At 69.5% G+C, this 57671-nt stretch carries 43 protein-coding genes, 8 tRNA genes, 4 pseudogenes and 1 riboswitch (1 of these 56 running past the window's edge); of the genes and pseudogenes, 31 read left to right on the top strand and 24 right to left on the bottom strand.

Translation table 11 applies throughout. The annotated features are described in order from the left end of the window. From ACZ3IC_RS11130 to ACZ3IC_RS11115, 4 genes are all read right to left on the bottom strand, one after another. Positions 1-510 carry the 5' portion of a response regulator transcription factor gene (locus tag ACZ3IC_RS11130; RefSeq protein ID WP_467414839.1) on the bottom strand. Its footprint begins 75 nt before the window's first position, so only the first 510 of its 585 coding nucleotides appear in the window; its start codon is at positions 508-510; the stop codon falls past the left edge of the window. Positions 511-602: 92 nt separating this feature from the next. Beyond that, positions 603-675, bottom strand: a tRNA-Gly gene (locus ACZ3IC_RS11125). Positions 676-773: 98 nt separating this feature from the next. Next, positions 774-845 (bottom strand) — tRNA-Gly (locus tag ACZ3IC_RS11120). Between the two features lie 198 nt (positions 846-1043). Further along, positions 1044-1379: a histone-like nucleoid-structuring protein Lsr2 gene (locus ACZ3IC_RS11115; protein WP_467414837.1), complete on the bottom strand. Its 336-nt coding sequence runs from the start codon at positions 1377-1379 to the stop codon at positions 1044-1046. 380 nt (positions 1380-1759) lie between these two features. Between ACZ3IC_RS11115 and purS the strand changes: the two genes are divergently transcribed. From purS to purM, 7 genes are all read left to right on the top strand, one after another. After that, positions 1760-2020 (top strand): phosphoribosylformylglycinamidine synthase subunit PurS, encoded by a 261-nt coding sequence (purS, locus tag ACZ3IC_RS11110; RefSeq protein WP_176729353.1) that lies wholly within the window; start codon positions 1760-1762, stop codon positions 2018-2020. Continuing rightward, on the top strand, positions 2017-2697 hold the full coding sequence (gene purQ, locus ACZ3IC_RS11105) for a phosphoribosylformylglycinamidine synthase subunit PurQ (protein WP_467414835.1): 681 nt from the start codon (positions 2017-2019) through the stop codon (positions 2695-2697). The genes purS and purQ overlap by 4 nt, the downstream gene beginning before the upstream one ends. Next, entirely contained in the window at positions 2694-4943 is a 2250-nt protein-coding gene (gene purL / locus ACZ3IC_RS11100; protein ID WP_467414833.1) for a phosphoribosylformylglycinamidine synthase subunit PurL, read from the top strand. Before purQ ends, purL begins: the two co-directional genes overlap by 4 nt. A gap of 567 nt (positions 4944-5510) precedes the next feature. Next, on the top strand, positions 5511-6149 hold the full coding sequence (locus ACZ3IC_RS11095) for a TetR/AcrR family transcriptional regulator (RefSeq protein WP_467414830.1): 639 nt from the start codon (positions 5511-5513) through the stop codon (positions 6147-6149). Between the two features lie 74 nt (positions 6150-6223). Continuing rightward, entirely contained in the window at positions 6224-7024 is an 801-nt protein-coding gene (locus ACZ3IC_RS11090) for a maleylpyruvate isomerase family mycothiol-dependent enzyme (protein ID WP_467414829.1), read from the top strand. Positions 7025-7689: 665 nt separating this feature from the next. Next, the gene (purF, locus tag ACZ3IC_RS11085; protein WP_467414828.1) at positions 7690-9216 is read left to right on the top strand and encodes an amidophosphoribosyltransferase; all 1527 of its coding nucleotides are present in this window, start codon (positions 7690-7692) and stop codon (positions 9214-9216) included. Positions 9217-9276: 60 nt separating this feature from the next. Continuing rightward, positions 9277-10344 carry a phosphoribosylformylglycinamidine cyclo-ligase gene (gene purM, locus ACZ3IC_RS11080; protein ID WP_467414825.1) on the top strand — a complete coding sequence of 356 codons (1068 nt, stop codon included), beginning with the start codon at positions 9277-9279 and terminating at the stop codon, positions 10342-10344. A 175-nt stretch (positions 10345-10519) separates the two neighbouring features. Here purM and ACZ3IC_RS11075 read toward each other — a convergent pair whose 3' ends face one another. Both ACZ3IC_RS11075 and ACZ3IC_RS11070 read right to left on the bottom strand, forming a co-directional pair. Continuing rightward, the gene (locus tag ACZ3IC_RS11075; RefSeq protein WP_030929682.1) at positions 10520-10777 is read right to left on the bottom strand and encodes a DUF3073 domain-containing protein; all 258 of its coding nucleotides are present in this window, start codon (positions 10775-10777) and stop codon (positions 10520-10522) included. Positions 10778-11088: 311 nt separating this feature from the next. Then, positions 11089-12171, bottom strand: coding sequence for a Leu/Phe/Val dehydrogenase (locus ACZ3IC_RS11070; protein WP_467414823.1), 1083 nt, complete (start codon positions 12169-12171; stop codon positions 11089-11091). Positions 12172-12347: 176 nt separating this feature from the next. On the opposite strand from ACZ3IC_RS11070, the gene ACZ3IC_RS11065 reads away from it, so the two are divergent. Further along, the gene (locus ACZ3IC_RS11065; protein ID WP_467414822.1) at positions 12348-13193 is read left to right on the top strand and encodes a DUF8083 family protein; all 846 of its coding nucleotides are present in this window, start codon (positions 12348-12350) and stop codon (positions 13191-13193) included. A 523-nt stretch (positions 13194-13716) separates the two neighbouring features. Next, entirely contained in the window at positions 13717-13923 is a 207-nt protein-coding gene (gene bldC, locus ACZ3IC_RS11060; protein WP_003949541.1) for a developmental transcriptional regulator BldC, read from the top strand. A 446-nt stretch (positions 13924-14369) separates the two neighbouring features. On the opposite strand, the gene ACZ3IC_RS11055 is transcribed toward bldC, so the two are convergent. From ACZ3IC_RS11055 to hrpA, 3 genes are all read right to left on the bottom strand, one after another. Next, positions 14370-14669, bottom strand: a complete 300-nt coding sequence (locus ACZ3IC_RS11055; protein WP_467414820.1) for a DUF6274 family protein — start codon at positions 14667-14669, stop codon at positions 14370-14372. A gap of 137 nt (positions 14670-14806) precedes the next feature. Further along, a tRNA-Asp gene (locus tag ACZ3IC_RS11050) sits at positions 14807-14881 on the bottom strand. 115 nt (positions 14882-14996) lie between these two features. Further along, positions 14997-18932, bottom strand: a complete 3936-nt coding sequence (gene hrpA / locus ACZ3IC_RS11045; protein WP_467414818.1) for an ATP-dependent RNA helicase HrpA — start codon at positions 18930-18932, stop codon at positions 14997-14999. Between the two features lie 156 nt (positions 18933-19088). Here hrpA and ACZ3IC_RS11040 point away from each other — a divergent pair, with 156 nt between their 5' ends. From ACZ3IC_RS11040 to ACZ3IC_RS11030, 3 genes are read left to right on the top strand one after another with little or no spacing between them, the layout of a single operon-like run. Continuing rightward, complete coding sequence (locus tag ACZ3IC_RS11040; protein ID WP_467414817.1) at positions 19089-19505, top strand: hypothetical protein; 417 nt, start codon at positions 19089-19091, stop codon at positions 19503-19505. Between the two features lie 60 nt (positions 19506-19565). Further along, positions 19566-20396: a DsbA family protein gene (locus ACZ3IC_RS11035; protein WP_467414814.1), complete on the top strand. Its 831-nt coding sequence runs from the start codon at positions 19566-19568 to the stop codon at positions 20394-20396. Further along, positions 20393-21241 carry a cytochrome c biogenesis CcdA family protein gene (locus ACZ3IC_RS11030; protein WP_467414813.1) on the top strand — a complete coding sequence of 283 codons (849 nt, stop codon included), beginning with the start codon at positions 20393-20395 and terminating at the stop codon, positions 21239-21241. Before ACZ3IC_RS11035 ends, ACZ3IC_RS11030 begins: the two co-directional genes overlap by 4 nt. A gap of 38 nt (positions 21242-21279) precedes the next feature. Here ACZ3IC_RS11030 and ACZ3IC_RS11025 read toward each other — a convergent pair. The 3 genes from ACZ3IC_RS11025 to ACZ3IC_RS11015 all read right to left on the bottom strand — a co-directional run bounded on the left by ACZ3IC_RS11025 (position 21280) and on the right by ACZ3IC_RS11015 (position 21564). Then, positions 21280-21356 (bottom strand) — tRNA-Phe (locus tag ACZ3IC_RS11025). A gap of 22 nt (positions 21357-21378) precedes the next feature. Beyond that, positions 21379-21453: transfer RNA gene (locus ACZ3IC_RS11020), tRNA-Asp, on the bottom strand. A 38-nt stretch (positions 21454-21491) separates the two neighbouring features. After that, positions 21492-21564 (bottom strand) — tRNA-Glu (locus ACZ3IC_RS11015). A 347-nt stretch (positions 21565-21911) separates the two neighbouring features. Between ACZ3IC_RS11015 and ACZ3IC_RS11010 the strand changes: the two genes are divergently transcribed. The 5 genes from ACZ3IC_RS11010 to ACZ3IC_RS10990 all read left to right on the top strand — a co-directional run bounded on the left by ACZ3IC_RS11010 (position 21912) and on the right by ACZ3IC_RS10990 (position 27469). After that, a complete protein-coding gene (locus ACZ3IC_RS11010; RefSeq protein ID WP_030929660.1) occupies positions 21912-22262 on the top strand; it encodes a metallopeptidase family protein in 351 nt (116 codons plus the stop codon). Between the two features lie 159 nt (positions 22263-22421). After that, entirely contained in the window at positions 22422-23006 is a 585-nt protein-coding gene (locus tag ACZ3IC_RS11005; protein ID WP_467414810.1) for a hypothetical protein, read from the top strand. A 239-nt stretch (positions 23007-23245) separates the two neighbouring features. Beyond that, positions 23246-25474 (top strand): DEAD/DEAH box helicase, encoded by a 2229-nt coding sequence (locus tag ACZ3IC_RS11000; protein WP_467414808.1) that lies wholly within the window; start codon positions 23246-23248, stop codon positions 25472-25474. A 311-nt stretch (positions 25475-25785) separates the two neighbouring features. After that, positions 25786-27315: an amino acid permease gene (locus ACZ3IC_RS10995; RefSeq protein ID WP_467414806.1), complete on the top strand. Its 1530-nt coding sequence runs from the start codon at positions 25786-25788 to the stop codon at positions 27313-27315. An 81-nt stretch (positions 27316-27396) separates the two neighbouring features. Continuing rightward, positions 27397-27469: transfer RNA gene (locus tag ACZ3IC_RS10990), tRNA-Lys, on the top strand. 35 nt (positions 27470-27504) lie between these two features. On the opposite strand, the pseudogene ACZ3IC_RS10985 reads toward ACZ3IC_RS10990, so the two are convergent. Both ACZ3IC_RS10985 and ACZ3IC_RS10980 read right to left on the bottom strand, forming a co-directional pair. Continuing rightward, positions 27505-27753: pseudogene (locus tag ACZ3IC_RS10985) on the bottom strand (site-specific integrase); the annotation flags it as partial. 74 nt (positions 27754-27827) lie between these two features. After that, complete coding sequence (locus ACZ3IC_RS10980) at positions 27828-28250, bottom strand: arsenate reductase ArsC (RefSeq protein ID WP_467415401.1); 423 nt, start codon at positions 28248-28250, stop codon at positions 27828-27830. A 94-nt stretch (positions 28251-28344) separates the two neighbouring features. On the opposite strand from ACZ3IC_RS10980, the gene ACZ3IC_RS10975 reads away from it, so the two are divergent. The 4 genes and pseudogenes from ACZ3IC_RS10975 to ACZ3IC_RS10960 all read left to right on the top strand — a co-directional run bounded on the left by ACZ3IC_RS10975 (position 28345) and on the right by ACZ3IC_RS10960 (position 30321). Beyond that, positions 28345-28653: an ArsR/SmtB family transcription factor gene (locus ACZ3IC_RS10975; RefSeq protein ID WP_467414804.1), complete on the top strand. Its 309-nt coding sequence runs from the start codon at positions 28345-28347 to the stop codon at positions 28651-28653. Beyond that, on the top strand, positions 28650-29765 hold the full coding sequence (gene arsB / locus ACZ3IC_RS10970; protein ID WP_467414803.1) for an ACR3 family arsenite efflux transporter: 1116 nt from the start codon (positions 28650-28652) through the stop codon (positions 29763-29765). The genes ACZ3IC_RS10975 and arsB overlap by 4 nt, the downstream gene beginning before the upstream one ends. 42 nt (positions 29766-29807) lie before the next feature. After that, positions 29808-29981: pseudogene (locus tag ACZ3IC_RS10965) on the top strand (pyridine nucleotide-disulfide oxidoreductase); the annotation flags it as partial. A gap of 22 nt (positions 29982-30003) precedes the next feature. Next, positions 30004-30321, top strand: a complete 318-nt coding sequence (locus ACZ3IC_RS10960) for a DsbA family protein (protein ID WP_467414800.1) — start codon at positions 30004-30006, stop codon at positions 30319-30321. A gap of 28 nt (positions 30322-30349) precedes the next feature. On the opposite strand, the gene ACZ3IC_RS10955 is transcribed toward ACZ3IC_RS10960, so the two are convergent. Next, complete coding sequence (locus tag ACZ3IC_RS10955) at positions 30350-30715, bottom strand: ArsR/SmtB family transcription factor (RefSeq protein ID WP_467414798.1); 366 nt, start codon at positions 30713-30715, stop codon at positions 30350-30352. Between the two features lie 104 nt (positions 30716-30819). Here ACZ3IC_RS10955 and ACZ3IC_RS10950 point away from each other — a divergent pair, with 104 nt between their 5' ends. From ACZ3IC_RS10950 to ACZ3IC_RS10940, 3 genes and pseudogenes are all read left to right on the top strand, one after another. Next, the gene (locus ACZ3IC_RS10950) at positions 30820-32220 is read left to right on the top strand and encodes an NAD(P)-binding domain-containing protein (protein ID WP_467414795.1); all 1401 of its coding nucleotides are present in this window, start codon (positions 30820-30822) and stop codon (positions 32218-32220) included. Between the two features lie 57 nt (positions 32221-32277). Continuing rightward, positions 32278-32449 (top strand): annotated as a pseudogene (locus tag ACZ3IC_RS10945) (VOC family protein); the annotation flags it as partial. Positions 32450-32774: 325 nt separating this feature from the next. Then, entirely contained in the window at positions 32775-33341 is a 567-nt protein-coding gene (locus ACZ3IC_RS10940; RefSeq protein ID WP_467414793.1) for an RICIN domain-containing protein, read from the top strand. 123 nt (positions 33342-33464) lie between these two features. Here ACZ3IC_RS10940 and ACZ3IC_RS10935 read toward each other — a convergent pair whose 3' ends face one another. Together ACZ3IC_RS10935 and ACZ3IC_RS10930 are read right to left on the bottom strand one after the other, a co-directional pair. Beyond that, positions 33465-34853: an FAD-binding oxidoreductase gene (locus tag ACZ3IC_RS10935; protein ID WP_467414791.1), complete on the bottom strand. Its 1389-nt coding sequence runs from the start codon at positions 34851-34853 to the stop codon at positions 33465-33467. Between the two features lie 236 nt (positions 34854-35089). Further along, positions 35090-35500: an SHOCT domain-containing protein gene (locus tag ACZ3IC_RS10930; protein ID WP_467414788.1), complete on the bottom strand. Its 411-nt coding sequence runs from the start codon at positions 35498-35500 to the stop codon at positions 35090-35092. Between the two features lie 270 nt (positions 35501-35770). On the opposite strand from ACZ3IC_RS10930, the gene ACZ3IC_RS10925 reads away from it, so the two are divergent. From ACZ3IC_RS10925 to ACZ3IC_RS10915, 3 genes and pseudogenes are all read left to right on the top strand, one after another. Then, positions 35771-35844: transfer RNA gene (locus tag ACZ3IC_RS10925), tRNA-Met, on the top strand. Positions 35845-36363: 519 nt separating this feature from the next. Next, positions 36364-36516, top strand: a riboswitch (cyclic di-AMP (ydaO/yuaA leader). An 11-nt stretch (positions 36517-36527) separates the two neighbouring features. Continuing rightward, the gene (locus tag ACZ3IC_RS10920) at positions 36528-37685 is read left to right on the top strand and encodes a M23 family metallopeptidase (RefSeq protein ID WP_467414787.1); all 1158 of its coding nucleotides are present in this window, start codon (positions 36528-36530) and stop codon (positions 37683-37685) included. A 178-nt stretch (positions 37686-37863) separates the two neighbouring features. Beyond that, positions 37864-38034 (top strand): annotated as a pseudogene (locus tag ACZ3IC_RS10915) (aldo/keto reductase); the annotation flags it as partial. A gap of 50 nt (positions 38035-38084) precedes the next feature. On the opposite strand, the gene ACZ3IC_RS10910 reads toward ACZ3IC_RS10915, so the two are convergent. From ACZ3IC_RS10910 to ACZ3IC_RS10895, 4 genes are all read right to left on the bottom strand, one after another. Continuing rightward, a complete protein-coding gene (locus tag ACZ3IC_RS10910; RefSeq protein WP_467414784.1) occupies positions 38085-39659 on the bottom strand; it encodes a PrsW family intramembrane metalloprotease in 1575 nt (524 codons plus the stop codon). Between the two features lie 85 nt (positions 39660-39744). Further along, positions 39745-40683, bottom strand: a complete 939-nt coding sequence (trmB, locus tag ACZ3IC_RS10905; RefSeq protein ID WP_467414783.1) for a tRNA (guanosine(46)-N7)-methyltransferase TrmB — start codon at positions 40681-40683, stop codon at positions 39745-39747. Further along, on the bottom strand, positions 40676-41932 hold the full coding sequence (lhgO, locus tag ACZ3IC_RS10900) for an L-2-hydroxyglutarate oxidase (RefSeq protein ID WP_467414780.1): 1257 nt from the start codon (positions 41930-41932) through the stop codon (positions 40676-40678). The genes trmB and lhgO overlap by 8 nt, the downstream gene beginning before the upstream one ends. A gap of 242 nt (positions 41933-42174) precedes the next feature. Then, positions 42175-44004, bottom strand: a complete 1830-nt coding sequence (locus ACZ3IC_RS10895) for a sporulation protein (protein ID WP_467414779.1) — start codon at positions 44002-44004, stop codon at positions 42175-42177. Between the two features lie 1244 nt (positions 44005-45248). Here ACZ3IC_RS10895 and ACZ3IC_RS10890 point away from each other — a divergent pair. Then, entirely contained in the window at positions 45249-47360 is a 2112-nt protein-coding gene (locus ACZ3IC_RS10890; RefSeq protein ID WP_467414778.1) for an asparagine synthase-related protein, read from the top strand. 141 nt (positions 47361-47501) lie between these two features. Here ACZ3IC_RS10890 and ACZ3IC_RS10885 read toward each other — a convergent pair whose 3' ends face one another. Then, positions 47502-49478 carry a sigma-70 family RNA polymerase sigma factor gene (locus ACZ3IC_RS10885; protein WP_467414776.1) on the bottom strand — a complete coding sequence of 659 codons (1977 nt, stop codon included), beginning with the start codon at positions 49476-49478 and terminating at the stop codon, positions 47502-47504. 723 nt (positions 49479-50201) lie between these two features. Then, positions 50202-51164, bottom strand: coding sequence for a TetR/AcrR family transcriptional regulator (locus ACZ3IC_RS10880; RefSeq protein WP_467414774.1), 963 nt, complete (start codon positions 51162-51164; stop codon positions 50202-50204). A 340-nt stretch (positions 51165-51504) separates the two neighbouring features. On the opposite strand from ACZ3IC_RS10880, the gene ACZ3IC_RS10875 reads away from it, so the two are divergent. After that, positions 51505-52929, top strand: a complete 1425-nt coding sequence (locus ACZ3IC_RS10875; protein ID WP_467414771.1) for an NAD(P)/FAD-dependent oxidoreductase — start codon at positions 51505-51507, stop codon at positions 52927-52929. A 395-nt stretch (positions 52930-53324) separates the two neighbouring features. Continuing rightward, positions 53325-55154: an ATP-binding SpoIIE family protein phosphatase gene (locus ACZ3IC_RS10870; protein ID WP_467414769.1), complete on the top strand. Its 1830-nt coding sequence runs from the start codon at positions 53325-53327 to the stop codon at positions 55152-55154. A gap of 30 nt (positions 55155-55184) precedes the next feature. Here the strand turns inward: ACZ3IC_RS10870 and ACZ3IC_RS10865 are convergent, their stop codons facing one another. Then, entirely contained in the window at positions 55185-56486 is a 1302-nt protein-coding gene (locus ACZ3IC_RS10865) for an MFS transporter (RefSeq protein WP_467415400.1), read from the bottom strand. Positions 56487-56641: 155 nt separating this feature from the next. Between ACZ3IC_RS10865 and ACZ3IC_RS10860 the strand changes: the two genes are divergently transcribed. Next, on the top strand, positions 56642-57199 hold the full coding sequence (locus ACZ3IC_RS10860) for a MarR family winged helix-turn-helix transcriptional regulator (RefSeq protein WP_467414766.1): 558 nt from the start codon (positions 56642-56644) through the stop codon (positions 57197-57199). The last annotated feature ends 472 nt before the right edge of the window (positions 57200-57671 follow it).

Here is a 57671-nt window from a genome sequence, read left to right as displayed (position 1 = left end):
AGAGAGGTAGTTCCGTACGGTTCCCTGCGACAGCGACGCCCGCTCCGCGATCTTCACGACCGGCGCTTCGTCGGCCGCCGGCTCCAGCACTTCGGCCTCGCGCACGGTCAGCGGCGAGTCCCCGGCGGAGATCGCATCGGCCGCCAACTCCGGGTCCACGTAACGGTTTCCGGCGTGCACGGTACGGATGATCCCGGCCAGCTGCCGGGCGCTGACGGTCTTCGGTACGAAGGCCCGCACGCCCGCCGCGAGTGCCCGCTTCAGGTGTCCCGGCCGGCCGTGACTCGTCACGATCATCATCCGGCAGCCGGGCAGTTCGGCCCGCAGGAATGTGGCCACGCTCACACCGTCGGCTCCCGGCATCTCCAGATCGAGGACCGCCACATCGGGGCGATGGGCCCGCGCCATGGCCAGCGTCTCCGGACCGGTTGACGCTTCCGCGGCCACCATGAGGTCGTCCTCCGGAGCGAGCAGCGCGGCCAACGCGCCGCAGGCAGTGCGAGCTGTCACCACTGCTCATGACAAACGCCATGGGTGGGGAGCGGACGGGAATACGACGAAGGCCCTGGTCGATATCGACCAGGGCCTTCAATCCCATCAAGAGCGGACGACGAGATTCGAACTCGCGACCCTCACCTTGGCAAGGTGATGCTCTACCAACTGAGCCACGTCCGCATTGCTGCCGCTCATTGTACTCCCGGTAAGGAGATCCGCTGGGCGGTGCGAGCACTACTCTACCCGACCCACCGGAGTGGTTGGTAAGAGCGATGCAGAGCGGGTGACAGGAATTGCACACTGCGCCTTCCCCCTGGAAGGGGGATGTTCTACTACTGAACTACACCCGCACGCTGCGTGAGGTTTGGCTTTGCGGCCTTGCCCCTCGGCGTGCTCCAGACTTTAGCCGACCTGCAGGGGTGTAGCGCAAGTCGGTGGCCGCGGGGTGTCGTCGAGGGTGCGCGGGAGGGCTCGCCGGTCGGCCCCGGCGATCGGCGAGGGGTGCTCGCCGATCGCCGGATCGGGCGGCGTGTTCGCGGGCGTGATCCTCAACTGGCGTCGCGGAACGCCTCGTAGACCTTCTTGGGGATCCGGCCGCGGGCCGGCACCTCCATCCGGTGGGAGCGGGCCCAGGCGCGCACGGCCGCCGGGTCGGGGGCGAGCGAGGTGTGCCGGTACGACACAGGAGTCTTGCCGCGCTTACCGGTTTTTGTCCGCTTTCGGCCGGCTGCCATGTACGGCGCCAGGACCTTGCGCAGTTTCTTGGCATTGGACGGATTGAGGTCGATCTCGTACGACTTCCCGTCCAGGGCGAAGGTGACCGTTTCCGCCGCTTCTCCCCCGTCGATGTCGTCGAAGAGCGTGACCACTACGCGTTGAGCCACGGATATCGGTCCTTTCCTGCGGCATCGGCGCGTCTGGCATGCGCTGATGCCGGCCTTCCGGCTGTTAGGCGGATGCAGGTCGACCGGTGTCGACTGTTTAGGGGCAATGCCGCATTCCCCGGTAATCATTTGTACAGCGGCAGGTGCCGCATTGTGAAGCCCGGCCAATTACCTCCGCGTGTCAGCCTTCTATGTGTGCTGCCGGTGAGGATTTTTTTTGCAGGACTTTCCCCATGTGTTGTCACGGCCGAAATCTGGGCGTGATCGAGGGGGCTCGATATCTACCCGCGTAGAATTTCTGGCCAGGTAGGCTGAGGTGACCTGCGGGGGTCTGGGGAGCCCCCCAGAGAAACAGCCGCACCACACCACCGGGAGTGCCAGTGGCACGCGTCGTAGTCGACGTCATGCTCAAGCCCGAGATCCTCGACCCGCAGGGACAGGCGGTGCAGCGTGCACTGCCCCGTCTCGGCTTCGAGGGAATCGCGGACGTACGTCAGGGAAAGCGTTTCGAGCTCGAGGTCGAGGGGCCGGTCGACGACGCCGCCCTCAGCCGTATTCACGAGATGGCCGAGACGTTCCTCGCCAACACCGTCATCGAGGACTTCACCGTGAAGGTGGAGAAGGCCGAGGAGTCGAAGTGACTGCTCGTATCGGAGTCGTCACCTTTCCCGGCACGCTCGACGACAAGGACAGCCTCAGGGCCGTACGGGTCGCGGGCGCCGAACCGGTATCGCTGTGGCACCGCGACAAGGACCTGCACCAGGTCGACGCGGTCATCCTGGCAGGCGGCTTCTCCTACGGCGACTATCTGCGGGCCGGAGCCATCTCCCGCTTCTCGCCGGTCATGGAGACGATCATCGAGAACGCGCGGGCCGGGATGCCTGTCCTCGGTATCTGCAACGGCTTCCAGATCCTGACCGAGGCGCATCTGCTGCCCGGCGCGATGCTGCAGAACAACCATCTGCACTTCATCTGCCGCGACCAGAAGCTGCGCGTCGAGAACGCGGAGACCGCCTGGACCTCGGACTACTCCGCGGGTCAGGAGATCTCCGTACCGCTCAAGAACATGGACGGGCGTTACGTCGCCGACGAGCGCGTGCTCGACGAGCTGGAGGCGGAGGGCCGGGTCGCGTTCCGCTACCTGGACATGAACCCCAACGGCTCGCTGCGCGACATCGCCGGCATCACCAACGCCGCGGGCAATGTCGTCGGCCTGATGCCGCACCCGGAGCACGCCGTCGAGCCGCTGATCGGAACCGGTCGCACCGACGGCCTCGGTTTCTTCACCTCGATCATCAAGAAGCTGGTCAACGCATGAGCCTGGATACGGTCAAGCACGCGGCCGAGACCCCGGACGTCGCGCAGCCCTGGAAGGAACTCGGCCTCAAGGAGGACGAGTACACCCGGATCCGCGAGATCCTGGGCCGCCGTCCCACCGGTGCCGAGCTCGCCATGTACTCCGTGATGTGGTCCGAGCACTGCTCGTACAAGAGCAGCAAGGTCCACCTCAAGCAGTTCGGCGAGAAGACCCCCGTCAATGACGCGATGCTCGTCGGCATCGGCGAGAACGCCGGTGTGGTCGACGTCGGTCAGGGTTACGCGGTCACCTTCAAGGTCGAGTCGCACAACCACCCTTCGTACATCGAGCCCTACCAGGGCGCGGCGACCGGCGTCGGCGGCATCGTCCGCGACATCCTCGCCATGGGTGCCCGCCCGGTCGCGGTCGTCGACCCGCTGCGCTTCGGCGCGGCCGACCACCCCGACACCAAGCGCGTCCTGCCGGGTGTCGTCGCGGGCATCGGCGGTTACGGCAACTGCCTGGGTCTGCCGAACATCGGCGGCGAGGTCGTCTTCGACGCCTGCTACCAGGGCAATCCGCTGGTCAACGCCGGCTGCATCGGCGTGATGAAGCACGAGGACATCCACCTGGCCAAGGCCTCGGGCCCCGGCAACAAGGTGATCCTGTACGGCGCCCGCACCGGCGGCGACGGCATCGGTGGCGTCTCGGTGCTGGCCTCGGAGACCTTCGAGTCGACCGGTCCGGCGAAGCGCCCGGCCGTCCAGGTCGGCGACCCGTTCCAGGAGAAGCTCCTCATCGAGTGCACCCTGGAGATCTTCGGCGAGAAGCTCGTCGCGGGCATCCAGGACCTCGGCGGCGCCGGGCTCTCCTGCGCCACGTCCGAGCTGGCCTCGGCCGGCTCCGGCGGTATGCGGGTCGAGCTGGACACCGTGCCGCTGCGCGACTCCTCCCTCTCGCCCGAGGAAATCCTCATGAGCGAGTCGCAGGAGCGCATGTGCGCGATCGTCGAGCCGCAGCACGTCGAGCGGTTCCTGGAGATCTGCGAGAAGTGGGACGTCATCGCCACCGTCATCGGTGAGGTGACCGAGGGCTCCCAGCTGGAGATCTTCTGGCACGGCGAGCAGATTGTGGACGTACCGCCGCGGTCCGTCGCACACGAGGGTCCGACGTACCACCGCCCGTTCGCCCGCCCGTCCTGGCAGGACGCGTTGCAGGCCGACGACGCGGGCAAGCTGGCCCGGCCGGCGGACGGCGCGGAGCTGCGCGAGCAGGTCCTCAAGCTGGTCGCTTCCCCGAACCAGGCGTCGAAGTCCTGGATCACGGACCAGTACGACCGGTTCGTGCAGGGCAACACCGTGCTCGCGATGCCCGAGGACGCCGGCATGGTCCGGATCGATGAGAAGTCGAACCTGGGCGTGGCCATGGCGACCGACGGCAACGGCCGGTACGCCAAGCTCGACCCGTACACCGGTGCGCAGCTCGCGCTGGCGGAGTCGTACCGCAATGTCGCCGCCTCCGGCGCCAAGCCGCTCGCGATCTCGGACTGCCTGAACTTCGGTTCGCCCGAGGACCCGGACGTCATGTGGCAGTTCGCCGAGGCCACCCGTGGTCTCGCGGACGGCTGCCTGGAGCTGGGCACCCCGGTCACCGGCGGCAATGTGTCGCTGTACAACCAGACCGGTGAGACGGCGATCCACCCGACGCCGGTCGTGGCCGTGCTCGGTGTGATCGACGATGTCACCCGGCGTACGCCGGTCGCCTTCGCGGAAGAGGGCCAGCTCCTCTACCTGCTGGGCGACACGCGTGAGGAGTTCGGCGGCTCGGCCTGGTCCGAGGTCATCCACGGTCACCTGGGCGGCATGCCGCCCGAGGTCGACCTGGGCCGCGAGAAGCTGCTCGGCGAGATCCTGATCTCGGCCTCCCGCGACGGCATGATCGACGCGGCGCACGACCTCTCCGACGGCGGTTTGATCCAGGCGGTCACCGAGTCCTGCCTGCGCGGCGGGAAGGGGGCCCGGCTGGTCGTGCCGGACGGTCTGGACGCGTTCACCTTCCTCTTCTCCGAGTCGGCGGGGCGCGCGGTCGTCTCCGTTCCGCGCAGCGAGGAGCTTCGCTTCAACGACATGTGCGGGGCGCGGGGTCTTCCTGCCACCCGGATCGGTGTCGTGGACGGCGAGGAGATCGAGATCCAGGGCGAGTTCAGCATTCCGCTGAGCGAGCTGCGCACGGCGCACGAGGAGACCATTCCGGGTCTGCTCGCCTGACGCCTGATCCTGTCGAGGACGGCCCCGCCCGGTTCATGGGCGGGGCCGTCCTCGTATCGTTCGGTTCCGCGACCGGTACACCGGTACGCCGGTACGCCGGTAATTCCGCCGGGCCGCATGCGCATTTCCGGCTGATGGGCAATTGGGGTCCGGATGCGGCCCGTGGAATTCCGTTCACCGGTGGGGTGGTGGCGTTCCGGCGAATGGGTGGGCATTCGCTTTCGGCGGTACGGGCAGGGCCCAGGCCGGAGCCACCACCGGCGCGGGCGGCTGTTCCCGGGCGTCGAGCTCATCATGGCGGCGACGACCAGGCCCTGGGCGGCGAAGCCGTACCGCGGTTCGCGATGGAACAGGGGGAGCGGAAGCACCGGTTCGGCTGCGGTGGTCCGGCGCCGCAGGAGGAGGGCGAGTGCGCCGGTGGTCACCAGGTTCACGATCAGCGGGGCCGGATCCAGATCACGGACGATCGGCACGGGTGCCGCTGTGGGCGGCACCACCCAGCCCGAAAAATTATATCGGGTAAAGATTTCAATTTGGGTCAATCCTCATCCTGAGTACAGTGACGCCATGACTGAGGGGATGAGCCTGCGCGAGCGCAAGAAGCTCCAGACGCGACACCGTCTGCTGGCCGCGGCCACCGAGCTCTTCGCTGCGCGCGGTTTCGACAAGGTCTCGGTCGCCGAGATCGCCGAGGCGGCCGAGGTGTCGAAGATGACCGTCTTCAACTACTTCGCCGGCAAGGAGGACTTGGTCCTCGCTCCCATGGAGGAGCACATCGGTGATGTCGCGCGGGTGGTACGGGACCGGGCCCCCGGCGAGTCCGCGGCGGCCGCCGTGCGCTGTCAGTTCCTGGCCGCCATCGAGGCCCGTGACCCCTCCGTCGGGCTGAGCGATGCGCCGGTCGTGCTCGGGTTGCGCAGGCTGATCCAGGAGACACCGGCGCTGCTCATCCGGGCCCACGCGTTCTCCATGCGCTCCTTCGACCTGCTCGCCGAAGTCCTGGTCGAGGAGGGGGAGGAGCCCTCCATCGCCCGGATCGCGGCCGCCCAGCTGATCGCCACCCGCAACGCCCTCATCGCCGCGAACCAGCTGAGGCTGCTGGCGGGGGAGTCGGCGGACGCGGTCGCGCCGGATGCCGTCGTGCTCGCCGAGCGCGGTTTCGATCTGCTCGACAAGGGGCTGGGCGACTTCGCGACCCGGTCCTGAGGCCGCCGGTCCGGCAGGGCTCAGGGCCTGTCCGACCCTGAGAGCCTGTCGGGCACCCCTTAGGCTCCTGGACCATGCCGCCGTCCCAGAAACGAGCCCGCCGCTACGACCCGGTCAGGACCCGCACCGCCGTCCTGGCGCAGTTCGCCCATGTCCGGGAAGCCGTTCGCGCCCTGACGCCCGAACAGCTCGCGCTGCCGACCCGGCTCGGGGACTGGACCGTGCGCGAACTGGCCGTCCATCTGACCATGGGGCTCTCGCACATCACCCGGAATCTGGAGCTTCCCGAACCCGCCTCTCCCAAGCCCGATCTGACGCTCCTCGAATGGCCGTTCTCGACCGCGGGCCGGGCCGGGCGCATCGCCGACGACACCACGGTGCTCGCCGCGGACCGTCCGGACCTGGACGCGCTGTACGGGGAGGTCACCCGGCGGTTCGAGGAACTGGTGCCCGGCGACCCCGGGGACCGGCTGCTGCCGACCCGGGTCGGTGCGATGCGGCTGGCCGACTTCCTGGTCACCCGTACCGTCGAACTCGTCGTGCACACCGACGATCTGAACGAGGCGGCCGGCCTCGGCATCCCATACGACCGGCAGGCGCTCGCCGCCTGCACCCGCCTGCTCGCCGACGCCCTCGCGGAGAAGGCGCCGGGCGGCTCGGTCGAGGTGCGCGTCCCGCCGTTCGCCGTCGTCCAGTGCGTCCAGGGCCCCAAGCACACGCGCGGTACGCCGCCCAATGTCGTCGAGACCGATCCGCTCACCTGGATCCGGCTCGCGACCGGGCGTACGGAGTGGGCCCGGGAGCTCGACGCGGCGAAGGTCAGCGCCAGCGGTGAGCGGGCCGATCTTGCCGCGCTGCTGCCCCTGATGGGGTGAGGAGGAACCGGACGACGACCCGGACCGTCCCAGGGCCCGCCCGCAGCCCGGCCGGCAGCTCCGATTCCGCGGCGGCCGGGATTCCGACGGCGGCGGTGGCGGCCGTGGCACCGACGGTGGATTCGAAGGCGCGCCGAGTCAGCGAATTCTGGCACTGTTGTTCGAATCACGAGATAGCGTGACTGCTCCGGGGCAGGGCACGGCCGCGCGTGGCGGCGCAGGCGGGCAGGGCTGTCAACGGTGGTCTCGCACTGCGGAACTCGCCGACTCGCCGCCCGTAACCCGCCGCGGGCTTCTCGGCGCCGCCGCGGCCGAGGTCCCCGAGGAGCCGCATACCGGGCTTCCGGGTGTGAGGCTCGCCACGAAACGGGCGTTCGGCCGGGCTCCGCGCCGGAGCATCGACGGCTCACCGAGCGCCACCATCCGGCCCGACTGACCCCGTGCCCCGAGTGGCCGAAACTAGCCGGTAACTGGCTGCTGGTCCGGGCGACCGCCGCCCTGTGGCCGGTCCGCACCCCGTCCCGCACCTCACTGCGACCCGGAAATGATCACTCCGAGTGACTGCCCGAACCGGCCCGTGAACCGCTCCTGGGAGCGCTTCCCCGGTGCTCCGGCCCGGTATCCCGAATTCGGACCAGTGGTCGATCTCGCCTACACTCGGTGGCGTGCCCCGTGGTGATGGACGACTCAACCACGACCTGCTCCCCGGAGAGAAAGGCCCCCAGGACGCTTGTGGCGTCTTCGGTGTCTGGGCTCCGGGTGAAGAGGTCGCCAAGCTCACCTATTTCGGACTGTATGCCCTGCAGCACCGTGGACAGGAGTCCGCGGGCATCGCAGTGAGCAACGGGTCCCAGATCCTGGTCTTCAAGGACATGGGACTGGTCTCGCAGGTCTTCGACGAAACGTCTCTGGGATCTCTCCAGGGCCATATCGCGGTCGGTCATGCCCGCTACTCCACCACCGGTGCCTCGGTGTGGGAGAACGCGCAGCCGACGTTCCGTGCGACCGCGCACGGCTCGATCGCTCTGGGCCACAACGGCAACCTGGTCAATACGGCCCAGCTCGCCGAGATGGTCGCCGACCTTCCCCGCAAGGAAGGCCGCGCCACCCAGGTCGCCGCGACGAACGACACCGATCTGGTGACCGCGCTGCTCGCCGGCCAGACCGATGACGACGGCAAGCCGCTCACCATCGAGGAGGCCGCCGCGAAGGTGCTCCCCGACGTGAAGGGCGCCTTCTCCCTCGTCTTCATGGACGAGCACACCCTCTACGCCGCCCGCGACCCGCAGGGCATCCGCCCGCTGGTTCTCGGCCGTCTGGAGCGCGGCTGGGTGGTGGCTTCCGAGTCCGCCGCCCTCGACATCTGCGGTGCCAGCTTCGTCCGCGAGATCGAGCCGGGCGAGCTCGTCGCCATCGACGAGAACGGCCTGCGCACCTCGCGCTTCGCGGAAGCGAAGCCCAAGGGCTGTGTCTTCGAGTACGTCTATCTGGCCCGCCCCGATACCGACATCGCAGGGCGCAACGTCTACCTCTCCCGCGTGGAGATGGGCCGCAAGCTGGCCGCCGAGGCCCCCGTCGAGGCCGATCTGGTCATAGCGACGCCGGAGTCGGGCACCCCCGCCGCCATCGGTTACGCGGAGGCCAGCGGCATCCCGTTCGGCGCCGGACTGGTGAAGAACGCCTACGTCGGCCGGACCTTCATCCAGCCGTCCCAGACAATCCGCCAGCTGGGCATCCGCCTCAAGCTGAACCCGCTCAAGGAAGTCATCAAGGGCAAGCGCCTGGTGGTCGTCGACGACTCGATCGTCCGCGGCAACACCCAGCGCGCACTGGTCCGGATGCTCCGCGAGGCCGGTGCCGCCGAGATCCACATCCGGATCTCGTCCCCGCCGGTGAAGTGGCCCTGCTTCTTCGGCATCGACTTCGCGACCCGCGCCGAGCTGATCGCCAACGGCATGACGGTCGACGAGATCTGTACGTCGATGGGTGCCGACTCGCTCGCGTACATCTCGCTCGACGCGATGATCGAGGCGACGACGATCGCCAAGCCGAACCTGTGCCGCGCCTGCTTCGACGGTGAGTACCCGATGGAGCTTCCGGACCCGGAGCTGCTCGGCAAGCAGCTGCTGGAGACCGAGCTGGCGGCAGGCCCTGCGGCGACCGCCGCGTCCGACGCACTGCGTCGACCGTGACGGTCCAGCCGTACACCTCTGGCCACCAGCCCCGTATTTCCACACGAAAGATCCCAGGCAATGTCTGAGACAACAGGTGCTTCCTACGCGGCAGCGGGCGTCGACATCGAGGCCGGCGACCGTGCCGTCGAGCTGATGAAGGAGTGGGTGAAGAAGACGCAGCGCGCAGAGGTCCTCGGCGGCCTCGGCGGTTTCGCCGGACTCTTCGACGCCTCGGCCCTCAAGCGTTACGAGCGTCCGCTCCTCGCCTCCGCCACCGACGGCGTCGGCACGAAGGTCGACCTCGCCCGCAAGATGGGCGTGTACGACACCATCGGCCACGACCTCGTCGGCATGGTCGTCGACGACCTGGTCGTCTGCGGTGCAGAGCCGCTCTTCATGACCGACTACATCTGTGTCGGCAAGGTGCACCCCGAGCGTGTCGCGTCCATCGTGAAGGGCATCGCCGAAGGCTGTGTCCTCGCCGGCTGCGCCCTGGTCGGCGGCGAGACCGCCGAGCACCCGGGTCTTCTCGGCCCGGACGACTTCGATGTCGCGGGCGCCGGTACGGGCGTGGTCGAGGCCGACCATCTGCTCGGCCCGGAACGTATCCGTAAGGGTGACGTGGTGATCGCCATGGCGTCGTCCGGTCTTCACTCCAACGGGTACTCGCTCGTCCGTCATGTGGTCTTCGACCGGGCCGGCTGGGCGCTGGACCGCGAGGTCGAGGAGTTCGGTCGGACGCTCGGTGAGGAGCTCCTGGAGCCCACCAAGATCTACTCGCTGGACTGCCTGGCCCTCACCCGTACGACCGAGGTGCACGGCTTCAGCCATGTCACCGGCGGCGGTCTGGCCAACAACCTGGCCCGGGTCATCCCGGACGGACTGCACGCCAGGGTCGACCGCTCCACCTGGACGCCCGGCGCGGTCTTCGACCTGGTTGGCAAGGCAGGCCAGGTCGAGCAGCTGGAGCTGGAGAAGACGCTGAACATGGGCGTCGGCATGATCGCGATCGTTCCGGCCGAGTCCGTGGACGTGGCCCTGACGACACTGGCCGACCGCGGGGTCGACTCCTGGGTCGCGGGCGAGATCACCGAGCGCGGGTCACACACCTCGGGTGCGGAGCTCGTCGGCGGGTACGCGCGATAAGTACGGGCGGGCACACCGGGTTCGCCCGGTGTGCCGCTTCGTCCTCGGTCGCCGGGACGAGGGCCCGCTCGGCGATCGAGGGCACCGAAGTCCGCCCGACCGGCAGGACCGGATCGGGGTAGCACAGAACCCGGTCCGGGACAGGCCCGGACCGGGTTGATGTGTCAGCGCGAGGTCAAGCGCCGCGGCGCTGTGACGACGGACCGGACTGATCGTCCTCGTCCTCGTCCTCATCGTCGTTGTACAGATCCGCGTACTGTGCGTACGGGTCATCTTCCTCGTCGTCGTCCTCGAACGGCTCTGCGTTCGGTGGTTGACTCGAAGGCGATGCGCCCAGCTCATTGGCCAGACGCGACAGGTCAGTCCCGCCGCTGCTGTACTTCAGCTGGCGGGCGACCTTTGTCTGCTTGGCCTTTGCCCGGCCGCGCCCCATGGCTCGACCCCCTCGGTGACGGGGCTCGACGGCCCCAGAGTCTTGACACGCGTTCATGTTTCAGGACGGACTCTCGGGTGAGAGACCGTGCCCGTAGGGCTTTAACGGTACCTGCTTCCGCGGCCATACGGTACGTCGCCCGCATCACGCGCCCCGGAAGAGGACCGGCGAGAAGCCCCGTCCTCGCTGGTCAACTGCGATTTTAACCTCTTCTTGGCATGCGACCCGCCGACCGGCGTGAGTCTTGTCTCGCCGGTCGGCGGGTCGGCAGGTCACATGCGGCGAGGGCGTCGGGTGACGCCCCGCCACCGTCAGCGACGGCGCGCTTCGGCCATCCGCTGCTCGGCGATCCGGTCGGCTGCGGCAGCCGGCGGAATCCCGTCGCTCTTCGCACGTGCGAATATGGCCAGCGTGGTGTCGAAGATCTTCGACGCCTTGGCCTTGCACCGGTCGAAGTCGAACCCGTGCAGCTCGTCGGCGACCTGGATGACACCGCCCGCGTTCACCACGTAGTCGGGTGCGTACAGGATCGACCGGTCCGCGAGGTCCTTCTCGACGCCGGGGTGCGCGAGCTGGTTGTTGGCCGCGCCGCACACCACCTTGGCGGTGAGCACCGGAACGGTGTCGTCGTTCAGCGCGCCGCCGAGCGCGCACGGGGCGTAGATGTCCAGGCCCTCGGTACGGATCAGCGCGGCGGTGTCCGCGGCGACGGCGACCTCGGGGTGCTGCTCGGTGATGCGGCGGACGGACTCGTCCCGCACATCCGTGATCACGACCTCCGCGCCGTCCGACAGCAGATGCTCGACCAGGTGATGACCGACCTTGCCGACTCCGGCGACCCCCACTTTTCGGCCACGCAGCGTCGGGTCGCCCCAGAGGTGCTGGGCGGAGGCCCGCATGCCCTGGAAGACACCGAACGCGGTGAGGACCGAGGAGTCGCCGGCGCCGCCGTTCTCGGGGGAGCGGCCGGTGGTCCAGCGGCACTCGCGGGCGACGACGTCCATGTCGGCGACATAGGTGCCGACGTCGCAGGCCGTCACGTAGCGGCCGCCGAGCGAGGCCACGAACCGCCCGTACGCCAGCAGCAGTTCCTCGGTCTTGATCTTCTCGGGGTCGCCGATGATGACGGCCTTGCCGCCGCCGTGGTCGAGACCGGCCATGGCGTTCTTGTACGACATACCGCGTGACAGGTTCAGCGCGTCCGCGACGGCCTCCTCCTCGGAGGCGTACGGATAGAAGCGGGTGCCGCCGAGGGCCGGGCCCAGAGCGGTGGAGTGGATGGCGATGACGGCCTTGAGGCCGCTGGCACGGTCCTGGCAGAGCACGACTTGCTCGTGGCCCCCCTGATCCGAGTGGAACAGGGTGTGCAGGACGCCGTCGGTCACATCGGTCACTGTGGTGACTCCCAAGTACGAAGCGGCGGAAGACCCTCCTGAAGGTGGGGAGGGCCGTGGACCGGCCGGCATGGCCGGTCCGACTGGGCAAGAGCGTAAGTCCTACGCGCACGTAGATCTGTTCCAGTGCCCAGGATCACCCCCTCGGCGGAGTAGTGCATGACACGATTTGCTGCATGTCGGTGGTGTCTTCAGTGCTCGTCCCTTACGCGTCCTACCTCCGGGTGTACGAGCCGCTGGCCGCCTTCCCGGAACCTGAACGCGCCCACTGGGCCCGTTACGCCAGGCGCTCCCGCATCCCCACGGCCCAGGACGAACTGCGTCGTTCGCTGGCCGACTTGGTGGCCACGCCGCCGGTCGTAGTGCCGGTGCACGAGAGCGGGGACGCGTTCGTCGCAGAGGTCGACGGTGTGGTGTGTGTCTGCCCGTGGCGGACCAGGCTGCGCGGCTGGCTGGCGCTGGACGGGCTGATGGAGATGTTCCCGGGGCCGGTGCTCGACGCGGTGCTGCCGCCGGTGGTGCGCGGGCAGGCGGTCGCGGATCACGAACGGTGGGCGGAGCACAATCCGGACGCCAGGCCCTGGATCCTCACCTCGGTGTGGCAGGTCCCCGTGCGCTGGTTCGTGCTCTTCTCCGATGGCGAGCGGGAGTACGCGGAGGCGGGCGAGGGCGGCGAGGCGCCCGTGCTGCGCTACCGGACGCCGATGGTCCAGGCCCGGCGCCGGCTGGCCCGGACGCTGAAGACGCTGCGCGAGACGGTGGAGGAAGGGCCGCTGACCGAGGGGCTCGTGGAGGTGGGGCGCTGGCTGGAGGAGTTCCATCCGCGCGCACTGGTCGAACTGGACTACGCGGGTCTGGTGCACGCACTGCCGGCGGAGCATCTCGCAGGGGACCGCTCGGCCGCCGATGTGGCCGAGGGCGTCGCGGCGCTGCAGGCCGGCGACGCCGAAGGGGCGAGTGCGGCGTACGGACGGCTGGTGGAGCGCTGGCGAGCGGTAAAAGATCGTCAATTCGCGAACTGACAGGTCCTCATTCTCGTCTGAACCTGTGTCCTGTGTGACACGTGAGGATGAAGGGGCGGAGGCGTATCGCAGTGGTCTCGGGACCTACGTCCCGAACCGGGCCTTTGCCTCAAGCGTGATGGATAGCACTAACGGGGCCCTTGCGCCCTTCCCTACCCCTCGTGCCAAAATAGGACAAGGAGCTCGGGGAGGGCTCCATCCGTCCAACTGGGGGCGGATTGCTCTGCATTGCACGCTATGGGAGGTCTGGTGACTCCTGATCGCTCTGTGACTGATCGTCACGGTGGTGTGACTGTCCGCTATGGCATGGTCCATCGGCTTCCGTCGCTGATGAACACCTGGGAGGGCAATTCCATCGGTTTGGCCGACGTGGCTGGACGGATGGTGTAGTTGTAGTGCCGAGGACAAGCCGTTCGTCCTATAACCGACTCGGCCCGCGTCCGTCATTTCGGGCAACGCGGGTCAAGGTGCAGAATTTAGAGGAAAGAACCGAGATGGTTCGGTTCTCCCGAGGAGGCCGCTCATGACCGCTCGCACCCCTGATGCCGAGCCGCTGCTGACCCCGGCTGAGGTTGCCACGATGTTCCGCGTGGACCCGAAGACGGTTACCCGCTGGGCGAAGGCGGGCAAGCTCACGTCCATCCGCACGCTCGGTGGACATCGCCGGTACCGCGAGGCAGAGGTCCGCGCACTGCTTGCGGGTATTCCGCAGCAGCGCAGCGAGGCCTGACATACCCCTGTCGCCGCGCCACAACTGGGCTTCCGGGTCCCCCAACCCGTACAGGTCCACCCATGGCTCCACATGACGGGCGCCCGCCCCAACAGGCGCCATACCTGTGCAATACGGGAACGTCGTTCGATCGCGCTGGACTCCGCCGGGTCCAGCGCGATCTTTTTTGTGCCCTCACGGCCCCGGACGCCTTCCCCGTCCGCGCCGTCCCGGGCGGCTCCGGCGCCGCTGGAAACCGGGCGTCCGGTTGGGTCCGGCCGGGTGTCGTGCGGGCTTGCGGGGGTCTGTGCGGGACTGTTCCCGGCCGCCCCGGGGGAGCCGGGCCCGGGCGGTGCGGGAGGTCCCGCGGCACTCCCGTCCGAGTGGTGCAATTGCACATATTAAATTCGCCAGTTGTAGGAAGGGAGTAAAGTCACTCCTTCTCAAAACTCACTCAGTGACTCCCGTCACACTGCATGAGCCTTGCCAAGTGCGAGCCTGCCACCTCCGGGGATCGGAATGCCTCGCCATTGGTCACCCGGTGAGGGACTTTGGTCCTCGGCCTCTGAGGCGCCGTTCTGGCGCCCCGCACGCAGGACTGGCGGCTCGGGCGGGGAAGTGGCCCCGGGGGCCGTCAGGGGCTCCATGGCGAGCCGTAGGGGCCGATGGCGGATCGGACGGTGGCGCGTGAGGTGGCGGCAGCAGGAAGCGGCAGCCGGATGGGCGCGCAGGAGCGCGTGGGTCCGGTGCTCGGTCGGTGCCGCCATTGCGTGCCACCTCCCGGTGCGCCGCCGCCCCGTGCCCGGAAACAGGAGCGGCCCTGCTGTCTGAGTACTCGTCGGAAGGTGCCGGAGCCAAGACGCGCGAAAGCCCGGATCCAGAAGGATCCGGGCTTTCGTTACTGCGGTCCTGACGGGATTTGAACCCGCGGCCTCCACCTTGACAGGGTGGCGAGCACTCCAAACTGCTCCACAGGACCAGGTTTTCGCGGCTGCCTTGCGGCTGGCTACGAAGACAGACTGTACAGCAGGTCAGAGGGTCTGGTCGACCTCACTGAAGGTGGTGACTCCGTTACGGCTCCGACCGGATCCGTCTCACGGTGCAGCCGCGTCGATCGCCTTCACGATCCGCTTGTCGGAGACGGGGTAGGCCGTCCCCAGGGCGTGCGCGAAATAGCTGACTCTCAGCTCCTCGATCATCCAGCGGATGTCCAGGACCTCCTGCGGAACGGGCCTGCCCTGCGGCATCTGTTCGAGCAGCCAGGCGTACTCGTCCTGCATCTCGTGGACCTTCTCCATGCGCGTGGTGTCGCGCTGGACGGCCGTCGGCATCTGCTGGAGCCGGCGGTCCACGGCAACCAGATAGCGCATCAGATCGGGCAGCCTGCGCAGCCCGGTCGCGGTGACGAAGCCCGGCGGCACGAGGGCCGCCAGCTGGTCCCGTGCGTCGGTGACGTTGTTGACCAGGACCAGGCTGTTGGTGGCCTTCAGGCGCCGCTCGCACGCCTGCCAGGCGGCCAGTACCTGCTGCACCTGCTTGACCGTGTGCTCGGTCAGCGCCACGAGATCGGCGCGCACCTTGTCGTACAGCTTCCGGAACGACTCCTCGTCCCAGGCCGGACCGCCGTGCGCATCGATCAGCCGGTCGGCGGCCGCCGTCGCGCAGTCCTCGAAGAGCGCCTGGATGGAGCCGTGCGGATTGCGGGACAGGGCCAGCTTCTGCTGGTTCGTCAGCTTGTCCGACGCGAACTTCGCCGGGTTCACCGGGATGTTCAGCAGGATGAGCTTCCGGGTGCCGCGCCACATCGCCCGCTGCTGCTCGGCCTCGGTGTCGAAGAGCCGTACGGCGATGGTCTCGCCCTGGTCGACCAGCGCCGGGTACGCCTTGACGGGCTGGCCGGCCCGGCGGGTCTCGAAGACGCGGTTCAGCGTGCCGATCGTCCAGTCCGTGAGGCCCGAACGCTCGATGGACTCGCCCGAGGGCCCCGCGGTGGCCGCGGCGGCCTTGGAGAGGGCCTGACGGGCCTTGGGGCGCAGCTGGAGCTTCAGCGCCTCGAGGTCCTTGTCCTCGGCCACCTTGCGGCGCCGCTCGTCGACGATCCGGAAAGTGATCTTCAGGTGGTCCGGGATGCGGGTCAGATCGAAGTCGTCGGCGCCGACCGGGACACCGACCATGCGCTGGAGCTCCCGGGCCAGTGTGACCGGCAGCGGCTCCTGGAGCGGTACGGCCCGGTCCAGGAACTTGCCCGCGTAGTTCGGCGCGGGGACGTAGTGCCGGCGGATCGGCTTGGGCAGCGAGCGGATCAGCTCGGTGACCACTTCCTCGCGCAGGCCCGGGATCTGCCAGTCGAAGCCCTCGGCGGTGACCTGGTTGAGCACCTGGAGCGGTACGTGGACGGTCACACCGTCCGCGTCCGCGCCGGGCTCGAACTGGTACGTCACCCTGAACTTGAGCTTCCCCTGCCGCCAGGAGTCCGGGTAGTCGTCCTTGGTGACGGCCCCGGCCTTCTCGTTGATGAGCATCGAGCGCTCGAAGTCGAGCGCGTCCGGCTCGTCGCGGCGCTTGTGCTTCCACCAGGAGTCGAAGTGCGCGCCGGAGACGACGTGCTCGGGGATCCGCTGGTCGTAGAAGTCGAAGAGCGTCTCGTCGTCCACGAGGATGTCGCGGCGCCGGGCGCGGTGCTCCAGCTCCTCGACCTCGCCGAGGAGCTTGCGGTTGTCGTGGAAGAACTGATGGTGCGTCCGCCAGTCGCCCTCGACCAGGGCGTTGCGGATGAACAGATCGCGGGAGGTCTCGGCGTCGATACGGCCGAAATTGATCTTGCGCTGGGCGACGATCGGTACTCCGTACAGCGTGACCCGCTCGTACGCCATCACCGCCGCCTGGTCCTTCTCCCAGTGCGGTTCGCTGTAGGTGCGCTTCAGCAGATGCTGGGCCAGCGGCTCGATCCACTCCGGCTCGACCTTGGCATTGACCCGCGCCCACAGCCGGGACGTCTCGACCAGCTCGGCCGACATCACGAAGCGCGGCTGCTTCTTGAAGAGCGCCGATCCGGGGAAGACCGCGAACTTGGCGCTGCGGGCACCCAGGTACTCGTTCTTCTCGGTGTCCTTCAACCCGATGTGCGAGAGCAGCCCGGCCAGCAGAGAGGTGTGCACCGACTGCTCGGGTGCGTCCTCCTCATTGAGCTGGATGCCCATCTGCTTGGCGACCGTACGCAGCTGCGTGTAGATGTCCTGCCATTCGCGGATGCGCAGGAAGTTCAGATACTCCTGCTTGCACATCCGGCGGAAGCTGGACGAGCCGCGCTCCTTTTGCTGCTCACGGATGTACCGCCACAGATTCAGGAACGCCAGGAAGTCGGAGGTCTCGTCCTTGAAGCGGGCGTGCTGCTGATCGGCCTGCGTCTGCTTGTCCGAGGGCCGCTCGCGCGGGTCCTGGATGGAGAGAGCGGCGGCGATGACCATGACCTCGCGGGCACAGCCGTTGCGCTCGGCCTCGATGACCATGCGGGCCAGGCGCGGGTCGACGGGCAGCTGGGAGAGCTTCCGGCCGAGCTGGGTGAGCCGCTGCACCTTCTTTCCCCCTTGGGGGGACGTCTCCTCCAGGTCGAGCGCACCGAGCTCCTGGAGGAGCTGGATGCCGTCGCGGATGTTGCGGTGGTCCGGCGGGTCGATGAAGGGGAACTTCTCGATGTCGCCGAGGCCGGCCGCGGTCATCTGGAGGATGACGGAGGCGAGGTTCGTGCGCAGGATCTCGGGGTCGGTGAACTCCGGACGGGTCAGGAAGTCGTCCTCGGAGTACAGCCGGATGCAGATGCCGTCCGACGTACGCCCGCAGCGGCCCTTGCGCTGGTTGGCGCTGGCCTGCGAGATCCGCTCGATCGGCAGCCGCTGGACCTTGGTGCGGTGGCTGTAGCGGGAGATCCGGGCGTTGCCCGGGTCGATCACGTACTTGATGCCGGGGACGGTCAGCGAGGTCTCGGCGACATTGGTCGCCAGCACGATCCGCCGGCCCGTGTGGCGCTGGAAGACGCGGTGCTGCTCGGCGTGCGAGAGACGGGCGTAGAGGGGGAGCACCTCGGTGTGGCGGAGGTTCTTCTTGTTCAGCGCGTCCGCGGTGTCGCGGATCTCGCGCTCGCCGGACAGGAAGACCAGGACATCGCCCGGCCCCTCCGAATGGAGCTCGTCGACGGCATCGCAGATCGCGGTGATCTGGTCGCGGTCGGAGTCGTCGCCCTCCTCTTCGAGGAGCGGGCGGTAGCGCACCTCCACCGGGTACGTACGTCCGCTGACCTCGACGATCGGCGCCTCGCCGAAGTGACGTGCGAACCGCTCGGGGTCGATCGTCGCCGAGGTGATGACGACCTTCAGATCCGGGCGCTTGGGCAGCAGCCTGGCCAGATAGCCGAGCAGGAAGTCGATGTTCAGCGACCGCTCGTGGGCCTCGTCGATGATGATCGTGTCGTACGCGCGCAGCTCGCGGTCCGTCTGGATCTCGGCGAGCAGGATGCCGTCCGTCATCAGCTTGACGAACGTCGCGTCGGGGTTCACCTGGTCGGTGAAGCGGACCTTCCAGCCGACCGCCTCGCCCAGCGGCGTCTTCAGCTCGTCGGCGACGCGCTCGGCGACCGTACGGGCCGCGATCCGGCGCGGCTGGGTGTGCCCGATCATGCCCCGGACACCGCGCCCCAGCTCCATGCAGATTTTGGGGATCTGCGTGGTCTTGCCGGAGCCGGTCTCCCCGGCGACGATCACGACCTGGTGGTCGCGTATCGCTTCCAGGATCTCGTCCTTCTTCTGACTGACCGGGAGCTGTTCCGGATACGACAGGGCAGGCAGCCGTGTGGCACGCAGCGCGAGCCGCTCGGCTGCCTTTCCGGCCTCGGTGGCGATCTCGTCCAGCACGGACTGCCGGGCCTCGGGCTTACGGATGCGGCGCGCCCCTTCAAGACGGCGGCCGAGCCGGTGTGCATCGCGGAGCGAGAGCTGTCCGAGCTGGGACTGGAGATCAGCGAAGGAAGTAGACATACGGATCCCAGGATCTCACCCGGGCCTGACGAACGGCGAACGTATTTCGTGCGGTCCAAGTCACCACATGGGCACTGCGCGGAGGCGTCGAACTACAGCACGTACCATTTCGGGCAGCTGACCACCCGTTGCCCCTGTCCGGAAAGGCCCGTCGCCGTGTCCCGTACGCAGTGGTGCTGCCTGGTGGCGGTGCTCGCGGTCGTACTGGGGCTGTTCTGCGGTCCGGCGACGGCCGGTCCGGGCGACGCGGGACGCGCGGCTGTCGCGGCTGCTGAGGCCGGCGCCGGAAGGACGGCTGCTTCTGATGTTTCGGACGGCCCCGCCCTGATCGTCGCGTCGGCCGTGGACCGGCACGAGGTCCCGGGGTGCGGCAAGAGCCGGAAGCATGAGGACGGCGAGCCCGCCCTGCCGGGCCGGGCCCGTGCGGGGTACGACCAGGCGCCCGGCCTCGCCGGGTGGGGCCTGCCCGCCGCCACCGGACAGGGACCGGTGCGCCCGCCCGTACGGATGAAGCTGTGCGGCCCCGCACCTGCCGCGCCCACTCCGGTCGAGCTCTCCGTGCTGAGGGTGTAGACGGCCGCTCGCCCGCCGACCGTTCCTCATCCCTCCCGTATCACCAGCACGGAGTCCCGCATGCCCAAGCCCACGTCCTCACGTAAGCCGTCGTCCAGGAAGCCGCTGATCTACGGCGCCGGAGTCGTCGTCGCCGCCTCGCTGCTCGGCTTCATCTCCTACCGGGCCACCGCCCCCGACCACTCGGATTCCTCCTCGTCGTCGGTCGCCGAAGTCACCAAGGACCCGGACGCCGGCGTCTATCCGGAGCTGGCGAAGCTCGCCCGGCGCGACGCCGATGACAAGCTCGCGCAGGGCCGGGTGGACGCGCCCGTCGTCCTCATCGAGTACGCCGACTTCAAGTGCAGCTACTGCGGCAAGTTCGCCCGCGACACCGAGCCCGCCCTGGTGAAGAAGTACGTCGACAACGGCACCCTGCGCATCGAGTGGCGCAACTTCCCGATCTTCGGCGCCGGGTCCGAGGCCGCAGCCCGCGCCGCCTGGGCCGCGGGACAGCAGGGCCGCTTCTGGCAGTTCCACGAGGCCGCGTACGCCGAGGGGGCCATGGAGAAGGGGTTCGGCAAGGACCGGCTCAAGGAGCTCGCCAAGCAGGCCGGCGTCGCGGACCTGGACCGGTTCGCGCGCGACGCGGACAGTGCCGCCGCCTCCGCCGCGGTGAGCAAGGACCAGGAAGAGGCGTACGGGATCGGCGCGGCCTCCACCCCGTCGTTCCTGATCAACGGCCGCCCGATCGCCGGAGCCCAGCCGATGGAGACCTTCACCCAGGCCATCGAGGCGGCGGCCGAGGAGGCCGGCAAAACCGAGAACGCCAAGAGCGGCGACAACGCCAAGAGCGGTGACAACGCCAAGAGCGGTGACAACGCCGACGACGCCGAGGACCGCGCGAAATGACGGCTGACATCGGCTACTTCGCGGCCTTCCTCGGCGGGCTGCTCGCCCTGGTCAGCCCGTGCAGCGCGCTGCTGCTGCCTGCCTTCTTCGCGTACTCCATCGACTCCACCTCGCGGCTCCTGGCCCGAACCGGCATTTTCTACGCCGGTCTGGCCACCACCCTGGTCCCGCTCGGTGCCGCGGGCTCGTACGCCGGACGGCTCTTCTACAGCCACCGCGACGCACTCGTCCTCGGCGCCGGATGGCTGATCATCGTGCTCGGCATCGCGCAGATCGTGGGTCTGGGCTTCGCCTCGCGCCGGATCGCCGCCCTCAGCGGTCGGATCCGCCCGACCACCGGCGCATCGGTCTACGCGCTGGGCGCGGTATACGGACTGGCCGGTTTCTGCGCGGGCCCGATTCTCGGCAGCGTCCTCACCGTGGCGGCGGTCAGCGGCAGCCCCGTTTACGGCGGACTGCTGCTCGCCGTCTACGCCCTGGGCATGGCGGTCCCGCTCTTTCTGCTCGCCCTGCTCTGGGAACGCTTCGATCTGGGCCGCCGGGCCTGGCTGCGCGGTCGCGCCTTCCGGCTCGGCCGCTTCGAGCTGCACACCACGACCCTGCTGTCGGGGCTGTTCTTCATCGCAATCGGCGTGCTGTTCCTCGTGTACGACGGGACGACTGCGCTGCCCGGACTGCTGGACGTGGACGATTCGTTCGCCGTCGAGCAGTGGGCCCAGCGCATCGGAGCGCATGTGTCGGACGCAATGGCGCTGGCGGCCGCGGTCGCGGTGGTGCTGCTGGTTCTGGCAGTACGGGCGTGGCGCGGCCGGGGCGTGAACTCGGTGGATCGGGAAGAGGCCTGACACGACGAAGGCCCCGTCCGGTGGACGGGGCCTTCGGGTGGTGGCTGGGGCCGGGATCGAACCGGCGACCTATCGCTTTTCAGGCGATCGCTCGTACCAACTGAGCTACCCAGCCACGCAGCTCAAAAAGGCTGCAGCGGTCCTGACGGGATTTGAACCCGCGGCCTCCACCTTGACAGGGTGGCGAGCACTCCAAACTGCTCCACAGGACCAAGCTTTTGTGCGACTAAGTGTCGCACAAGGTGGTGCGTGCCCCCAACGGGATTCGAACCCGTGCTACCGCCTTGAAAGGGCGGCGTCCTGGGCCACTAGACGATGAGGGCAGAACTACTGGTGTTGCTGCTTCTGCGTCTGTCGCCCGAGGGGACGTGAGAAGCATGTGACTCCGCTTTCCCTCGAGAGGTTCCGCTTCTCCTTCAACCTCTAGGGTCTCAGAACGGTCAAGCCCTGACCGGCGCCCTTGGGCACGTCGGAGACTGTACTACGGCGTTTCGGCGTCAGCCAAACCGAATAGGCGAAGGGGCCGCTCAGGCCGGGCTCTCCTCCGGCAGATGGCGGCTGACCTCGGCTGTCCTCGGGCCGGGCCCGCCCGGGGATCTCGCCCCGGGCGGCCAAACGGCGGGTGGAGTGGTCCGGGGCGTGTCGGGCGGCCGTACGGGACAATGGCGGGGTGCTGGAGATGACGCGCGAAGAGTTCGAAGAACTGGTCGCCGAGGCGCTCGACCGGATTCCGCCGGAACTGACGCGGCTGATGGACAACGTCGCGGTGTTCGTCGAGGACGAACCGGACCCGGGCGATCCGGAGCTGCTCGGGTTGTACGAGGGCACGCCGCTGACCGATCGCGGCGAGTGGTACGCGGGGGTGCTGCCGGACCGGATCACCATCTACCGCGGGCCGACGCTGCGGATGTGCGAGTCGCGCGAGGACGTCGTTGCCGAGACCGAGATCACGGTCGTCCATGAGATCGCCCATCACTTCGGCATCGATGACGAGAGGCTGCACGCGCTCGGCTACGGATGAGGGCGCACGCGCCGTGCGGGTGGCGCGCAGGAGGCGTGCGGGAGGTTTGCGGCCCGGAGTGGGGCGTGTCCCCGGCGGGGCAACGGGAGTTGGGCACGGTGCCCCCCGCTCCTTCCTGTACCGCTCCGCCCTCTCTTCGTACCTCCGGAGGTGCCTCCCGTGCGCCAGTTGTCCGCACCCGCCCGATGGGCGACCGTCATCGCAGTGACGGTTGCCGCGTCCACAGGCTGCATGAGTGTCGGCGACGACGGAGGGAAACCTGCGCCGTCGTCGTCGTCCGAGCCGAAGGGGGCCGCGGCCGGCCCGGACGGCGGCACCGTGGCGGGCACGGGCGGTGCCCGTACCGGAGGTGGCGGTGCCGAGGCGCAATCCGAACGGCAGGCGGCCGAATCGCCGGAGCCGAGCGGGTCCGCCGGTCCTTCGGGCGCGCCCGGTGGCGTACGCCCCGGCGCGAAGCCGGGTGATCCGGGCGATCCGGCACCGACACGGGGCGGCGGGCCGCCGGCGCCCTCGGTCTCGCAGCCGGGGCCCGGGGTGCCGCAGCAGCCCGAATCCCCGCCGCCGTCCGAGCCGGCCACTCCTGAGCCGTCGGCCTCCCCCTCCCCCGAGCCCGAGCCCCCGGAGCCGTCGCCGCAGCCGTCCTCCTCGCCCGCGGCTTGGCTCCGCGATGACGCGATGAGTGCGTCCGAGGAGCCGACGACGCTGCGGACGCCGGACGTCTCGCCGCAGGTGGGGCCGGCGTAGCAGGGGGTCGGGGGAGGGCGGTTTGCGCAATGTGGGGGGGAGTGCGTATGGTGGCAGATCGTTTGATCCCATTGCCCGGCGCCGAAACAGAAGCGCGCCGTGTGGCGCGTACTCTCCCTTGCCGTGGCTGGACCGCATTGAGGCGGTCGAAATTGCGAATCACGGAGTTATGGGCGCGTGCCGAGACTCCGGAAGGTTTCGCATTTCGCATGTCAATTTCCAGTTCTGACCACACCGTCATGCCCGAGAACGTCGAGAACGACGAGCTCGTCGAGGCCGCAGAGGCCGTCGTCGCCGAGTCCGCAGCCTCCGTCGAGGCCGAGGCCGAGGCCCCCCAGGCCGAGCAGGCGGAGCAGGCCGACACCGGCACCGATTCCGACTCCGCTGTCGCCGCAGATGCGGATGCAGAGCCGAGCGTCACCTTCGGTGACCTGGGCCTGCCCGAGGGCATCGTCCGCAAGCTCGCGCAGAACGGTGTGACCGCGCCCTTCCCGATCCAGGCCGCGACCATCCCGGACGCGCTGGCGGGCAAGGACATCCTGGGCCGCGGCCGTACCGGCTCCGGCAAGACCCTCTCCTTCGGTCTGCCGACCCTGGCCACGCTGGCCGGCGGCCACACCGAGAAGAAGAAGCCCCGCGCGGTCATCCTCACCCCGACCCGTGAGCTCGCCATGCAGGTCGCGGACGCGCTTCAGCCGTACGGCGATGTGCTCGGCCTGAAGATGAAGGTCGTCTGCGGCGGTACGTCGATGGGCAACCAGATCTACGCACTGGAGCGCGGTGTCGACATCCTCGTCGCCACCCCGGGCCGACTGCGCGACATCATCAACCGGGGCGCCTGCTCCCTGGAGAACATCCAGGTCGCCGTCCTCGACGAGGCCGACCAGATGTCCGACCTGGGCTTCCTGCCCGAGGTCACCGAGCTGCTCGACCAGGTTCCGGTCGGCGGTCAGCGCATGCTCTTCTCCGCCACGATGGAGAACGAGATCGGCACGCTGGTCAAGCGCTACCTGGACAACCCGGTGAGCCACGAGGTCGACAGCGCCCAGGGCAACGTCACGACCATGACGCACCACGTCCTCGTCGTGAAGCCGAAGGACAAGGCGCCGGTCACCTCCGCCATCGCCGCCCGCAAGGGCCGCACCATCATCTTCGTCCGCACCCAGCTGGGCGCCGACCGCATCGCCGAGCAGCTCGTCGAGGCGGGCGTCAAGGCGGACGCACTCCACGGCGGCATGACGCAGGGTGCCCGTACCCGGGTGCTCGCCGACTTCAAGGACGGTTACGTCAACGCGCTCGTCGCGACCGACGTCGCCGCCCGCGGTATCCACGTCGACGGCATCGACCTGGTGCTTAACGTGGACCCGGCCGGTGACCACAAGGACTACCTGCACCGCTCGGGCCGTACCGCCCGTGCCGGCAAGTCCGGTGTCGTCGTCTCGCTGGCGCTGCCGCACCAGCGCCGTCAGATCTTCCGCCTCATGGAGGACGCGGGCGTCGACGCCTCGCGTCACATCGTGGGCGGCGCGGGTGCCTTCGACCCGGAGGTCGCCGAGATCACCGGCGCCCGTTCGCTGACCGAGGTCCAGGCCGACTCCGCGAACAACGCCGCCAAGCAGGCCGAGCGCGAGGTCGCCGACCTGACCAAGCAGCTGGAGCGCGTCCAGCGCCGCGCCGGCGAGCTGCGCGAGGAGGCCGACCGCCTCGTCGCCCGCGCCGCGCGCGAGCGGGGCGACGACCCCGAGGCAGCAGTGGCAGAGGTCGCCGCCGAGGCGGAGGCCGCGATCGTGGCCGCCGTCTCCGTGCCGGAGCAGCCCGCCGCCCGTGACGACCGCCGTGACGACCGCGGCAACTTCGACCGCCGGGACAGCCGCGGCGGCGACCGTGGCGGCTACCGCGGTGGCAATGACCGCCGTGACGACCGCGGTGGTGACCGCGGTGGTGACCGTGGTGGTTTCCAGCGTCGTGACGACCGTTCGTCGGGTGGCTTCCGCCGTGACAACGACCGCCCGTCCTTCAACCGTGACCGTCGGGACGACCGCGGTGGTGACCGCGGTGGTGACCGCGGTGGTTTCCAGCGTCGTGACGACCGTTCGTCGGGTGGCTTCCGCCGTGACAACGACCGCCCGTCCTTCAACCGTGACCGTCGGGACGACCGCCCCTCGGGCGGCTTCCGTTCCAACGACCGTCGCGACGACCGTGGTGGCCGTTCCTTCGACCGCCGCGACAACGACCGTCCGTCGTTCAACCGTGACCGTCGTGACGACCGTCCCTCGGGCGGCTTCCGCTCCGGCGGCAGCGACCGTCCGTTCAACCGTGACCGTCGTGATGACCGTCCCTCCGGTGGCTTCCGCTCCGGCGGCAGCGACCGTCCGACCGGTCGCCGCGACGACCACCGTGGCACCGGCACCAACACCGGTTCCTTCGGTCGCCGTGACGACAAGCCGCGCTGGAAGCGCAACGGCTGAACGCGGTGAGGACCTGATGAAGGTCCGCTGAAAGGCCCACGGAAAGCGGGCCCGCTCTTCACGAGTGGGCCCGCTTTTCTTTTCGCTTCCATCACATGAGTAACCGCTGTTCATATCCAGCGACTTGCGCAGGGGCGCGGCCTGGGGATTTGCGCGATTCCTTTGCGGCGACAGCCTGCTGTTTGATCACTTGTTGATCGCCTGCTGATCCCCGTGTCCTTCCTGCTGCGAGGTCTGTTGCGCGGCGTGTTTTCCCAGTCGTGACCAAGCCGACCGCATGTGTGCTCCGGAGCGAGGGCATCGCTGGGGACATGACAGCAGACACCGGCGAGGACAGTCCACCACCGGGCGTTTCCGACGAGGAGCGTCTCGCGCAGCTCGGTTACACGCAGACACTGGCCCGGCGTATGTCGGCATTCTCCAACTACGCCGTCTCGTTCACGATCATCTCGGTGCTCTCCGGCTGTCTCACGCTCTACCTCTTCGGCATGAACACCGGCGGGCCCGCCGTCATCACCTGGGGCTGGATCGGCGTAGGCCTGATGACGCTGTTCGTCGGCCTGGCCATGGCCGAGATCTGTTCGGCGTACCCGACCTCCGCCGGCCTCTACTTCTGGGCCCACCGGTTGGGCCCGCCGCGCTCGGCGGCGGCCTGGGCCTGGTTCACGGGCTGGTTCAACGTCCTCGGTCAGGTAGCCGTCACGGCCGGGATCGACTTCGGGGCGGCGTCCTTCCTGGGCGCGTATCTGAACCTCCAGTTCGACTTCGAGGTCACTCCCACCCGTACGATCCTGCTCTTCGCGGCGATCCTGCTGTTGCACGGCCTGCTCAACACCTTCGGTGTACGGATCGTCGCGATCCTGAACAGCGTGAGCGTGTGGTGGCACGTCATCGGCGTCGCCGTCATCGTCGGCGCCCTGACCGTCGTACCGGACAAGCATCAGTCGGCGTCGTTCGTCCTCACCGAGTTCGTGAACAACACCGGCTGGGGCAGCGGCTTCTACGTCGTGATGATCGGCCTGCTGATGGCCCAGTACACCTTCACCGGCTACGATGCCTCCGCCCATATGACGGAGGAGACCCGCGACGCGGCCACGGCCGGCCCGCGCGGCATCGTCCGGTCGATCTGGACCTCCTGGATCGCCGGCTTCGTACTTCTCCTCGGCTTCACGTTCGCCATCCAGTCGTACGACGGGGCGCTGAACTCCCCGACCGGCGCCCCGCCCGCCCAGATCCTCCTGGACGCACTCGGGGCCACCACCGGCAAGCTCCTGCTGCTGGTCGTGATCGGCGCTCAGCTCTTCTGCGGGATGGCGTCCGTGACCGCCAACAGCCGCATGATCTACGCCTTCTCCCGGGACGGGGCTCTGCCCTTCTCCCGCCTCTGGCACACGGTCAGCCCACGCACCCGCACTCCCGTCGCCGCGGTCTGGCTCGCCGCCCTCGGCGCCCTGGCCCTGGGCCTCCCGTACCTGATCAACGTCACGGCATACGCGGCGGTGACCTCGATCGCCGTGATCGGCCTGTACATCGCCTATGTCATCCCCACCCTGCTCCGCCTGCTCCGGGGCGACGACTTCACCCCGGGACCCTGGCACCTGGGTCGCTGGTCCCGCCCGATCGGTGTCGTCGCGGTGGCCTGGGTCGTGGTCATCACGGTGCTCTTCATGCTGCCGCAGGTCTCGCCGGTCACCTGGGAGACGTTCAACTACGCCCCCATCGCGGTCCTGGTGGTCCTCGGCTTCGCCGCGACGTGGTGGCTGGCCTCCGCCCGCCACTGGTTCCTCAACCCGAATCACCAACGCACGACCACCCCCGAGGCCTCCATCGAGACCCCCTGATCCCACCGCGACGGGGCCCGACAACCGATACCCGATCGGCGGCCGGGCCTCGGCGGGCTATGCTCAGGGGTGATTCGCCGAGGGCCGTTAGCTCAATTGGCAGAGCAGCGGACTTTTAATCCGTTGGTTGTGGGTTCGAGTCCCACACGGCCTACCGTCGGCAGCGAGGGAAAACCCCTCTCTGACCTGCTACTTAGCGCCTCGATCGGTTTCATCCGGTCGGGGCGCTTCGTCTTCCCCGACCTCATGCGTGAGCGATGCGTGAGCGGACGGTCCGACAGCAGGGGCTACGGAGGGGGCCCTACGGGCACGTGGCACCAGCGCGGCGGCGGCTTCTGCCGCGGCTTTGTCGACCTCGGGCAGCAGGCTCGTGTACGTGTTCGACGTGAGCGTGATCGTGGAGTGGCGCAGTGTCTCCTTGATCCTGTGGAGATCACCGCTTCAACGCCGTTGCGTTTGGCCGGGAAGCGGCACGTCAAGGGGGCTGATGTTGACGACGTCGCGCATGTCGCTCACGCTGTGGCCTCCGGTGCGATCTCAGCGATCAGGCCCTTGATGAGCATCTTGATCTCGTCGCGGATGGGGCGGACCGCTTCGACGCCCTGGCCGGCCGGGTCGTCGAGCTTCCAGTCCAGGTAGCGCTTGCCGGGGAAGACCGGGCAGGTGTCACCGCAGCCCATGGTGATGCACACGTCGGACTCGCGGACGGCGTCGATCGTGAGGATCTTCGGGGTCTCGGCGGAGATGTCGATGCCGACCTCGGCCATGGCCTCGACGGCGGCGGGGTTGACGGCGTCGCCGGGGTCGGAGCCTGCGGAACGCACCTCGACGTGGTCTCCGGCCAGGTGGGTCAGCCAGGCGGCTGCCATCTGGGAGCGGCCGGCGTTGTGGACGCAGACGAACAGGACGGACGGCTTGCCGGAGGACTCGGCCATGTTGATCGTTCTCTCTCGTCGCATGGCGGCACCAGCCGCCAATGACTTCAGCCCCCGCTGGTATCAGCAGGCAATGATGTGAGAGTATCAGCACATGCTGACTTCAGTCGATCCTGATCTGATCCGGGTTCTGGGTGATCCGCTCCGCCTCCGGATCGTGACCCTGCTGGCCCGCGAGACGCTCTGCACGACGCACCTGGTCGAGGAGACCGGCGCGAAGCAGACCAACCTGTCCAACCACCTGAAGGTGCTGCGTGAGGCCGGTGTGGTGGAGACGGAGCCGTGTGGCCGCTTCACCTACTACAAGCTGCGCCCCGAGGTCCTGGCCAACCTCTCCGAGCAGTTCGCCGCGCTGGCCGAGTCCGCCCGTACCGCCGCGGAGAACAAGAGGGCCTGCCCGTGACCTCCACCGAATCCACCACCGCCGCCACGGCGACCGGGGATGAGTCGATCGTCAAGAAGCTCTCCACCCTCGACCGCTATCTCGCGGTGTGGATCCTGCTCGCCATGGCCGTCGGCCTGGGCCTGGGGCGCCTGATCCCGGGGATGGACGACGCACTGGCGAAGATCGAGATCGGCGGGATCTCCCTGCCGATCGCGCTCGGCTTGCTCGTCATGATGTACCCGGTCCTGGCCAAGGTCCGCTACGACAAGCTCGACACCGTCACCGGCGACCGCAAGCTGATGGTGTCCTCGCTGGTCATCAACTGGATCGTCGGGCCGGCAGTCATGTTCGCGCTGGCATGGATCTTCCTGCCGGACCTGCCCGAGTACCGCACCGGCCTGATCATCGTCGGCCTCGCCCGCTGCATCGCCATGGTCATCATCTGGAACGACCTCGCCTGCGGCGACCGCGAAGCAGCCGCCGTACTCGTCGCCCTCAACAGCGTCTTCCAGGTCATCGCGTTCGGCCTGCTCGGCTGGTTCTACCTCGACCTGCTGCCCCAGTGGCTGAACCTCGGCGACGGGCAAGGCCTGGACGTCTCCGTATGGCACATCGCCCTCAACGTCATCGTCTTCCTCGGCATCCCGCTGCTGGCCGGCTTCCTCACCCGCCGCATCGGCGAACAGAAGATGGGCCGCGAGAACTACGAGACCAAGTTCCTGCCGAAGATCGGCCCCTGGGCCCTGTACGGGCTGCTCTTCACGATCGTCATCCTGTTCGCCCTCCAGGGGAAGACGATCACCTCGCAGCCCCTGGACGTGGTCCGGATCGCGCTGCCGCTGCTCGTCTACTTCGCGATCATGTTCTTCGGCACCTTCCTCCTCGGCAAGGCCCTCGGACTGGCCTACGACCGCACGGCCACCCTGGCGTTCACGGCGGCGGGCAACAACTTCGAACTGGCCATCGCCGTCGCCATCGCCACCTTCGGCGTCACCTCCGGCCAGGCACTCTCCGGCGTCGTCGGCCCGCTCATCGAGGTACCCGTCCTGATCGGCCTGGTCTACGTCTCGCTGGCCTGGCGCAAGAAGTTCAGCCCCGCAGCACTCACCACCCCGGGAAGGGGCGACTGATGCACTGCCTCGACTGCCGCACCACGGTCGACGACATCGACGGTGCGCGGGACTCGCGGCCACATCGCCACTGACGGCACCCGCGCGGTCGGCGAACCACGGCTGCACCTGCTCGGTTACGGCGACTGGAGGACAGGGCCGGCCTCCGCCACCCTCATCGGCGTGGGGCGCCCCGCCCGCGACGCCGTCCGGCAGATCGCCGAGCTGCTGGCCTGAGTGCCTGCGGCATGCTGGAGGCATGCGGATCGAGGTCGTGGTGGTGAAGGAATGTCCGAACGGACAACTGGCTGTTGGCCGATTGCGGCAGGCGCTGGAGGCGTCCGGGCTGGACGCGGCCGATGTCGTCACACGGGTGGTCACCGACCAGGCCGAGGCCGAACGCATCGGCTTCACCGGCTCCCCGACCATCCTCATCAACGGAGAAGACCCGTTCGCGGAAGCCGGACGGACGCGGGGGATGGCGTGCCGTCTCTACGGCACGCCCGAAGGCTTGGACGGCGCCCCCAGCATCAGCCAGCTGCAACAGGCGCTTACGGCCGCCTCCCATCACTCCTGACCCGTCGGCGCGGGCCGTTGGCCGTTGGTCAGGTGCGCAGGTCGAGCATGGCGGACATGGCCGCTACGACGGACGGCGCGACCTGGTAGTACACCCAGGTCCCGCGCCGCTCGGAGGTCAGCAGGCCGGCCTCGCGCAGCTTCTTCAGGTGGTGGGAGACGGTCGGCTGGGAGACGCCGACGTCGGAGATGTCGCACACGCACGCCTCGCCGCCCGCATGCGAGGCGACCTTGGAGAACAGGCGCAGCCGCACCGGGTCGGACAGGGCCTTGAACATGACGGCCATCTTCTCCGCGTCGTCCTGCGACAGCTCCCCGGCGGTGATCGGCGGGCAGCACGGCACCACAGTCCCCGCGTCCAGGACCGGCAGCTCCGCAATCTGTGACTTCGACATGCGTCTATGTTGACACTCATCGATACCCAGTGGCAAGCTCCAGATATCGACAACAATCGAAGCAGCGGCCGGACCGGCCGCCTATCTCGGAGGACATCACCGCCATGACCACCACTGCAGACCTGCCGGTCGTCGTCATCGGCGCCGGCCCCGCCGGGCTGGCCGCCGCCGCCCACCTGGTCGAGTACGGCATCGAACCGCTGGTCCTGGAAGCAGGACCGGCCGCCGCCGCAGCGGTTCGCGACTGGTCGCACGTGCGGCTCTTCTCCACCTGGGGCGAGGTCACCGACCCCGCCGCCGAGAAGCTCCTGGCCCCGACCGGCTGGACCAAGCCCGACGCGGTCACCTACCCGTCCGGCGGGGACTGGGCCGAGCAGTACCTCCAGCCCCTGGCCGATGTCCTGGGCGAGCGCGTCCGCTTGGGCGCCACCGTCACCGGTGTCTCACGCACCGGCCGCGACCGTATCGTCGACGCCGACCGTGAAGCCCAGCCCTTCGTCGTCCACTTCACCACTGCCGACGGCAGTGAGGAGCGCGTCTTCGCCCGTGCGGTCATCGACGCCTCCGGCACTTGGACCACCCCGAGCCCGGCCGGGGCCAGCGGCCTGCCCGCCCTCGGCGAAAAGACAGCGGCCGACCGCATCACCTACCGTGTCCCCGACCTCAAGGACCCGGCCGTCCGCGCCCGTTACGCAGGCAAGCGCACCGCTGTGATCGGCTCCGGCGCCTCCGCGTTCACCGCCCTGGCCACGCTCGCCGACCTCGCGAAGGACGAGCCCGGCACGCACGCGGTGTGGATCCTGCGCCGCGGCATCAGCGGCTCCACCTTCGGCGGCGGCACCGCCGACCAGCTCCCTGCCCGCGGAGCCCTCGGCCTGGCCGCGAAGGCCGCCGTCGACAACGGCCACGCCGACGCGGTCACCGGCTTCCGCACCGAGGCCATCGGGCGTGACGAGAGTGGCCGACTGATCCTGGTCGGCGAGGACGGACGCCGTCTCGACCCGGTCGACGAGGTGATCGTCCTGACCGGCTTCCGCCCCGACCTGTCCTTCCTCTCCGAGATCCGCCTCGGCCTTGACGAACGCCTCCAGGCCCCCACCGAGCTCGCCCCGCTCATCGACCCCAACCAGCACTCCTGCGGCACCGTTTACCCCCACGGCCACCGCGAGCTCTCCCATCCTGACTCCGGCATCTACCTGGTCGGCATGAAGTCCTACGGCCGCGCCCCGACCTTCCTGGCCATGACCGGCTACGAGCAGGTTCGCTCCGTCGCCGCCGCGATTGCCGGTGACACCGAGTCCGCCGATCGCGTCGAACTCACCCTCCCCGAAACCGGAGTCTGCGGCGGCGCCGGACTCTTCGACGACCCCGCAGCCGACCAGGCCGACGCCGGAGGGTGCTGCAGCACTCCGGCACCCGCTCTTGTACAGATCGGCGTCGCCACCTCTCTGCCGGTTGCGGCCACTGCCGACGAACCGTCGTCCGGCGGCTGCTGCGGAGCCTGAAGTCCTGCGCCCCGGCCAACCGCCGGGGCGCTTCCACCCTGCGTCAGGAGGATCGTCATGTCCCGAGTGCAGCTCGCATTGCGCGTCCCCGACCTTCCCGCTCAGATCGCCTTCTACGGCAAGCTCTTCGGCAGCGAGCCGGCCAAACTGCGCGACGGCTACGCCAACTTCGCCATCGCCGCCCCCGCTCAATCTCGTCCTTGTCCAGGGTGCGCCGGACGAGGACACGCCTCATGTGAACCCTCCGGTCGGTGTGAGGCGGGACGGGCAATCGCCCGGACGCGGTCTGGCCGCTTCTGACGTCTGGCGTTCGGCGTCCGGCTGGGCGTCGGCATTTCGCCCGTCGGCGCTTTCGTGACCCCGTGCAGATGCTGCACGGGGTTTCGAGCCGTGCCTGTGGCCGCCCTCGGGCTGCCACCCGATCTGTCCGGAAGATTCCCAGGTGCCCGTTCGGGGGAACTACGCGACAAGCAAGGCATACACATTGTCGCTGTGCCATTACTGTCTGCGATGGAGGCGCTGTCGTATGTGGCAGCACAGAGAAAGGTAGAACCGTGAAGACGCACAAGCGGTTGGTGACGGGCGCGGCAGCTCTCGTGATGGTCACTGGGGCGATGTCGGCATCCGTCAGTCCGGCTGTCGCCGACACCGAAACCCCCGGGGCGGCCCCGAGGGCGGTCGTTGCCCAGCAGTTCACACTGCGCCTGGCCGGCGACCCCAACCAGGTCGCCAACGTCCGCGGAGCGGGCACGGCAAATGGTGTGCCGATCATTCAGTACCCGTGGTCCGGCACCACCAACGAGCGCTGGGAGGCCGAGTCCGCTCTGGGCGGCTACTACCGCTTCAAGTCCGTCAGTAGCGACAAGTGCCTCAACGTCAACGGAGGCGGTACCGCCAACGGAACCCAGATCATCCAGTACACCTGCGGCAACGCCGACAACGAGCTGTGGAAGTTCGTGCCCAAGGGCAACGGCTACCAGACCGTCGTCAAGTCCAGCAACAAGTGTCTGAACGTCGCCGGCGGTGTCGGCGTAGGCAACTCCCTGATCCAGTACGAGTGCACCGCGCAGGGCGTGCCCAACGATGTGTGGTTGCCCGTCTGGGAGCCCAACAACCTTTGATCAGCCGTGCCGATCACCGCTCATGCCCTGGACAGATGCCCGGGGCATGAGCGGTTCCGGCGGGGGAGTTCCCACAACGGGTCTTCCCCCGCCACGAGTACGCCGCCGCCGACCGCGGCCGGGTCAGGCCCTCGGCTCGATGTTCTGGTTGGCGTGGAAGAAGTTGTGCGGGTCGTAGGTGCGCTTGATGGCCGCGAGGCGGTCGTAGTGGTCGCGGTAGGTGGCGCGTACCCGGTCCGGCGTTTCGCCCGCGCCGATGAAGTTCACGTACGTACCGCCCATGGAGTGCGGGTGCAGCTCCTCCCAGTAGTCGACGCACCATTGCCGGAGCTTCTCGGCGTTGTCCGGGTCCGGGTCGATTCCCGCGATGACGCCGGACCAGACCGCGTCCCGGTAGGCCCAGGCGGTGTCGTCAGGGCCCAGTCGGTGGGCGGCGCCGTCGACCGGGTACAGGTGCGCGATCGACAGGTCGGTGGGGAGGTTCTCGGCGTACTTGGCGTGGACGGTGATGGCGTCGTCGGTGATCCGGTCGAAGAAGTTGCCGCGCCAGTACCACTGAAGGCCGGCGGGGAGCAGCCCGTCGAACATGGACTGCAGGGCGGGGTAGGGCATCGGCGCCGTGAAGTGGAAGGCGGGCGGGCCGGGGTCGTTCACGGGTTTCAGAGTGGCTTCGAGGAGATCGGGGGCGCCCGTCCAGCACCACACGACACCGCACATCTTCTGGCCGTGGATCTCCTCCGGGAACGGGGGACCGGGCGGCACGGTGAGCGCGGCGAAGAAACCGTTCAGGTCCTCGGGGGCCCTGGGCAGGAAGTCGCGGTACCAGCGCAGTACGTCGGGGATCCGGTCGACCGGCCACAGGGTGATGGCGACTCCCACGGTGTCCACCGGGTGCATCCGGAAGGTGAAGGAGGTGACGATGCCGAAGTTCCCGCCTCCGCCGCGCAGCGCCCAGAACAGGTCGGGGTGAGTGGTGCCGTTCGCCGTCACACAGGTGCCGTCCGCCAGGACCACGTCCGCGGCCAGCAGGTTGTCGGCCGTCAGGCCGTATCTGCGGGTGAGGTAGCCGTGGCCGCCGCCCAGGGCGAGGCCGCCGACGCCGGTGGTCGACAGGATTCCGGAGGGGGTGGCCAGTTGGAAGGCGTGCGCGGCGTGGTCGAGGTCGCCGAGCGTGGCGCCGCCGCCGACCGTGGCTGTTCGCGAGGTGGGGTCGATATGCGCCCAGCGCATGGGTGACAGGTCGATGGTGACGCCGTCGTCCACCAGGCACAGGCCGGCGCCGCTGTGTCCGCCGCCGCGGACCGCGAGCACGAGCCCCTTGTCCCGGACGAAATCGACCGCGGCCATGACGTCCGCCGTGTCGCCGCACCGCACCACGGCCGCCGGACGTTTGTCGATCATGGCGTTGTAGACCGTGTGGGCGGTTCGGTACTCCGGGTCCTGCGGACCGATGACGGGACCGCGCAGCGACGTCCTCATCGCGTCCAGGGTTTCGAGCGTGGTGACGTTCATGGTCCGGCCATCTCCCTGCTCGCCGAGATGGGGACCGCACCTCGTCCGGCCTCCCCTGCCGGGCCGTCGGTGTATGCAGATGTACACCGATGCTCCGGCGCCCCGAGAACCGCAGGAGGAAACGGCCACCGTTAGCTGATGTCTCAAGCCTCCCCGCGGTCCGGGGGCTGTGCCAGTCCGCTGGACCGGGGGGAGAGAGACATACGCGTCACGGTTGCGGGAGTGTGGGGGTGCGCTCAGACGAGGAGCTTCGTCTTCGCCCGCTGGTACTCCTCGTTCGTGATGGCCCCCTTGTCCATGAGCTCGGCGAGCTTCGCCAGGTCATCGACGTGGCCGCCCTGTCTCGGGCCCTTCGCGTCGGAGGTGCCGGCGGCCTCCCGCACGTACGCCCTGAAGGCCGCCTCACGGTGCTGCGCGTCGCTGATGTCCCGCTTCCCCATGGACCTGCCGCGCGCGATCACGTACACCAGGACGCCGATGTACGGCAGCACCAGGGCCACGACGAGCCAGCCGGCCTTGCCCCAGCCGCCGAGGTCTTCGCTGCGGAAGATGTCCGTGACGACTTTGAAGAGCAGGAACAGCCACATGATCCAGAGGAAGAACCAGAGCATGGTCCAGAAGAGGTTGAGCAGGGGGTAATCGTCCATGGTCGGCTCCCCGATCACCGCGAGTTCATCGCGTCGACTGGCTGAAGTTAAATCAGTCATATCACTGCATATCCACCCTCGCTTGTTGTCGTTCGGGGCCGTCCTCCGGGGTGATTCCCTGGGTGGCGTGCGGGGAGGGCGACAGGGGGCCGGGGTCGGCGACCGGGTGGAGGCGGGGCCGCGCCGGGCGCACGGACCGGGCGCCCGGCGGTCGTGATTCGCCGAGTGGTCATGAGTGCGCCGGACATGCCGTAGAGTTGTGTTCACCGACGCGGGGTGGAGCAGCTCGGTAGCTCGCTGGGCTCATAACCCAGAGGTCGCAGGTTCAAATCCTGTCCCCGCTACTGAAGAATCAGGCCCGGCACGCATGCAGCGTGCCGGGCCTGATTCATTTCCGCGTCGCTTTCCGGGGTGCGGTACGGCCGGCCCGTGGGCCCGCGAAGGAGCAGGTCCGGTCGGTGTGTGAGCTGCGCCACGTGCGTACCCCCATTGGTCGATGAGGAGTCGCCGCACGACTTCGCTCCGGCGAGCCTGGGGCCGGGGTGCGGTGCCGTCCGCAGCCGCGCGCGTACCGGGCGGGAGATCACGGGCTGGATGCTTCGTGTGGGCCGGGCGGTGGCCCTGGGCGGCGGATGCCACCGTACGTAACCGAAAGGCGCCGCTCCGCATAACGTTTGACGCAACGTCAGAAGATGGGTGATGGCTGAGGGGCGATCAACTCATCCTATTCCACCCGGTTGTGTCCCGTAAAGTCCAGGCCAAAGACGTGAACGATCAGTGGGAACGGCTTGGAATCAGGCCCGTGTGTCTATTAACGTTCGATAACGCAGCGCGGTCGTCCCAGCCGTCGTCAGTGGCGGCACCGTGCGCGAGCGCCGAATTCCGCAAGGGAACCGGGGAACCACCTACATGGGGTGAATCGGACACCTGTGTCTCGTGAGAGGCAGAGGGGTCCGTAGGAGACCTTCCTGCTCCGAACCCGTCAGCTAACCCGGTAGGCGAGAAGGAAGGAAAGGAGCGCGCCCCCGTGGCGTCCAACAAGCCTGCCCCCGAGGCCCCCTCCCGGTTCAACCCTGACTACGGAACCGCCGGGACGGGAACGGTGTTCGGCACCCGTTACGGCACCGGGCAGGGCGGCGACGTCGCCGGTGAGTTCGGCAGCGAAGTCAGCGAGTTCCGCGCTGACGGGAACGGTGAACCCGACAGAAGCTGGGGCGAGTGGAACCCCACCGAGGAGTCCGTACGCCCCGTGCGCGGCAAGCACCGCGTCGCCAAGCAGCGCAACGGACTTGCCCGTAGCTCCACGGTGCTCGGGGTCGGCGTCATCGCGGCGGTGGGTGCGGGCGGCATGGCCACCGCGCAGAGCAAGCCGCCCGTCTCCATCTCCCTCCCCGACTCCGTCGCGGACAACCTCCCTGACGCCGAGTCCCTTCCCGGCGTGGGCTCTCTGCTCTCCGGCGAGTCCGAAGCCGACGCGGCCGTCGCTGCCGCCCCGCTCACCACCGCCGGCCTCACCACCGCCGAGGCCGAGCAGGGCACGGTGGACGCGGGCGAGGCGCTTCGCGCCCGCATCCTCCAGCAGGCCGAGCAGCAGCAGGACGCCGCCGACGCCGAGGCCAAGGCGGCCCAGGAGAGGGAGGCCGCGGAGAAGGCCGCCGCCGAGGCCAAGAAGCAGCAGGCCGACGCCGAGGCCAAGGCCGCCGCCGAGAAGAAGAAGGCGGAGGAAGAGGCCAAGGCGAAGGCCGAAGCGAAGGCCGAGGCCCTGCGGCTTGCCAAGCTCGCCGCCAGCTACGCCATGCCGACCTCCTCGTACACGATCAGCTCGACCTTCGGCCAATCCGGTTCGATGTGGTCCTCCGGCCACCACACCGGCCTCGACTTCGCGGCGGCGGCGGGCACGCCGATCAAGGCCGTGCACGGTGGCACCATCAAGTCGGCCGGCTGGTCCGGTTCGTACGGCTACCACACGGTGCTGGAGCTCGAGGACGGTACGGAGGTGTGGTACAGCCACCAGTCCTCGATCAACGTCAGCGTCGGCCAGAAGGTCACGACCGGTGAGACCATCGGCCGGGTCGGCGCGACCGGCAATGTGACGGGGGCACACCTCCACCTGGAGGTCCACACCCCCTCCGGTACGGGCATCGACCCGATGGCCTGGCTGCAGAGCAAGGGTCTCAACCCCTGATCCGTCGGCCTATTCCCAGGCCCTCGTGATGTGCGCCGGTTCACCGGCCTTTGAACCCCGGCAGCCCTGACGCTCCCCCCCGACGTCAGGGCTGCCGGTCTGTCGGAACAGCGGGCCCACCGGAATAGCGGACCTTCCGAAATCCGTTGATCCATTCATGAACTTCTCTTCGTGAGCCGGGCCTTCCGACCTCCGCGTCTTCCCGCTCGCCCTCGGTGGGAACGTCTTCGGCTGGACCGCCGACGAGGCGCAGTCGTTCGCCGTGCTGGACGCTTACGCCGCGGCGGGTGGCAACTTCATTGATGCCGCCGACGCCTACTCCTCCCGGCTCCCGGGCAACGAGGGCGGCGTGCGTGGCGTTCCTGTTCGGAACGACAGGAACGACAGGAACGCCGGGTCCTAGCGAGGTGGCGGTGGTTCGTACGGAGACAGAGGCCGGCCCGGGGCCGGCGTCCGGGGTGGGGCCAGGTAGGGATTGTGGCTGTAGCCGCCGTACTGCGTGTGCGGAGACAGGTGGTGGGCGCGCAGGCGGCCCGTCGCCTGCGCCGCGTACGTCAGGGCGGGAGCGGCCACGTCCCTGCGCTGCCAGAGGTGGTGCAACAGCTCAAGCTCGCGCTCGGCGAAGTCCGGGCCCGCTGCCCCGCGGCGGGCTTGCCGACGCAGCGAGGCCAGTGACGTCGCGAACGATTCGTACTCGGCGACGGCGCGGGCGGCAGCCCTGCCGTGGGCCTTGGCCTGTGCTTTGGCATGTGCTCTGACCTGGGCCGACGGCCCGCGCCGCGGTCCTCCGGGTCCGTGCGCCGGCCTGTGTCCCGGCGCGTACACCGGTCCGTACGGGTTTCCCCAGCTTCCCTGAGCTGCTGCTGCTGCTGTTGCTGCGGCGGCGTGTCGTTGGCGTGCCGCGTCGCGCGCCATGCCGCGGGCCCGCATCGAGGAGAGGGCGAGTGGTTCGGCGGGGGTCAGCCAGCCGGCCGCCGCATAGGCGGGCAGCTCGGCGGAGAGGGTACGCAGCTCATGCTGGCGCGACCAGATCGCCAGCCAGGTCACCAGGCCGAAGACCGGGACCATGAACACCCCGTACACGGCATAGAAGCTGTACGGGCCGAAGGACGCCGACCCGTTCCACAGGGCGTGCATGCCCATGGCGAGGACGAGACCCAGCAGCGGCAGCGCGATACGGCGGATCCGCCGATGCCGAGCACCGGCCGCCGCGAGCCCGAAGCCCATTCCGGTCAGAACCGTGAAGAGCGGATGCGCGAACGGCGACATCACCGCCCGTACAAAGAACGTCGCAGCCGTCACCGAGACGATGCCCGAGGTGCCGAGCTGCTGGTCCTCGCCGAAGGCGTTGCCCAGGTAGAGGATGTTCTCGGTGAAGGCGAAGCCGCTCGCGGTGAAGCCGGCGACGACGACGCCGTCGACGATCCCGTTGAACTCCCGTCTTCGGAACAGGAAGATCAGCAGGATGGCGGCGGCCTTGGCGCTCTCCTCGACGACCGGTGCGATGACCGTGGCGCCGAGAGTGTCGGCGTTCGACGGATCGGCGGTGGTCGTGGCTATCCAGCGGGTCGCGAACGAATTCGCGAGGATCGCGACCAGGGCGGCCGCGAACGCACCCCAGGCGAAGGCGAACAGCAGATTCCGCCAGGGCGCAGGTTCGACCCGGTCCAGCCAGCGGAACGCCGCCATCAGGAGCGGGACGGGAAGCACGGCGAGGCCCAGACCGACGAGAAACCCTTCGGTGCCCGTCTGATCGCGGACCAGGGCAAGGATCGCCAGACCGCACAGCGCGAGCACCGTGACCACGGCAGCGATGCGGAATGTCCTGCTTCGCCACACCACGCCGACGCGGCGCGGCCGGTATCGCCAGTGCCGGCGCTCCGGCACGGCAGCGAGGATCTCGCCGACCCGCTGCTCCTCGAGAAGCGGGACAGCCGGCTGCGACTGCCGCTGCTGGACAGAACCGTCGGACACCACCCGATGACCCTAACGAGCAGCACTGACACCTGGCCATGGGGCGCCGGGTCCGTCAGGTCCTCACCGGCTCCGCGGGCAGGCCTCAGCGGCGGGCGAAGAGCAGATCGTGCACGATATGGCCCTTGTCGAGGCCCTGCCCCTCGAACCGGGTCAGCGGCCGGAACGCCGGTCGCGGCGCATAGCCGCCGTCCGCCTGGGCGTTCTCGAAGAGGGGGTGCGCGGTCAGCACCTCCAGCATCTGCTCGGCGTACGGCTCCCAGTCGGTCGCACAGTGGATCACGGCCCCCGGTTTCAGCCGCTGCGCCACCAGATCGAGGAATTCCGGCTGGATCAGCCGCCGCTTGTGATGGCGCTTCTTGGGCCACGGGTCGGGGAAGTACACCCGCAGTCCGTCCAACGAGTCCGGCTTCAGCATCTCGCGCAGCAGGATGATCGCGTCACCGTTGGCGACCCGGATGTTGGACAGGCCGTTCCGGTCTGCGAGACCAAGCAGATTGCCCTGGCCCGGGGTGTGCACATCGACGGCGAGAATGCCCGTTTCCGGGTCGTCGGCTGCCATCTGCGCGGTGGCCTCGCCCATGCCGAAACCGATCTCCAGCACGACCGGGAGCCCGTCAAACAGCTCGGACAGGTCGAGGACGCGCTGCCCGTCGATGTCCAGGCCCCACTTCGGCCAGAGCCGCAGCAGGGCGTCCTCCTGGCCGGGCGTGACGCGGCTGCGGCGCGGCTGGAAGCTGCGGATCCGGCGTTCGTGATGCGATCCGGCCGGATCGATGGCGGGCCCGCCGGGGAAGCGCGGCTCCTGGCGCAGCCTGCGCTGCCGCTCGAAGGAGGCGGTGCGCAGATCGTCCGGAATCCCGGCAGCGGCGGCGGTGTGGGCCGAGGAGGCACTGCCCACCCCGGGCGCGGCGCTGCCCGTCCCGGCCGCGGTCTCGCCGGGCGTCGAGGCGGAAGGACTCGCGGAAGGGTTCGCGGCGGGGCTCACGGAGGGATCTGTGGCGGGGTTCAAAGGCTCAGACACAATGCCCCGATTCTACGGCGGGTGGCTTCCACCCCGTCCCCCGTGCCCGGATCAGTGCCCTGCGTGCCACCTCCCGCCCGATGGGCAGGGATGCCGTCGCGGCGGGCGACGGAGCGTTCAGTACGTGCACGGTGTGCGGGGCCTCGCGAATCAGGAAGTCGTCCACCAGGGTGCCGTCCCGCAGCACGGCCTGGGCCCTGACCCCGGCCGGGGCCGGCCGCAGATCGGCCTCCGTGACCTCGGGCAGCAGCCGCTGCACGGCCGCGGTGAACGCGCGCTTCGAGAGCGAACGGTGCACTTCGCCCGCCCCGTACCGCCAGTGCCTGCGCGCGATCTGCCAGGTCCCGGGCCAGGCCAGGGTGTCCGCCAGCTCACGGGGGCGTACGACGGGCCAGCCGTACCCCTCGCGGGCCAGCGCCGGCACCGCGTTCGGCCCGACGTGGACGCTGCCGTCGTGGCCCCGGGTCAGATGCACGCCGAGGAACGGGAACGCCGGATCGGGCACCGGATAGACCAGGCCGCGCACCAGCTCCGGCCGGGCCAGCTCGTAGTACTCCCCCCGGAAGGGCACGATCCGCACCCCCGGATCGTCGCCCGCGAGCCGCGCCACCCGGTCGCAGTGCAGCCCCGCGCAGTTGACCAGCACCCGGGCCCGCACCACCGGACCCTCCGCCGTGCGCACCGCCACACCCCAGGGGCGCCGGTCGATCGCGGTGACCTCCGCCCCGTAACGGATCACCCCGCCCGCCCCGCTCACCTCGGCGGCGAACCGCGCCGCGACCGCCCCGAAGTCGCACACCCCGGTCGTCCCGACGTGGATCGCGGCGAGCCCGCGCACCTGTGGCTCGTGCTCCGCGATCTGGGCGGGCCCCAGCTCGCGCACCGGCAGCCCGTGCTGCCGGCCGCGCTGGACCAGCGCGTGCAGCCGGAGCAGCTCGGACCGCTCGGTCGCGACGATCAGCTTGCCCGTCACCGCGTGCGCGATGCCGCGCTCGGCGCAGAAGTCGACCATTTCGGCGGCGCCGCGCACCGAGTAACGGGCCTTGAGCGAGCCGGGGCGGTAGTAGATGCCGCTGTGGATCACTCCGCTGTTGCGCCCGGTCTGGTGACGGGCGGGGCCCCACTCCTTCTCCAGCACCGTCACCCGGATGCCCGGAGCGGTGCGCGTGATCGCATACGCCGTCGACAGGCCGACGATCCCGCCGCCGATCACCAGCACATCGCAGTCGTACGCCGCGTGCGTCATCATCACGCCACCTCCCACCCCGATAGTGCACTGACCCACTGACAGCACACTCAAACCAGCGAAGCCCAGCGTGGCGCCGGATCTTTACGCCCAGCGGCGGACGGGTGACGCGCCGAATACCGCCCGGACACTGTCTGTATGCCGCAAGGACGTCATGGCGACGCTGTGAGGAAGTACGGGCTACGGGCTCGGGCTAACGGGCTCGGGGAAACGAGCCCGTAGCGTGGGTCGTCCTGTGCGGCCGGTTACGCGGGGGCGACCAGCAGCGGACGGGCCCGCTCGCGCAGCTCGGCGACGCGCGGCTCGTGCCCGTACGGTTCGAGCCTGTGCAGCAGATCCCGTACGTACTCCGTGGTCCGCGCCGAAGAGATGCGGCCCGCCACCTCCACCGCCCGGGTGCCCGCCGCGCAGGCCGCGTCCAGATTCCCCGATTCCAGCTCGGCCACCGCCGACACCACGAGCCGCAGCCCGTGCGAGCGGACGAATTCCTCGGTGGGCCTGGACAGGGCCTGCTCGGTGAAGCGCCGCACCTGCCGGGGCGCCTTCAGATCGAGGTGGCACTCCGCGGCGTCGGCCGCGAACCTGTCGTACGAGTAGAAGCCCAGCCACTGCGGGTCCGCATCGCCGTCCCTGGAACGCTCCAGCCAGCCCTCGGCGGCCTTCAGCGCGGCCCCCGCGGCCGGTGCGTCGCTCGCCTTGGCATGGGCACGCGCCTCCACCAGGCGGAAGAAGCTCATGGTGCGGGCGGTGGCGAGCCCCCGGTTGCGTTCGACGGCGGCCTGCGCGAGGTCGACCCCCTCGTCGGCGAAGCCACGGTAGGTCGCCTGCAGCGACATCGAAGCGAGGACATAGCCGCCGAGAGGTACGTCGGCCGCGGCCCGCGCGAGTCTCAGTGCCTGGATGTAGTAGCGCTGCGCGGCCTCCTGCTGACCGGTGTCGAAGGCCATCCACCCGGCGAGCCTGGTCAGTTCGGCCGCCGCGCCGAAGAGTGCACGGCCCACCTCGTCGCTGTACGAACCGAGCAGCAGCGGTGCGGCGTCGACTCGTAAGCACTCGGGGACCATGGAGGAGCGCCAGTCCCCGCCGCCGTACTTGGAGTCCCAGCGACGGGCGTCCTGGGCCGCCTCGCGCAGTTTGGAGACATCGCTGTGGCCGACCCGCAGCGGGGCGATGTCGCTCGTGATGGTGCTGGTCGGCGCGGGCGCGGGCGCGGGACCGGGTGTGGATGCGGTCTCGGGGCCCGGCTGGGCGGGGATGGACGGTGTCCGCTGCGTCCCCAGTGCTCCCAGGGGTCCCAGCGCCGCCTGCGCCGCCTGCGCCGCCTGCGCCGCCTGCGCCGCCTGGGACGTCTGCACATTCAGCGCTGCCTGTGCCCCGGGTCCCTGCTGTGCGCCAAGCGCAGGCTGTGCCCCGAGCGGTCCCCGAGCGGCCAGGCCCCCCGCCGTGCCAGGTGTGCCGGATGTGCCCGCCGCCTCCGGCGTGCCGGACTCCGCCCCCGTGCTCTTCCCCGCCGTGCCCGGCACCCTCTGCGCCCCTGGGCCGGTACGTGCGCCCCTTGCGCCGTGGGTGCCGAGGATGGCCGCCTCGGCGGCTGTCGAGTCGTGCTCCACCGACGGGTCGGCGGGGGATATCAGCCAGCGGGATGCGGGCGTCGCGTACGCACTCACCGAGAACGAGCCCGCGAGCGACTGCCAGATCCCGCCGCTGCCCGCCCGTCGCCCGGCCAGATCCAGCCGGTACAGCTCGGTCGCCGAACGGACCGCCCCGGCCACATCGCGCGGAAAGGCCAGCCCGACCTCCGGCGCCGGATCGGCGTCCGCGAGCCCGATCTCGTGCAGCGGGACCGGCCGGCCGAGTTTGGCGCCGATCGCCGCAGCGATGAGATGGGGCGCGGCGCCCTGCGGCACCATGCCTTTGGAGACCCACCGGGCCACCGAGGTCTTGTCGTACCGAAGTGTCAGACCGCGCTGCGCCCCGAGGTCGTTGACCCGCCGGGCGAGCCCGGCGTTGCTGATTCCCGCGAGGGCGAGAACGGTTCCGAGCTTCTCGTTCGGTCCGCGTTGCTCCCTGGACATGCGCCACCCCTCGACACACAGACGGCCGCCGCGTCACCGTTGCGGCGCGCGGCATTCGTACCGTGTCCTCCCCAGGGGCGAACCCCGGCACTCCGGCCGCACACGCATATGGCCGAGCCCCGAGGAATATGCCTCCTGCCGAGAACCTCAGTAAACCAAGCGTAGTTCGCCGCATCCCTACCGTTAAGGGGCAGACGTCCGTATGGCGGGATTGTTGTCTGTGCGGACGCGAGCGGCTCCGTGGTGCCGCTCCGAGTGCTGCCGCGGTCGCCTCTGTGGCCGTCGCGCACAGCGGCCCGGACCCGGTCGGGGACCCCGCTCGGCGCTCTGCTCGACGCCCTGTTCGTGCGCTCCTGGGGGCACGAACAGGGCGTGGCCGCGGCACCGCCCGCCGAGCCCCGTACGTGCCCCTGGTGTGTGGCCGTGCGCCCGGCCGTGCGCTCTCGTCCGGCCGTTTCGGAAGCGCTTCCATGAGTGCTGCGTGGGTCGGCCCACTGCATTGGACTCAGTGGGCTGGGGGACACCGTCGCCTCATTCCCCGCAGGCGGCGGACCGGTCCGGGAGGTGAACGACACCTCCCGGACTGTGCGTAGGCACCGGTACGGGGCCGGGTGCGGGGCCCGGTCCGGAGCAGGCCCCGGAGCCCCGGTTCGCGGTCGCCCGCCGCCCCGGGGTGATCTCCGGCGGCCGCCGGAGGATTCCAGGAGGGATTCGGGAAGAAATCAGGGAATGAAGTAGGGCGAAAAGGGACTTCTGATGCGGTGAGGTTCCTGCCGCCTGGTTGCAACGTGCTCTGAGAATGGCCGAATATCGTCGGTCGACCGAGGTGGGGCGACCTATTCGCGGACATCCCGTCGGTCGTCCGGCGGTCGTCCGTCACCGGTCCGTGGGCGGTTCGGAGCATGGCCGGATTTCGGCCGGTAGATCTCGCTCGTACAGGGAATGCAACGCGCCTCATCCGTAAGTCCGTTGGCGCATGAACCGCCTCGCTTCGGCCGTGCGTCGGTCATCCCGCCGGAATCCCGCCGCAGGGTTGCCGCCCGACGTGCGCCGTTCGACCCCGGCCGACTGCCCGACCCGGTCCGGTCTTTGCCAGGGGCGCATGTACTTCCGACGTGCGCCGTCCGTAGCCCCTCCTATGCGCCTTTGTCGTGGCAGCATGTTCGCAACGGCGCCGCGCGTTACCGCAGTTCTCCCGGTTCTTTCCTGCTGCGCCGTTTTGTCCACAGCCTGTGGAGGCGGCGATGCGTTGGTTGGTGGGGTGGAGCAGTATCGCCGCGAGCTTCGGAACGGCCGGAGCGGTCGGCGCCGGCGACGAGGGGCGCACGATGCACCCCGTGGGCTCCCAACTCCTGTGGGGCGACCCGGATCCGCTCTGGGCGGTCGGCGACTGGCGCCCCGACGAGATCCGTATCAGCACCGTCGAGACCGCCGAAGGCGCGCCCACCGCCCGGATGGCCGTTCTCGGCTGCTGCAGTGCCACCGACGAACAGCTGCGCGTCGGCCTCCTGTCCGCCCGCGGCGGAGCCCTGCGCCATCTCACCTCCTGGCCAGGCAGCTACACGGCCGTCGTCCAGGTGGGCCGCCGGATCACCGTCATCGGGGACCTCGCCGGAGCCCGCCCGGTCTTCTACACGCCCTGGGCCGGCGGCACGGCGTACGCCACCGCCGCACTCCCGCTCGCCGATCTCATCGAAGCCCAGCTGGACATCGGTCACCTGGCCGCCCTGCTCGCCTGCCCCGACACGCCGGAGGCGCTGCGCGACGGCACCCCGTACGCCGGAGTGAAGCGCATCCCGCCGGGACACGCGCTCATCCTCCGCGAGGGCTCGCGCGAGATCACCGGGTACGAGGCGGTGGCCTCCCTCGCCGTCGCCGCGCCCCAGCTCGACCCGGTCAGCGCCGTCGCCGGAGTGCGCGACGCACTGGTCGAAGCGGTACGCGCCAGACTCACGGCCCCGCGCCACGCCCCCGAAACCCTGCCGCCCGACCCCGGCCCGGTCCCCGGCATGGGGCCCGCCGAGCGACGCGCCGCCCGCGGCGCACCCGTACCCGGTATCGGCGCCGACCTCTCCGGGGGCAGCGGCTCCGCCACCCTCGCCCTGCTCGCCGCCGGACTGCCGGGCCTGCCCGGCACCCTCCTCGGCCACGGCACGGGAGCGGGGGAGCGACTGCTGGCCGTCACCTTCAACGACCTCACCACACGCGGACACGAGGACGAACTCGAACGTGCCCGCGTCATCGCCGCCAACCCGCGCCTGCACCATGTCGTCGTCGCCGCCGGGGAAGAGGCCCTGCCCTACGCCGACCTGGGTGGCGGCCCGCTCACCGATGAACCCGCCCCGTCCCTCGTCGTCGCCGAACGCCACCGCCGCCGCCTCGCCTCGGGCAGCGCCGACCACTTCGTCGGCGGCGGCGCCCGGCAGGTCCTCGACGCCCACCCGGCCCGCCTCGCCGACCTGTTGATGGACCGGCGCCGACGCCATCTGCTGCGCCCGGTCGCCGCTCTCGCCAAGGCCGAGGGTTCGACCGCGCACTCTCTCTTCGTCCCGCTGACCGTCTACCGCGCGGCCCGCCGCCTGTCCCGTACGTCGTACCGCACCGGCCTGGAGACGGCGGCCGACCGGCTGCCGGAGGCCAACCGCCACACTTTCGACCTCGACACCCCCGCTGACGCCTCGCTCGCCGCGCTCACCTGGTCGCGGCCCGGGCCCGCCGCACGCTGGCTGACGGGGGAGGCGCTCGCCGAAGTGTCGGTGCGTCTTCAGGAAGCGGCGATCCGTCCCGCCTCCGTTCAGCGCCCGGGCGAGGCCCGCGCCCGGGCGGCCCTCGCCCGGTATGCCGCCGACCACCGGATCCTGGAGCAGGCCGCGGAGAACCGCAGCCAGCGACTGCACGCCCCGTTCCTCGACACCCAGGTCGTACGCGCCGCCCGTGCGCTCCCCGAATCGCTCCGGGTCCAGCCGGGTGCCCGCGCCGCGATCCTGCGCCGGGTGCTCGCGGGCGCAGGCATCCACGAGCTGCCGCCCGGCTGGGGCACCCCCTCCCTCGCCACCTCGAACGCGACCGCCCGCACCGGCCTGCGCGCAGCACTCCCCGACCTGATCGCCCTCTTCGACGCCCCGCTCCTCGCCGTCGCGGGCCTGGTCGAGGCCCGCGTCGTACGGAAGGCCCTGCGCGCGGCTTCGGAGGGCGAACCGCTCCCACTGGACGGCCTGGCGCACCTGGCGTCCATGGAACTCTGGCTCCGCCGCCTCGTTTCGCGGCGCGGTACCTGCTGGACGGGCACGGCGGCACCCCGCCAGCGTGCGGTGGCTGGCGGAGTCGTCCCGGCGAGGCGGACGCTGCAGCCGTAGGCGCGGGCGGGCGGTGCGCGTGGGGGTGCGGATGGGCAGTGCCCATGGGAGTGCGGTGGCTGCCGCACCCCCGACGGCCGCCACACCCGACGGCCGCCACACCCGATGGCTGCCGCACCCGGCGGCCTCGCCCCGGCAGCCTCACCGACAACTGATGGTTGAATCCGCCCAGTCGGCGAGTGTCATGCCACTGCCCGGCCGTGCCCGCTCGACGACGAGCCGGATCTTCTCCTGACCGGTGATGCCGACCCTGACAGGTACGGCCGGGTCGTTGCCGTTCATCACCTGGGACTGCCACAGTCGTGTCCCGGCACCGTTGAAGACGGAGAAGCGCACCGAGCCGCGGCCCATCGTCATGTCGTCGACCCCGACCACGGCCTCGTAATGCGTGCACTGCCGGTTCAATCGGATGGTGACCGAGGACTTGCCGTGGACGGTCACCCCGTGCGCGTACTGCGTGCCGCCGATCGACAGACCGGAGCGCTGCCAGACCCAGTTGCTCTCATTGATCACCACCTCCGGTTGGGTGTGGTCACCCAGCATTGAGTAACTCAGCTCGCTGACCCGGTACACGGTCGGCGCGGACGGCGGAGGTGGCGGGGTCGGGGCAGAAGGTGTCGGGGTGGAAGGTGTCGGCGGCCTGGGCGTCTGAGTCGGTTTGGCGGTGGGCGTCGGCGTAGGTGGCGGAGTGGGCGTCGGCTTCGGTGGGGGAGTCGGGGACGGGGCAGATGGCGCGGGCGGCGTCGGCGCATCGGGCTCAGGCGGCGGGGTCGACTTCGGCTTCGGCTTCGGCTTCGGCGGTGCGGGCGTCGGCACCGCAGGCGCCACGGCAGTCGGCTTGACCGAACGTCCGGCCTCGGGCTTCGGCTGGTCCTCACCGACCAGTGCCCAGGCCAGCCCGGCCGCCGCGGCCACGGCGACCGCCGCCGCGATACCGGCCTTCGCCGGGGCGCCGAGCCCTTCCGAGACCGCGGCACCACCGGCCGCACCCCCGGACGAGCTCCCGCCGGTCGCTGCCGCGGCGGCACCCGCACCCGCGGCTCCTGCCGCGCCACCGGCGACGATTCCGGCAGCCTTGAGCGCATACCCGGCGGCGAACCAGCCGATGACCGCGACCGGCAGCAGCGCAGGAATCCCGGCGTTGACATGGGCCAGTTCGCCTGCGGCGAGCCGGCACCTGACGCACTCGTCCAGATGCCCCCGCAACCCGCGCTCGGCCCGCATCCGGAGCCCTCCCCGGGCATACGCGCCGAGGCGGTCGGCATAACGCGCACAGTCACTGGCCGAGGTGAGCGCCTGGCTCACATGCGCCTGCAGGTAGGCCTGCTTGAGCCCTTCGCGGGCCCGGCTGGCCAGCACCGCAGTGGCATTGGCAGTCAGCCCGAACAGCGGGGCGATCTCGCTGGGCGACTCCTCCTCGACGGTGGTGTGCCACAGCACCGCCTGCCAGCGCTCCGGCAGACTGCGGAACGCCTGCATCGCCATTGACTGCTCGGCCTCGTGCATCGCCAGCACATCGGCACCGAGGTCGAGCGTGTCCGCTTCCGGCACCTGGGAGGATTGGGATGCCTGGGCGGCGAACACCGCGAAGTCATCGACCAATTGCTCTCGCTTCGCGGTCTTGGTCCAGGCGGCTCCGACATGTCGGACAGCCGTCATGAGGTAGGCCCGTACCGCCTCCTCGGGTCCCTTGCCCCTCCGTACCGCCTGCAGTGTGCGGGCGAAGACCTCGGCCGTCAGGTCGTCGGCGGTGTGCGCGTCCCGGCAGCAGGTCCGCGCGTAGCGCCGCACCGCGTCCGAGTGCCGCCGGAACAGCTCCTCGTACGCGAGATCGTCACCGTCCCGCATCTGCCTGATCAACTCGGCGTCGGAGAGCGCGGAACCGGAGGCGTCGGCGCTGCTGCCGCCCTCCCGCTGCCTCGGCACCGCGACACCGGCCTCGACGGCTGTCGGCCACGGACCGGGCAGGACCACGCTGTCCTCGGTGTCACCACCAGCCGGCCGCCCGGGTCCGGCCTGACTCGGTACCTGCCGGAAGGACAGCTCACCGGCCTCCGTCGCACCGCCCACGGTAGAGACGTCGTCGAACGACTCTTCCCGCTGCCCGTCACCGCTCATCGCGGAAGCCCCCGTATGCGCTGTCGGACCCGAACATCGGGCAAGAGTGCCACATGGCGCAATCACGCCGAACCTTCAGCCACAGCAACCACTCATCCGGGGCGTTTTCCCGAATGTGAGCACTAACGGCCACTCATTTGGGGAAGGCTCATTGGGTTTTTTACACGGGCGGGTTACGGACAGCGGGCAGCGGCCCCACCGACGAGAGCCGATCAACCACCGATCAAGCACCGATCAAGCACCGATCAAGCCTCGGTCGAGCGCCGAACAAACACCGAACAGCAGCCCGTTCAAACGGAGCTGAAGAGCCGATGGAGAGCCGTGCCGGCGCTGTAGAGAGCCGGTCGACGGGCAGATGAGAGCACCTGGTCGAAACGACGGACGCGAAAACTGGAAGCGAGAGGGGCGGACGCGGAAGCCGGAAGCGAGAAGGGAGGACGCGGAAGCCGGACGCGAGAGGCGGGCGGGCGACGACGAGCCGCCGGGCGCGACCAACCGAAACGGGCCACGCCGGCCACCCGACGCCCAACCCATTCACGCCGGCCATGCGCGCCGCCCACTCACTCCAGCAACCCGCCCGGAGAGGCAGCCCGCACACGAAACACATCCGCGCCCGCGGCACCCTCCGCACCCGCGCCACTCCGCGCCCGCGGCACCCACACTCACGCGTACCTACGCGCCCGCGGCACCGCGCTCACGTAACCGGCAGCGAGCGCGGCCCGCTCACTTGGCAGGCCGAGAACGCAGCCCCTCCAGCAGGATGTCCAGCAGCCGACTCGAAGCCGCGGCCTGTTGAGCCGGATCAGGCAGCGAGGGCGCCGCCGTCGCGATGACCAGCAGCACATCCGCCACCGTCACATCACGGCGCAGCTCACCGGCTGCCCGCGCCCGGTCCACCAGCCGGCCGACGATTTCCAGCAGTTCGCCGGTTCCCGTGTCGTCGCCCTCGATGCCGCTCTCCGTGGCGAAACGCCCGTCGGCCGGCCGGAGGTCGGCCTGACCCGCGCCCTGCCGCTGCTGAGGTACCCGCGTCTCGTCCTGAGCACTGCCCGAGCCCGAGCCCGATACGGAGGCCGCAGTGGCCCCCGACTCCCCAGCCGCGGTCGTGCCGTCGGCATCGACTTCGGCATCGACTTCGGCATCGACTTCGGTATCGACCTCGACCCGCAGTACCTGCGGCGGCAGCAGTCGCCCCGCGCCCGAGGCCACGGACGTCCGCAGGAAGCGCGACAGCGCCGACCACGGTTCGTCCTCCTGACCCAGGGCGGCCCGCGCCTGGTCCGTCAGCCGGGAAGTTTCCTCCTCGGCTATCCGCCGCACCAGCACGTCCTTGCTCGGGAACCGCCGGTACACCGTGCCGACTCCGACTCTGGCGCGACGCGCCACGTCCTCCATCGGAGCCCCGTATCCCAGCTCGCCGAACACCTCGCGTGCGGCACGCAGCACATGTTCCAGATTGCGCTGTGCATCCACGCGAAGCGGAGCCGAGCGTACGTTCGCTCCAGCGGCCCCGGCTGCCCCGGCCGTCCCGCCTGTTCCGGCTGCCGCGACCGTGCCGACCGCACCCACCATGCCGACCGCACCCACCGTGTCCACTGTCCCCATCGCTCCGTTTCGTCCGCTTCCGTCGGGCGAATGGGACGTGACTGCAGCAGCAGTCTGCCAATGAGAATCCTGAATGTGCATAACTGTTCCCCCGGTTATGACGTCTCCCCCCGGAGACTTCCCGCCGTTTGAGCCGAAGAGTGGATCATGGTCTCGACCCGGCACCCCGACGACATACGAACATAGTTGAGCCTGGGTCAATTCAGAAGGGGGTAGTTCCGCACGGAGCGCCCTGCGATCGGAGCAAGGACCGGTTGGTCACCGATTCGACCCCCACCCACCATCCCCACTCCAACCCCTGACCTGCGCAGCTTCCGTGTCGCCGCCGCGATCAGCAGCAGAAGCCGGTTCAGAACCTCCGGTCACACAATTTGCCGGGGCTGTGGACAAACCCGTGAGCACGTTGCGTCATGGGGTGGTGATGGCTTCAGATTTCGGGGGGACACCCCCCGGCCCCCCGCCGGGTGTGCGCATCCTCGTCGTCGGCGGCGGGTACGTCGGGATGTACACAGCGCTGCGCCTCCAGCGGAAGCTGAAGCAGAGACTCAGAAGCGGTGAGGCCGAGATCGTCGTCGTCACCCCCGAGCCTTATATGACGTATCAGCCGTTCCTGCCCGAAGCGGCCGCCGGTTCGATCTCGCCGCGCCATGTCGTCGTGCCGCTCCGCCGGGTCCTGGCGCGCTGCAAGATCGTGATCGGTGAGGCACAACGCATCGACCACGCCAAGCGCACGGCGACCATCGCCACGCTCGCCACGGCGGAGGACGGAACCGGCGCCGTCGAGATCCCGTACGACGAACTCGTCCTCGCACCCGGATCCGTCTCGCGCACCCTCCCGATCCCCGGCCTCGCCGACCACGGCATCGGCTTCAAGACCATCGAGGAGGCCATCGGACTGCGCAACCACGTCATCGAGCAGATGGACATCGCCTCCGCCACCCGCGACCCGGCCATTCGCGACGCCGCCCTCACCTTCGTCTTCGTCGGCGGTGGATACGCGGGCGTCGAGGCCCTTGCCGAGCTGGAGGACATGGCCCGCTACACCTCGCGTTACTACCACAACGTCAAGGCAGAGGACCTGAAATGGATCCTTGTCGAGGCGTCCGGCCGCATGCTTCCCGAGGTCGGCGACGCAATGGGCATGTACGCCATCCGGGAGCTGCGCGGCCGCAATATCGACGTACGCCTCGACACCCGACTGGAGTCCTGCGAGGACCGGATCGCCGTCCTGAGCGACGGTTCCCGCTTCCCGACCCGCACCCTCGTGTGGACCGCGGGCGTCAGACCCGCGCCGATCCTCGCCGCCACCGATCTGCCGCTCGACGAGCGCGGCAGGCTCAGATGCACGGCGGAACTCACCGTCGAAGGGGTCGAGCACGCCTGGGCCGCCGGGGACGCCGCGGCCGTACCCGACCTGACTGCCGAGGAAACGGGCAGGGAGACCGCCCCCAACGCCCAGCACGCCGTGCGACAGGCCAGGGTTCTCGCCGAGAACATCCTCGCGTCGATCAACGGCGAGCCCCTCAAGGAGTACCGGCACAGTCATGCGGGTTCCGTCGCCTCACTCGGCCTCCACAAGGGCGTCGCCCATGTCTGCGGTCGTAAGCTCAAGGGCCGTCCGGCCTGGCTGATGCACCGCACGTATCACCTCAGCCGTGTCCCGACGTTCAACCGGAAGGCCCGTGTCCTTGCCGAATGGACCCTCGCCGGGCTCTTCAAACGCGAGATCGTCTCCCTCGGTTCGCTGGAACACCCGCGTGCCGAATTCGAACTCGCTGTAGGCGGCAAGCGCCCCGGTCCGGACGGCCGGCCGAACACCGACGATCCGCCGAGGACCGACGGCTGACTGCCCGTCGACCCGCCCGGGCACCCGCCCGGCGCGACACCGCACCGACAACTGTCAGTACGGTCCGTCACACTGGACGTGTGACCATAGGTGGGTCCACATCTGCACAGAGTGACCCGGCGGCAGCGAACAACAGTGACCAGCACCGACGTCCCAGACGCACCAGCTGTCCCAAACACATCAGAAACACAAGACGCACCAGACGCACCAGACGCACCAGACGCACCAGAGGCACGAGCAGCGCGATGAGGCCCGGCTGCGCCTTCCCGGGGGTCCGGCCCCCGGCGGCCCCGACCCCGGCGACGGAAGAACCGGTAGAAGAACCGGTAGAAGAAACCGGCAGAGGAAGCAGCCCGCCCGAGCGGACCAGACCGACACACGAGGCCAGAAATTCCGTGAACTTCACGCGTTGGAGCGCCCGCCTACCCGGAACGCAGCGCCGCGCCGCCGCACGGGACGACCGCAGTTCCGTGCCCTCGGCCCGCGCCGAGTACGCACAGCCCGGGACCGGGCCCTGCCCGCCGGACGGCGACACGCGCAGTGACACGCACGGCGACACGCCTGGCGGTACGAGCAGCGACACGCAGGGCGAACCTCCCACGATCTGCGGTTTCGCCCTGGAGGATCTCTCCGCCCTGGAGGATCTGTCCGCCCGGGACATCCTCGGCCGGCTGCCCGCCCTGGTGGCTCTGGTGTACGGCCCCGACCACCGGATCGCGTACGTCAACGACGCCTACGCCGCCGCCTTCGGCCCCCGTCCGGTCGGCGCCACCGCCGCCGAGGCCATGCCCGAACTCGCCGAACTCAGCCTGCTGCCCCTCATGGACCAGGTCCTGCGCAGCGGCACACCCCGTACGGTCAAGTCCCGCAAGGTCCGCAGCGGCAACTCGTACACCGTGACCTGCACTCCGGTGTACAGGGACAGGGCCAGGGACAGCGGGGGCGAAACCGGCAGCGGCAGCGACGAGGGCGGCGGCAGGAACAAGAAGCAGAACAAGGGCAACAGGAGCAACAAGAACAAGAACAGAGGCAGTGAGGGCGGAGTACTCGTGTACGCCGCCGATGTCACCGACCACGCGGAAGCGGCCGAACGGCTCCGCGCCAGCGAGCGCCGCCACCGCGAAACGGCCGTCACCCTCCAGCGCTCCCTGCTTCCGCAGGAGCTGGAGCAGCCCGACGACCTGCGGATCGCCGCCACCTATCAGCCCGGCGGCACGGATGCCGCGGTCGGCGGCGACTGGTACGACGTCATCACCCTCGGCGCCGGCCGCACCGCCCTGGTCATCGGGGATGTGATGGGCCGCGGTGTGCGGGCCGCCGCCGTCATGGGCCAGCTCCGTACGGCCGTGCGCGCCTACGCCCGACTCGACCTCCCGCCGCACGAGGTGCTCCAGCTCCTCGACGGTCTCGCCGCCGAGATCGACGCCAGCCAGATCGCCACTTGCGCCTACGCGGTCCACGATCCGAACGAAAGCAGGCTCGTCTACGCCTCCGCCGGCCACCTCCCGATCCTGGTGTGCCACGAGGACGGTACGGTCCACCGCGCCGAGGACCCGACAGGCCCGCCGCTCGGCACCGGCGGCTGGATCCACACATCGGGCACCATCGCGCTGCCGCCCGGCTCCACCGCGGTCCTTTACACGGACGGCCTGGTGGAGCGCCGCAGCGAGGACATCGACGAGGGCGTCGCCGCCCTGGAGCGCGCGCTCTCCGGCGCCAAGGGTTCACCTCAGGTGGTCTGCGACCGGCTGATCCGTTCCCTCGGCGTCACTGCGGAACACGACGACGACGTGGCCGTACTGGTGGTCCAGCACCCCGCCCGTACGGGGGCGAACGCCGAACTGTTCCACAACGCCTCGCTCGATCTTCTCGGCGGCATCGAAGCGGCCCCGCGCGCCCGCGCCTTCGCGACCGGCGTCCTGACGTCGTGGCGATTCCCGGTCGAGCTCTGCGACCTGGGTGTCCTGGCCGCGGGCGAACTCGTCGCGAACTCCCTCAAGCACGGCACTCCGCCGATGCGCCTGGGCCTGCGCCGCACAGACCGCCGCCTGATCATCGAGGTGACCGACGGAGACGACCACCTGCCGCGCCGCCGCCGCGCAGATCCGGCGGACGAAGCGGGCCGCGGCATCTCCATCGTCGCGACGATCGCCTCGTCCTGGGGCAGCCGCCGCACACCGGGCGGCGGCAAAGCGGTCTGGTGCGAATTCGCCCTGCCGCGTTAGGGGCCCTGCCGAGCAGGACCCCTGACCGCCTCAGCGAGGAGCGGCAGCGGAGGCGGTCACGGGCTTGCCCTCCGGCAGTGACACGGCCACCACCCTGGACGACACCGTCTCGATCGAAGGCTGATCCTGTACGGGAGTGAGCCGCCGGCCGAGCCGCAGCGCCAGCACCGTGACGCCCAGCGAGAACAGCACGAACGTCACGATGTACGGCCCGTGCAGCGTCGCCCCCATCGGCCCGCCCACGGCCGGACCGACCGCCAGCGCGAGCTGCTTGCACAGGGCGAACGCGGAGTTGTACTGCCCGACCATCGACTCCGGGGCCAGATCGGCGACCAGCGGCGCCAGGGTCGGCGACAGCATCGACTCACCGAGTCCGAACAGCGCGTACGTGGAGATGAACGCGGCCGTCGCCATGGTCTGGCTGCCGTGTCCGAGCCCCGCGTACCCCGCCACGATCCAGGCGAACGCCCAGATCAGACCGACCGAGGCAATGACCCGGCTGCGCCTGCGGTGCTCCACCAGCCGCAGCACGACGAACTGCGCCACGACGATGGCGGCGGTGTTGGCTGCCATGGCGATACCGAGCGTCGAGGGCTGGATCCCGGCGGCCTCGGTGCCGTAGGCCGCGAGCCCGGACTCGAACTGTCCGTAGCAGGCGAAGAACAGCACGAAGCCCAGCACGCACAGCTGCACCATGGCCCGGTGCGAGAGCAGCGCCCGCAGCCCGCCCGGAGCCGTGGACCCGTCGGTGGGCCTGGCGTCGGAGGAGGACGGCGCACCGGACAGCCGCACCGTGGAGGCGACGACACCGAGCACGACGAACATCCCGGCCTCGATGAGGAACAGCAGGGTGAAGGTCTCCGGCCGGCTCGTGTCGACGATCTGTCCGCCGACCAGCCCACCGATGCCGAGCCCGAGGTTCTGCAGGAAGAACTGCATGGCGAAGGCGCGCGTACGGGTGGCGGTGCTGGAGCACCACACGAGCATGGTGGCGAGCGCCGGCTGCATGACCGCCGTACCCGCGCCGAGGACCGCGGCCGAGAGGACGACGGCAGTCACATCCGACGACAGGCCGAGGGCGGCCGCGCCAAGGGAAGCGACGCCCGAAGCGACGACGAGCACGGGCAGTGGCCCGCTCCGGTCGATGGCACGCCCGGTGAACGGCAGAGCGGCCAGCGCCGCCATGGCGAAGACCGCCAGCACGACTCCCGCGGTGCCTGCACCCAGATCCCGTACCTGTGCCACATAGACGTACAGATAAGGAACGGTGAACCCCAGCCCGAACGCGCTCAGCGCGCTGCCCAGCTGGATCCGCCGCAGTGCTGCACCCATCTCCCTGGTCACACTCACCTACCTCAAGGTCTCGAAGCGACTTGCCGAGCCATCCGAACGACTCGAACCCGAAGACTTTAGCACTAAAGTTAGAAGCTCAATAATTCAGACCGAAGGACTTCGACGGCTTTGGAGGGCGTGCCATACTGCCCGCCATGCCTGACACCACCGAGCGGCCCGGCCCCCAGGAGCCGAGCCTCGACGAGCAGATCGCCGCCTATCAGCGCGAGTTCCGCGACCTGGACCCCCAGGTCGAGCAGGTCGTCTCGGCCCTGGGCCGACTGAACCGCCGCATGAACGTGGCGTACGGACGCCAGCTCGCCGCCCTCGGCATCAGCAACGCCGAGTGGGAGGTCCTCAAGACCCTGGTTCTGGCCGGCTCCCCGTACCGCCTGGGCCCGGGCGAGTTGGCCAAGCGCCTCGGCCTCACCCCGGCAGCGATGACCCACCGGATCGACCGCATGGCGGGCGAGGGTCTGGTCACCCGCGACCGGGACGAGAGCAACCGGGTGCGCGTGATCGTCGAGCTGACCGACGAGGGTCGTACGAAGTGGCTGGAGGCCATGCGCATGGCCTCCGACTTCGAGGGAGAGCTGCTCCAGGACCTCATGGTCGACGAACGTGGAGCCCTCGGCGACATGCTGATCCGCCTCCTGCGCCGCGTGGAGCACGCCCAGCCGGACGCCGGCGGCCGCCTCACCGACCTGGACTGAGCCCCTGCCGGCCTGGTCCGAGCCCATGCCGGACACGCGGGAAAACGCCTTGACCTGGCCGGGTTGACAGGCCCCTCCTCGATCCGTAAGGTTCTTCGAGTTGTCACGGAGCCGGAACGGTTGCGTGACAACCGATCCCGCCGCGAATGCGGCAACCAAAACTCAGCACGATCTCCCACTCGGGACAATTTCGGCATGCCGAAATTAATTTCGAAGGCTCGATTATGAGTCGCCGGGAAAGTTCGCTAGAGTTTGGACGTCGGAACGGCTCAACAGCCGGGAAGGCAAACCCCGCTGACTGGGAATCAGGCCCGAAAGGATCTGATAGAGTCGGACTCGCCGGAAAGGGAAACGCGAAAGCGAAGAACTGGAAAGCAGCCCCGCTTCGACCGGGAATCGGACACGAAAGAGTCTGATAGAGTCGGAAACGCAAGACCGAAGGGAAAAGCCCGGAGGAAAGCCCGAGAGGGTG

It is taken from the genome of Streptomyces sp. NPDC002958 (assembly GCF_055563255.1).
Note: the sequence above shows the minus strand (reverse complement) of the source record. Positions and strands in the feature narration are given on the sequence as shown.

Bases quoted from the DNA above. Each gene is read 5' to 3' on its own strand.
- ACZ3IC_RS10960 (WP_467414800.1), top strand. From the start codon at position 30,004: ATGCGGATCGAGGTCGTGGTGGTGAAGGAATGTCCGAACGGACAACTG.
- purM (WP_467414825.1), top strand. From the start codon at position 9,277: ATGTCTGAGACAACAGGTGCTTCCTACGCGGCAGCGGGCGTCGACATC.
- ACZ3IC_RS10875 (WP_467414771.1), top strand. From the start codon at position 51,505: ATGGCTTCAGATTTCGGGGGGACACCCCCCGGCCCCCCGCCGGGTGTG.
- ACZ3IC_RS11055 (WP_467414820.1), bottom strand. From the start codon at position 14,669: ATGGCGGCACCGACCGAGCACCGGACCCACGCGCTCCTGCGCGCCCAT.
- ACZ3IC_RS11095 (WP_467414830.1), top strand. From the start codon at position 5,511: ATGACTGAGGGGATGAGCCTGCGCGAGCGCAAGAAGCTCCAGACGCGA.
- ACZ3IC_RS11000 (WP_467414808.1), top strand. From the start codon at position 23,246: ATGCCCGAGAACGTCGAGAACGACGAGCTCGTCGAGGCCGCAGAGGCC.
- ACZ3IC_RS10860 (WP_467414766.1), top strand. From the start codon at position 56,642: ATGCCTGACACCACCGAGCGGCCCGGCCCCCAGGAGCCGAGCCTCGAC.
- hrpA (WP_467414818.1), bottom strand. From the start codon at position 18,932: ATGTCTACTTCCTTCGCTGATCTCCAGTCCCAGCTCGGACAGCTCTCG.
- ACZ3IC_RS10890 (WP_467414778.1), top strand. From the start codon at position 45,249: ATGCGTTGGTTGGTGGGGTGGAGCAGTATCGCCGCGAGCTTCGGAACG.
- purL (WP_467414833.1), top strand. From the start codon at position 2,694: ATGAGCCTGGATACGGTCAAGCACGCGGCCGAGACCCCGGACGTCGCG.
- ACZ3IC_RS11030 (WP_467414813.1), top strand. From the start codon at position 20,393: ATGACGGCTGACATCGGCTACTTCGCGGCCTTCCTCGGCGGGCTGCTC.
- ACZ3IC_RS10995 (WP_467414806.1), top strand. From the start codon at position 25,786: ATGACAGCAGACACCGGCGAGGACAGTCCACCACCGGGCGTTTCCGAC.
- ACZ3IC_RS10930 (WP_467414788.1), bottom strand. From the start codon at position 35,500: ATGGACGATTACCCCCTGCTCAACCTCTTCTGGACCATGCTCTGGTTC.
- ACZ3IC_RS10885 (WP_467414776.1), bottom strand. From the start codon at position 49,478: ATGAGCGGTGACGGGCAGCGGGAAGAGTCGTTCGACGACGTCTCTACC.
- ACZ3IC_RS10975 (WP_467414804.1), top strand. From the start codon at position 28,345: ATGCTGACTTCAGTCGATCCTGATCTGATCCGGGTTCTGGGTGATCCG.
- ACZ3IC_RS10935 (WP_467414791.1), bottom strand. From the start codon at position 34,853: ATGAACGTCACCACGCTCGAAACCCTGGACGCGATGAGGACGTCGCTG.
- ACZ3IC_RS11065 (WP_467414822.1), top strand. From the start codon at position 12,348: ATGTCGGTGGTGTCTTCAGTGCTCGTCCCTTACGCGTCCTACCTCCGG.
- ACZ3IC_RS10980 (WP_467415401.1), bottom strand. From the start codon at position 28,250: ATGGCCGAGTCCTCCGGCAAGCCGTCCGTCCTGTTCGTCTGCGTCCAC.
- bldC (WP_003949541.1), top strand. From the start codon at position 13,717: ATGACCGCTCGCACCCCTGATGCCGAGCCGCTGCTGACCCCGGCTGAG.
- ACZ3IC_RS10955 (WP_467414798.1), bottom strand. From the start codon at position 30,715: ATGTCGAAGTCACAGATTGCGGAGCTGCCGGTCCTGGACGCGGGGACT.
- ACZ3IC_RS11090 (WP_467414829.1), top strand. From the start codon at position 6,224: ATGCCGCCGTCCCAGAAACGAGCCCGCCGCTACGACCCGGTCAGGACC.
- ACZ3IC_RS10895 (WP_467414779.1), bottom strand. From the start codon at position 44,004: ATGTCCAGGGAGCAACGCGGACCGAACGAGAAGCTCGGAACCGTTCTC.
- ACZ3IC_RS10950 (WP_467414795.1), top strand. From the start codon at position 30,820: ATGACCACCACTGCAGACCTGCCGGTCGTCGTCATCGGCGCCGGCCCC.
- ACZ3IC_RS11075 (WP_030929682.1), bottom strand. From the start codon at position 10,777: ATGGGGCGCGGCCGGGCAAAGGCCAAGCAGACAAAGGTCGCCCGCCAG.
- ACZ3IC_RS10865 (WP_467415400.1), bottom strand. From the start codon at position 56,486: ATGGGTGCAGCACTGCGGCGGATCCAGCTGGGCAGCGCGCTGAGCGCG.
- ACZ3IC_RS10880 (WP_467414774.1), bottom strand. From the start codon at position 51,164: ATGCACATTCAGGATTCTCATTGGCAGACTGCTGCTGCAGTCACGTCC.
- lhgO (WP_467414780.1), bottom strand. From the start codon at position 41,932: ATGATGACGCACGCGGCGTACGACTGCGATGTGCTGGTGATCGGCGGC.
- ACZ3IC_RS11035 (WP_467414814.1), top strand. From the start codon at position 19,566: ATGCCCAAGCCCACGTCCTCACGTAAGCCGTCGTCCAGGAAGCCGCTG.